General features: G+C 75.0%; 50 protein-coding genes and 1 riboswitch (1 of these 51 cut by a window edge). Of the genes, 15 read left to right on the top strand and 35 right to left on the bottom strand.

What is annotated here, in order from left to right:
• From iolD to ACFVNO_RS19595, 5 genes are all read right to left on the bottom strand, one after another.
• On the bottom strand, positions 1–430 hold the 5' end (the start) of the coding sequence (gene iolD / locus ACFVNO_RS19615; protein ID WP_355259221.1) for a 3D-(3,5/4)-trihydroxycyclohexane-1,2-dione acylhydrolase (decyclizing). It extends 1,454 nt beyond the left edge of the window; only the first 430 of its 1,884 coding nucleotides appear in the window; it begins with the start codon at positions 428–430; its stop codon lies off the left edge, out of view.
• Positions 427–1,326, bottom strand: coding sequence for a 5-deoxy-glucuronate isomerase (gene iolB, locus ACFVNO_RS19610; protein ID WP_355259218.1), 900 nt, complete (start codon positions 1,324–1,326; stop codon positions 427–429). Before iolB ends, iolD begins: the two co-directional genes overlap by 4 nt.
• Positions 1,323–2,198: an aldolase gene (locus ACFVNO_RS19605; protein ID WP_220561652.1), complete on the bottom strand. Its 876-nt coding sequence runs from the start codon at positions 2,196–2,198 to the stop codon at positions 1,323–1,325. The genes iolB and ACFVNO_RS19605 overlap by 4 nt, the downstream gene beginning before the upstream one ends.
• A complete protein-coding gene (gene iolC / locus ACFVNO_RS19600; protein WP_355259588.1) occupies positions 2,195–3,160 on the bottom strand; it encodes a 5-dehydro-2-deoxygluconokinase in 966 nt (321 codons plus the stop codon). Before iolC ends, ACFVNO_RS19605 begins: the two co-directional genes overlap by 4 nt.
• Positions 3,161–3,269: 109 nt before the next feature.
• The gene (locus ACFVNO_RS19595) at positions 3,270–4,274 is read right to left on the bottom strand and encodes a Gfo/Idh/MocA family oxidoreductase (protein ID WP_355259212.1); all 1,005 of its coding nucleotides are present in this window, start codon (positions 4,272–4,274) and stop codon (positions 3,270–3,272) included.
• A 139-nt stretch (positions 4,275–4,413) separates the two neighbouring features.
• On the opposite strand from ACFVNO_RS19595, the gene ACFVNO_RS19590 reads away from it, so the two are divergent.
• Positions 4,414–5,154: a GntR family transcriptional regulator gene (locus ACFVNO_RS19590; RefSeq protein WP_378894387.1), complete on the top strand. Its 741-nt coding sequence runs from the start codon at positions 4,414–4,416 to the stop codon at positions 5,152–5,154.
• Positions 5,155–5,184: 30 nt separating this feature from the next.
• On the opposite strand, the gene ACFVNO_RS19585 is transcribed toward ACFVNO_RS19590, so the two are convergent.
• Positions 5,185–6,123 (bottom strand): alpha/beta hydrolase, encoded by a 939-nt coding sequence (locus tag ACFVNO_RS19585; protein ID WP_378894384.1) that lies wholly within the window; start codon positions 6,121–6,123, stop codon positions 5,185–5,187.
• Between the two features lie 178 nt (positions 6,124–6,301).
• Between ACFVNO_RS19585 and ACFVNO_RS19580 the strand changes: the two genes are divergently transcribed.
• Positions 6,302–7,225, top strand: a complete 924-nt coding sequence (locus ACFVNO_RS19580) for an aminoglycoside phosphotransferase family protein (protein ID WP_355259203.1) — start codon at positions 6,302–6,304, stop codon at positions 7,223–7,225.
• Between the two features lie 19 nt (positions 7,226–7,244).
• Here ACFVNO_RS19580 and ACFVNO_RS19575 read toward each other — a convergent pair whose 3' ends face one another.
• Entirely contained in the window at positions 7,245–8,591 is a 1,347-nt protein-coding gene (locus ACFVNO_RS19575; protein WP_378894380.1) for a CoA transferase, read from the bottom strand.
• A gap of 119 nt (positions 8,592–8,710) precedes the next feature.
• Positions 8,711–8,782, top strand: a riboswitch (Fluoride riboswitch).
• A 39-nt stretch (positions 8,783–8,821) separates the two neighbouring features.
• On the opposite strand from ACFVNO_RS19575, the gene ACFVNO_RS19570 reads away from it, so the two are divergent.
• The 3 genes from ACFVNO_RS19570 (at position 8,822) to ACFVNO_RS19560 (ending at position 9,995) form a co-directional block, all read left to right on the top strand.
• Positions 8,822–9,289: a fluoride efflux transporter FluC gene (locus ACFVNO_RS19570; protein ID WP_378894377.1), complete on the top strand. Its 468-nt coding sequence runs from the start codon at positions 8,822–8,824 to the stop codon at positions 9,287–9,289.
• On the top strand, positions 9,289–9,663 hold the full coding sequence (locus ACFVNO_RS19565) for a fluoride efflux transporter FluC (protein ID WP_378894374.1): 375 nt from the start codon (positions 9,289–9,291) through the stop codon (positions 9,661–9,663). The genes ACFVNO_RS19570 and ACFVNO_RS19565 overlap by 1 nt, the downstream gene beginning before the upstream one ends.
• Positions 9,664–9,740: 77 nt before the next feature.
• Complete coding sequence (locus ACFVNO_RS19560; protein ID WP_220561661.1) at positions 9,741–9,995, top strand: glutaredoxin domain-containing protein; 255 nt, start codon at positions 9,741–9,743, stop codon at positions 9,993–9,995.
• 50 nt (positions 9,996–10,045) lie between these two features.
• Here ACFVNO_RS19560 and ACFVNO_RS19555 read toward each other — a convergent pair whose 3' ends face one another.
• Together ACFVNO_RS19555 and ACFVNO_RS19550 are read right to left on the bottom strand one after the other, a co-directional pair.
• Positions 10,046–11,269, bottom strand: coding sequence for an aminotransferase class I/II-fold pyridoxal phosphate-dependent enzyme (locus tag ACFVNO_RS19555; RefSeq protein ID WP_355259191.1), 1,224 nt, complete (start codon positions 11,267–11,269; stop codon positions 10,046–10,048).
• 168 nt (positions 11,270–11,437) lie between these two features.
• A complete protein-coding gene (locus ACFVNO_RS19550) occupies positions 11,438–12,046 on the bottom strand; it encodes a TetR/AcrR family transcriptional regulator (RefSeq protein ID WP_378894370.1) in 609 nt (202 codons plus the stop codon).
• A 111-nt stretch (positions 12,047–12,157) separates the two neighbouring features.
• On the opposite strand from ACFVNO_RS19550, the gene ACFVNO_RS19545 reads away from it, so the two are divergent.
• Together ACFVNO_RS19545 and ACFVNO_RS19540 are read left to right on the top strand one after the other, a co-directional pair.
• Complete coding sequence (locus tag ACFVNO_RS19545; protein ID WP_378894367.1) at positions 12,158–13,639, top strand: MFS transporter; 1,482 nt, start codon at positions 12,158–12,160, stop codon at positions 13,637–13,639.
• Positions 13,640–14,286: 647 nt separating this feature from the next.
• Positions 14,287–15,144: a hypothetical protein gene (locus ACFVNO_RS19540; RefSeq protein ID WP_355259182.1), complete on the top strand. Its 858-nt coding sequence runs from the start codon at positions 14,287–14,289 to the stop codon at positions 15,142–15,144.
• A 26-nt stretch (positions 15,145–15,170) separates the two neighbouring features.
• Here the strand turns inward: ACFVNO_RS19540 and ACFVNO_RS19535 are convergent, their stop codons facing one another.
• The 4 genes from ACFVNO_RS19535 to ACFVNO_RS19520 form a co-directional block, all read right to left on the bottom strand.
• Entirely contained in the window at positions 15,171–17,885 is a 2,715-nt protein-coding gene (locus tag ACFVNO_RS19535) for a CHAT domain-containing protein (RefSeq protein ID WP_378894364.1), read from the bottom strand.
• 31 nt (positions 17,886–17,916) lie between these two features.
• Complete coding sequence (locus tag ACFVNO_RS19530; protein WP_355259176.1) at positions 17,917–18,177, bottom strand: hypothetical protein; 261 nt, start codon at positions 18,175–18,177, stop codon at positions 17,917–17,919.
• A gap of 682 nt (positions 18,178–18,859) precedes the next feature.
• A complete protein-coding gene (locus ACFVNO_RS19525; RefSeq protein ID WP_355259173.1) occupies positions 18,860–19,567 on the bottom strand; it encodes a DnaJ domain-containing protein in 708 nt (235 codons plus the stop codon).
• A 64-nt stretch (positions 19,568–19,631) separates the two neighbouring features.
• The gene (locus tag ACFVNO_RS19520; protein WP_355259170.1) at positions 19,632–20,444 is read right to left on the bottom strand and encodes a hypothetical protein; all 813 of its coding nucleotides are present in this window, start codon (positions 20,442–20,444) and stop codon (positions 19,632–19,634) included.
• A gap of 405 nt (positions 20,445–20,849) precedes the next feature.
• On the opposite strand from ACFVNO_RS19520, the gene ACFVNO_RS19515 reads away from it, so the two are divergent.
• Complete coding sequence (locus ACFVNO_RS19515; RefSeq protein WP_378894359.1) at positions 20,850–23,198, top strand: ATP-binding protein; 2,349 nt, start codon at positions 20,850–20,852, stop codon at positions 23,196–23,198.
• Positions 23,199–23,217: 19 nt separating this feature from the next.
• Here the strand turns inward: ACFVNO_RS19515 and ACFVNO_RS19510 are convergent, their stop codons facing one another.
• The 3 genes from ACFVNO_RS19510 to ACFVNO_RS19500 all read right to left on the bottom strand — a co-directional run bounded on the left by ACFVNO_RS19510 (position 23,218) and on the right by ACFVNO_RS19500 (position 26,837).
• On the bottom strand, positions 23,218–25,344 hold the full coding sequence (locus tag ACFVNO_RS19510) for a cation-translocating P-type ATPase (protein WP_355259164.1): 2,127 nt from the start codon (positions 25,342–25,344) through the stop codon (positions 23,218–23,220).
• Between the two features lie 3 nt (positions 25,345–25,347).
• On the bottom strand, positions 25,348–25,719 hold the full coding sequence (locus ACFVNO_RS19505; protein ID WP_355259161.1) for a metalloregulator ArsR/SmtB family transcription factor: 372 nt from the start codon (positions 25,717–25,719) through the stop codon (positions 25,348–25,350).
• Between the two features lie 95 nt (positions 25,720–25,814).
• The gene (locus ACFVNO_RS19500; protein ID WP_355259158.1) at positions 25,815–26,837 is read right to left on the bottom strand and encodes a zinc-dependent alcohol dehydrogenase family protein; all 1,023 of its coding nucleotides are present in this window, start codon (positions 26,835–26,837) and stop codon (positions 25,815–25,817) included.
• Between ACFVNO_RS19500 and ACFVNO_RS19495 the strand changes: the two genes are divergently transcribed.
• A complete protein-coding gene (locus ACFVNO_RS19495; protein WP_378894354.1) occupies positions 26,728–27,447 on the top strand; it encodes a hypothetical protein in 720 nt (239 codons plus the stop codon). The two genes, ACFVNO_RS19500 and ACFVNO_RS19495, sit on opposite strands and share 110 nt — an antisense overlap.
• Here ACFVNO_RS19495 and ACFVNO_RS19490 read toward each other — a convergent pair whose 3' ends face one another.
• The 3 genes from ACFVNO_RS19490 to ACFVNO_RS19480 all read right to left on the bottom strand — a co-directional run bounded on the left by ACFVNO_RS19490 (position 27,448) and on the right by ACFVNO_RS19480 (position 30,495).
• Positions 27,448–27,711: a hypothetical protein gene (locus ACFVNO_RS19490; protein WP_378894351.1), complete on the bottom strand. Its 264-nt coding sequence runs from the start codon at positions 27,709–27,711 to the stop codon at positions 27,448–27,450.
• Entirely contained in the window at positions 27,708–29,054 is a 1,347-nt protein-coding gene (locus tag ACFVNO_RS19485) for a TRAP transporter large permease subunit (protein ID WP_355259149.1), read from the bottom strand. The genes ACFVNO_RS19490 and ACFVNO_RS19485 overlap by 4 nt, the downstream gene beginning before the upstream one ends.
• Positions 29,055–29,142: 88 nt before the next feature.
• Complete coding sequence (locus tag ACFVNO_RS19480) at positions 29,143–30,495, bottom strand: NAD(P)-binding domain-containing protein (protein WP_355259146.1); 1,353 nt, start codon at positions 30,493–30,495, stop codon at positions 29,143–29,145.
• Positions 30,496–30,710: 215 nt separating this feature from the next.
• Here ACFVNO_RS19480 and ACFVNO_RS19475 point away from each other — a divergent pair, with 215 nt between their 5' ends.
• From ACFVNO_RS19475 to pcaB, 4 genes are all read left to right on the top strand, one after another.
• Positions 30,711–31,469, top strand: a complete 759-nt coding sequence (locus tag ACFVNO_RS19475) for an IclR family transcriptional regulator (RefSeq protein WP_378894346.1) — start codon at positions 30,711–30,713, stop codon at positions 31,467–31,469.
• 154 nt (positions 31,470–31,623) lie between these two features.
• The gene (locus ACFVNO_RS19470) at positions 31,624–32,070 is read left to right on the top strand and encodes a carboxymuconolactone decarboxylase family protein (protein ID WP_378894343.1); all 447 of its coding nucleotides are present in this window, start codon (positions 31,624–31,626) and stop codon (positions 32,068–32,070) included.
• A 14-nt stretch (positions 32,071–32,084) separates the two neighbouring features.
• Complete coding sequence (locus tag ACFVNO_RS19465; protein WP_378894340.1) at positions 32,085–33,896, top strand: FAD/NAD(P)-binding protein; 1,812 nt, start codon at positions 32,085–32,087, stop codon at positions 33,894–33,896.
• Entirely contained in the window at positions 33,893–35,290 is a 1,398-nt protein-coding gene (pcaB, locus tag ACFVNO_RS19460; RefSeq protein WP_378894337.1) for a 3-carboxy-cis,cis-muconate cycloisomerase, read from the top strand. Before ACFVNO_RS19465 ends, pcaB begins: the two co-directional genes overlap by 4 nt.
• On the opposite strand, the gene ACFVNO_RS19455 is transcribed toward pcaB, so the two are convergent.
• The 16 genes from ACFVNO_RS19455 to ACFVNO_RS19380 all read right to left on the bottom strand — a co-directional run bounded on the left by ACFVNO_RS19455 (position 35,260) and on the right by ACFVNO_RS19380 (position 52,535).
• On the bottom strand, positions 35,260–36,060 hold the full coding sequence (locus ACFVNO_RS19455) for a methyltransferase domain-containing protein (RefSeq protein ID WP_355259137.1): 801 nt from the start codon (positions 36,058–36,060) through the stop codon (positions 35,260–35,262). The two genes, pcaB and ACFVNO_RS19455, sit on opposite strands and share 31 nt — an antisense overlap.
• Positions 36,057–37,646 (bottom strand): class I adenylate-forming enzyme family protein, encoded by a 1,590-nt coding sequence (locus ACFVNO_RS19450; RefSeq protein WP_378894334.1) that lies wholly within the window; start codon positions 37,644–37,646, stop codon positions 36,057–36,059. The genes ACFVNO_RS19455 and ACFVNO_RS19450 overlap by 4 nt, the downstream gene beginning before the upstream one ends.
• Positions 37,643–39,256, bottom strand: a complete 1,614-nt coding sequence (locus tag ACFVNO_RS19445) for a CoA transferase (RefSeq protein ID WP_378894331.1) — start codon at positions 39,254–39,256, stop codon at positions 37,643–37,645. The genes ACFVNO_RS19450 and ACFVNO_RS19445 overlap by 4 nt, the downstream gene beginning before the upstream one ends.
• On the bottom strand, positions 39,256–40,872 hold the full coding sequence (locus ACFVNO_RS19440) for a class I adenylate-forming enzyme family protein (protein WP_378894328.1): 1,617 nt from the start codon (positions 40,870–40,872) through the stop codon (positions 39,256–39,258). The genes ACFVNO_RS19445 and ACFVNO_RS19440 overlap by 1 nt, the downstream gene beginning before the upstream one ends.
• Entirely contained in the window at positions 40,869–42,212 is a 1,344-nt protein-coding gene (locus ACFVNO_RS19435; RefSeq protein ID WP_378894325.1) for a protoporphyrinogen/coproporphyrinogen oxidase, read from the bottom strand. Before ACFVNO_RS19435 ends, ACFVNO_RS19440 begins: the two co-directional genes overlap by 4 nt.
• Positions 42,209–43,192 (bottom strand): UbiA family prenyltransferase, encoded by a 984-nt coding sequence (locus ACFVNO_RS19430; protein ID WP_220561684.1) that lies wholly within the window; start codon positions 43,190–43,192, stop codon positions 42,209–42,211. Before ACFVNO_RS19430 ends, ACFVNO_RS19435 begins: the two co-directional genes overlap by 4 nt.
• Positions 43,189–44,337, bottom strand: coding sequence for a DegT/DnrJ/EryC1/StrS aminotransferase family protein (locus ACFVNO_RS19425; protein WP_220561685.1), 1,149 nt, complete (start codon positions 44,335–44,337; stop codon positions 43,189–43,191). The genes ACFVNO_RS19430 and ACFVNO_RS19425 overlap by 4 nt, the downstream gene beginning before the upstream one ends.
• Entirely contained in the window at positions 44,334–45,539 is a 1,206-nt protein-coding gene (locus ACFVNO_RS19420) for a DegT/DnrJ/EryC1/StrS family aminotransferase (protein ID WP_378894321.1), read from the bottom strand. The genes ACFVNO_RS19425 and ACFVNO_RS19420 overlap by 4 nt, the downstream gene beginning before the upstream one ends.
• Before the next feature lie 85 nt (positions 45,540–45,624).
• A complete protein-coding gene (locus ACFVNO_RS19415; RefSeq protein ID WP_220561687.1) occupies positions 45,625–46,155 on the bottom strand; it encodes an EF-hand domain-containing protein in 531 nt (176 codons plus the stop codon).
• A 156-nt stretch (positions 46,156–46,311) separates the two neighbouring features.
• A complete protein-coding gene (locus ACFVNO_RS19410) occupies positions 46,312–46,782 on the bottom strand; it encodes a DUF6917 domain-containing protein (RefSeq protein ID WP_220561688.1) in 471 nt (156 codons plus the stop codon).
• Entirely contained in the window at positions 46,779–47,699 is a 921-nt protein-coding gene (locus ACFVNO_RS19405; protein WP_220561689.1) for a Gfo/Idh/MocA family protein, read from the bottom strand. Before ACFVNO_RS19405 ends, ACFVNO_RS19410 begins: the two co-directional genes overlap by 4 nt.
• Complete coding sequence (locus tag ACFVNO_RS19400) at positions 47,696–48,835, bottom strand: Ldh family oxidoreductase (protein ID WP_220561690.1); 1,140 nt, start codon at positions 48,833–48,835, stop codon at positions 47,696–47,698. Before ACFVNO_RS19400 ends, ACFVNO_RS19405 begins: the two co-directional genes overlap by 4 nt.
• The gene (locus ACFVNO_RS19395; protein ID WP_355259115.1) at positions 48,832–50,112 is read right to left on the bottom strand and encodes a M20/M25/M40 family metallo-hydrolase; all 1,281 of its coding nucleotides are present in this window, start codon (positions 50,110–50,112) and stop codon (positions 48,832–48,834) included. The genes ACFVNO_RS19400 and ACFVNO_RS19395 overlap by 4 nt, the downstream gene beginning before the upstream one ends.
• Positions 50,109–50,987 (bottom strand): sugar phosphate isomerase/epimerase family protein, encoded by an 879-nt coding sequence (locus ACFVNO_RS19390; protein ID WP_378894314.1) that lies wholly within the window; start codon positions 50,985–50,987, stop codon positions 50,109–50,111. The genes ACFVNO_RS19395 and ACFVNO_RS19390 overlap by 4 nt, the downstream gene beginning before the upstream one ends.
• A complete protein-coding gene (locus ACFVNO_RS19385) occupies positions 50,971–51,984 on the bottom strand; it encodes a Gfo/Idh/MocA family oxidoreductase (protein WP_378894311.1) in 1,014 nt (337 codons plus the stop codon). Before ACFVNO_RS19385 ends, ACFVNO_RS19390 begins: the two co-directional genes overlap by 17 nt.
• 242 nt (positions 51,985–52,226) lie before the next feature.
• Positions 52,227–52,535, bottom strand: a complete 309-nt coding sequence (locus tag ACFVNO_RS19380; protein WP_220561694.1) for a hypothetical protein — start codon at positions 52,533–52,535, stop codon at positions 52,227–52,229.
• 408 nt (positions 52,536–52,943) lie between these two features.
• Between ACFVNO_RS19380 and ACFVNO_RS19375 the strand changes: the two genes are divergently transcribed.
• Entirely contained in the window at positions 52,944–53,849 is a 906-nt protein-coding gene (locus ACFVNO_RS19375; protein ID WP_355259104.1) for a 2-dehydropantoate 2-reductase, read from the top strand.
• A 221-nt stretch (positions 53,850–54,070) separates the two neighbouring features.
• Positions 54,071–55,636: a DASS family sodium-coupled anion symporter gene (locus ACFVNO_RS19370; RefSeq protein WP_355259101.1), complete on the top strand. Its 1,566-nt coding sequence runs from the start codon at positions 54,071–54,073 to the stop codon at positions 55,634–55,636.
• The last annotated feature ends 96 nt before the right edge of the window (positions 55,637–55,732 follow it).

Raw genomic sequence — 55,732 nt, 5'->3', positions numbered from 1 at the left:
CCCCCGCCCGGGTGTCCTCCAGCTGCTGGAGCGCCGGATCCACCGCGCGGGTGGCGAACATGTCCGAGGGCAGCAGCAGGACCGGGAGCCGGTTGGTGGTGGCCAGGGCGGCCCCGGTGACCATGTTGGTGGAGCCGGGCCCGGTGGAGGCGGTGCAGGCGAAGGCCGACAGCCGGTCGCTCGCCTTGGCGTAAGCGGTGGCGGCGTGCACCATGGCCTGCTCGTTGCGGGCCGGGTGGTAGGGCAGGTCGGCCTCGCCGGTGACGGCGGCCTGGAGCAGGGCCTGGCCCAGCCCGGCGACGTTGCCGTGGCCGAAGACGCCCCACACCCCGGCGATGAGGCGGCGGCGCTCGCCGTCGCGTTCGGTGTACTGGGCGGCCAGGAACCGGACCAGTGCCTGGGCGGTGGTCAGGCGCACGGTGTCGCTCATCGGCCCTCCCCCGGCCCCTGGGCGGTGCACAGCGGCAGCCGCGGGTCCGTCGGCAGACCGGCCCAGGTGTCGCGGACCCAGCCGTGGGCGGGGTCGTCGGTGATGTGCCAGGCGCGCTCCTCGCCCGGCCCGGCCATGACGTTCAGGTAGTACAGGTCGTAGCCCGGGGCGGCCATGGAGGGCCCGTGCCAGCCGTGCGGGATGAGGACGACGTCCTCGGAGCGCACCTCGGCGAGCAGGTCGGCGGGCCGGTCGTGGTCGCCGTAGACCCGCTGGTAGCCCATGCCGGGGCCGCGGGGTCCGCGGGCGACCTCGAAGTAGTAGATCTCCTCCAGCTCGCACTCGGTGCCGGTGGCCTCGTCGTGCTTGTGCGGCGGGTAGGAGGACCAGTTGGCGGCCGGGGTGAGGACCTCGCAGCAGATGAGCCGGTCGGCCTCGAAGCTCTCGGGGGTGCACAGGTTGTTGACCTGGCGGGAGGCCTGCCCGGCGCCGCGCAGCTCGACCGGGACCTTCTCGGCGGGCCCGTAGCGGGCGGGCAGGCGCCGCTCGCAGCGGGCCGAGGGCAGGGCGAAGCGGCCGCCCCCGGCGGAGGCGACGGTCGCGTGGGCGTCCCGGGGCAGGTAGGCGAAGTCGCTGACCCGCGAGAACACGTCCCTGCGGCCGGTCAGCCCGAACACCTCCCCCTCGCCGGTGGTGACGGTGCAGCCGCCGTCCAGGGGCAGGACCAGGGTCTCGGCCCCGCCGGTGGCGATGCGCGCGCTCGCGCCCGGGGCCAGGTGCAGCACCCGCAGCCCGGAGTAGGTCCATCCGGCGGCCTCGGGGGTGACGACCGTGCGGAAGGGCGGCGCCGCGGTGCTGAGCGCCGGGAGGTGGTGGCGGTGTTCGGTGGATGTCACAGGAGCCCCACTGCGGTGTCGACTGCGGCCTCGACGTCGTCGTCGGCCGGGTACAGGAGTGAACGGCCCACCGTCAGTCCGATGACGGTGGGCAGGGTCAGGGCCTCGGCCCAGCGCTCGTAGGCGGCCTCGGGGTCGGCGGCGGCCTCGCCGCCCAGCAGGACCACGGGCAGGGTGCTGGCGGCGGCGACGCGCTCCATCCCGTCCACCACCGGCAGCTTGAGCCAGGTGCGGGCGGAGGAGTCGCCCAGCCCCGAGGCGATCGCGGCGGCGCGGGCCACCGCCTCGGTGGACAGGTCGTTGCGCAGCACGCCGCCGCTGCGCCGGGAGACGAAGGGTTCGACCATCGCCACCAGGCGGGCGGCGTTGAGCAGGCTCACCGCCCGGCCGCAGTGCTCCAGGACGGGCGCGGTGCGGCCGTCGGCGTAGTCCAGGCGCAGCAGCATCTTGCCGCCCTGGAGTCCGGCGCGGACCAGGCCGTCGGGGGTGTAGCCGGTGAAGCGGTCGTCGACCTCCCAGTCGGCCCCGGCCAGGCCGCCCCGGTTCATGGAGCCGAACACGGACTTGCCGTTCAGGGCGCCGAGCAGCAGCAGGTCCTCGACGAGGTCGGCGGTGGCCAGCACCCCGGTCACCCCGGGCCGGGCCAGTGCGGTGCACAGCCGGTCGAGCAGGTCGACGCGGTCGGCCATGGCGAGCGGGCGGCCCCCGGTGGCCAGGGCGCCGCGGGCCGGGTGGTCGGCGGCGATGATGAGGACCCGCCCGGTGGGCCCGACCGGGGAGGCGGGCCGGGCCCGGTCGGCGGCGGCCCGGGCGATGGCGTCGGGGCGGTGGACCCGGGTGGCGACCAGGTCGCGGTAGCGGTCGGCGATCACGGTGCCTCCCCCGCCGGTCCGCGGTCGGCGGGCGGGGGCTCCCGCCCGGGCTCCCCCAGCAGGCGGCGGACCTCGGCGGTGGTGGGCATGGCGTCGGCGCAGGACAGCCGGGAGGCGACGATGGCCCCGGCGGCGTTGGCGAACCGGGCGGTCTCGGCGACGCCCCAGCCGGCGAGCAGCCCGTGGCACAGGGCGCCGCCGAAGGCGTCCCCGGCGCCCAGGCCGTTGACCACCTCCACGGGGACCGGGGGTTCGCGGTGTACGGCCACGGCGGTCGCGACCAGGACCCCCTCGGGGCCCTGTTTGACCACGGCGGTCTCCAGGCCCAGGTCCAGGCCGCGCCGGGCCGCCTCGTCGGGGTCGCGGGTGCCCACGGCGACCTCCCACTCGTCGAGGTTGCCGCAGGCGGCGGTGACCAGGGGCAGGGCCCTGGCGGCCTGGGCACGGGCGTCCTCGCGGGAGTCCCAGAACATCGGCCGGTGGTCCAGGTCCAGGACGGTGTGGCCGCGGCGGCCGCGGACGCGCAGGGCCTCCAGGGTGGCGGTACGGGAGGGCTCCCGGCACAGGCCGGTGCCGGTGACCCAGAACAGGCCGGCCCCGGCGATGGCGGCTTCGTCCAGTTCGTCGGCGCCGATGAGCAGGTCGGGGGCGGGGTCGCGGCCGTAGAAGTACAGCGGGAAGTCGTCGGGCGGGAAGACCTCGCACAGGGTGACGGGGGTGGCGGTGCCCGGGACGGCGCGCACGTGCCGGTCGTCCACCCCGAACCCGGCCAGGGCCCGGCGCACGAACCGGCCCAGCGGGTCGTCGCCCACCCGGGTGAGGACGGCGGCCGAGCGGCCGTGCCGGGCGGCGGCCACGGCGACGTTGGTGGGGCTCCCTCCCAGGTACTTGCCGAAGGAGGTGACCTCGTCCAGGCCCACTCCGACCTGGTCGGGGTAGATGTCGACGCCGACCCGGCCCATGGTGAGGACCTCGGCGGGGGCGGACGGTCCGGCGGGGTAGGGCCCGGTCGCGGGTCCGTCGGGGGCGGTGGTCACGCGGTCTCCTCCCTCTCTGCTCGCCGGCGCCGGTTCAGGGCCGGACCTCGTCCACTCGGACCGGGCGGTGCTCGCGCCTGGACAGGTCGGCGGCGTCGGCGACGAGCACGGCCTCCAGCGCGTCGGCGACCGTGCACGGGCTGGGTGTTCCGTCGCGGACCATGGCGATGAACGCGGCGATCTCCGCCTCGTAGGCGGGGGTGAACCGGGACCAGAACTCCTCCCAGGGGTCGCCCGAGGGGAACGCGGTGCCGGGTTCGGCCGAGCGCAGGGGGACCCGGTCGTCGAGTCCGACGGCCAGGGTGGCGTGTGTTCCGGCCAGTTCCATGCGCACGTCGTACCCCGCGCCGTTGTACCTCGACCCCTGGAGGGTGGCCAGGGTTCCGTCGGACAGCCGCAGCACGGCGGCGGAGGTGTCGACGTCGCCGTGTTCGGCGAAGTAGTCGGCGCCCCGGCCGGCCCCGTAGGCGAAGACCTCCTCGACCTCCCGGCCGGTGACCCAGCGCAGGATGTCGAAGTCGTGGACGTGGCAGTCGCGGAACAGGCCCCCGGACCCGGCGACGTAGGCGGCGGGCGGCGGGGCCATGTCGCAGGTGGTGGCGTGGACCCGGTGCAGCTCGCCCAGCTCGCCGTCGCGCAGGGCCCTGTGGGCGCGCCGGTACCCGGCGTCGAAGCGGCGCATGAAACCGATGTGCACCCGGGCCCGGGCGCGTTCGACCTCGGTGAGCACGTGCACGGTCTCGGCGACGGTGGGGGCGACGGGCTTCTCGCAGAAGACGGGGATCCCGGCGGCGGCCCCGGCGAGGATGAGGCCGGGGTGGGCGCCGGTGGCGGCGGTGACCACGAGGGCGTCGACCGCGCCGGGGGCGAGGAGGTCCTCGACCCTCTCGGCGGCCCGGGCGCCGGTGCGCTCGGCGGCCGCGCGGGCGCGGGCGGGGTCGAGGTCGGCGACGAGCAGGTCGCCGACCTCGGGTCGGGCCGCCAGGGCGGCGGCGTGCGAGAGTCCGATGCGTCCGGTTCCGATGAGGCCAATGCGCATGGAGCGCCCTTTCGAGAACGGGGGGTGTGTGCGTCACGTCACACCGGCGCCCCCATCGTCACGCCGACCCTCCCCGGTGTCAAGACTTTGTCTAGACATATGGACATCATGATCTCCGGTCAATCTGTACACTGGCACCGTGACCCAGACGCCCCTGTCGATCCCGTTGGACCGCGCCAGCCCGATCCCCCTCTACTTCCAGGTGGCCCGGGAGATCGAGCGCCGCATCCTGGAGGGGGAGCTGGCGGCGGGCACCCGCCTGGAGAACGAGGTGGTGCTGGCCGACCGGCTCGGCCTGTCCCGGCCGACCCTGCGCCGCGCCATCGGGTACCTGGTCGACCGGGGCCTGCTGGTGCGCAGGCGCGGGGTGGGCACCCAGGTGGTGCGCCCCCGGGTGCGCCGCCCGGTGGAGCTGTCCAGCCTCTACGACGACCTCACCCGCGCCGGGGAGGAGCCGCGCACCGAGGTGCTGCGGCTGGCCGTGGAGGAGCCGCCCCCGGCCGTGGCGGCCGTCCTGGAACTGCCCGAGGGGGGCCGGGCGTACACGATCGAGCGGCTGCGCCGCATCGGCGACGGGCCGCTGGCGCTGATGCGCAACCACGTGCCCGCGGACCTGGTCCGCCTGGACGAGGACGCCCTGCGCGACCACGGGCTGTACCAGCTGCTGCGGGCGGCGGGGGTGCGGCTCAAGGTCGCCTCGCAGAGCATCGGCGCGCGCGGCGCCACCGCCGCCGAGGCGCGGGTGCTGGAGGAGCGGCGCGGGGCGCCGCTCCTCACCATGGACCGCACCGTCTACGACGACGTGGGCCGGGTGGTGGAGCACGGCTCCCACCTGTACCGGGCCTCGCGGTACTCCTTCGAGCTGACCCTCACCGGCTGACCGTCCGGCGCGCCGCGGCGGCGGGGGCCGTCAGGCGTCGGGGAAGAGCGCGGCGCGCAGGGCGTCGGTCTGCGCGCGGCGGAAGCCCCTGACCACCCCGGTGTCCGCGAAGGGGACCTCGAACCCGTGGAAGGCCCCGGGCACGATGCTCAGCGCGCACGGCACCCCGGCCTCCTCCAGGCGGCGTGCGTAGGCCACGTCCTCGTCGTGGAACAGGTCGTTGGTGCCCACCCCGATCCACGCCGGGGGCAGCCCCGACAGGTCCTCCCGGCGCGCGGGCGCGGCGTAGGGCGACACCCCGTCCGAGCCCGGCGGGCGGCCCAGCAGGGCGCTCCAGGCGTAGCGGTTGGCCGAGGGCGACCACAGGTACATGTTCGCCGTGTCGATATCGGTGCGCAGCGCCGTGCGGTCGTCGAGCATCGGGTACACGAGCAGCTGGAACACCGGCCGCGGCCCGCCCCGGTCGTGGCACAGCAGCGCCAGCGCGGCGGCCAGGCCGCCCCCGGCACTGGCCCCGCCGACGGCGATGCGCCCGGGGTCGATGCCCAGCTCACCGGCGGAGGCGGCCATCCACTCCAGCGCGGCGTGGACGTCCTCCAGGCCGGCCGGGGCCGGGTGGCGCGGCGCCAGGCGGTAGCGGACGGCGACCACGGTGATGCCCAGCTCGCGGGCGAACCCGACACTGCCCCTCTCGTCCTGCGCGGGATGGCCGATCAGGTGCCCGCCGCCGTGGACCCACAGCAGCGCGGGGGTGGTGGACGGGGCGGACCGGGGCCGGTAGACCCACACCTCGACCGGCGGCGCCCCGGCGGGGCCGGGCACCGTGCGGTGCCGCACGGTCATGTCCGCGGGCACTCGGCCGGGCCGCATCCGGGACGTGAACCAGCGCATGACCCCGCTGGTGCCCCTGGTGACCGGGGGCACGGGGAGGTAGCGGATACGGCGCAGCTCGGGGTGCAGCGGGGGCATGGACGACTCCTCGGTGTTCTATGGCGGTAAGTTATCCACCGCCTCCGACACCGCCGTCCCCCGACCCCCGGCAGGCCCTACAGTGTTGACCATGCGTTGACCCCGGCCCGGGCGCATCCGGGCACCGCCCCGCTCCTTCGCGACCCCTGGAACATCCACCGCGAAGGAGATCTCACCCGTGTCCTTTTCCCTGCACATCGACGTCCCCGAGGCGCTGGTCGCCTCGCACGGCTCCAGCCCGCGGGGCCGCGCCTGGCTCGCCGCGCTGCCCGCCCTGGTCCGCGACCTCGTGGACCGCTGGTCGCTGCGCCCCGACGGCCCCGTCCGCAACGGCATGGCGGGCCTGGTCCTGCCGGTGGTGCGCCCCGACGGCACGCCGGCCGTGCTCAAGGCCCAGCCCGTCACCGAGGAGAGCGCGGGCACGGCCCTGGGCCTGCGCACCTGGAACGGCGACGGCGCGGTCCGCCTGCTGGACCACGACCCGGCCACCGGCGGCCTGCTGCTGGAACGGCTGGACGCCGCCCGCCCGCTGTCGGCAGTGCCCGACGACACCGAGGCCCTGGGGATCCTCGCCGACCTGCTGGCCCGGCTGACCGCCGTGCCCGCCCCGGCGGGGCTGCGCACCCTCGCCGACGTGGCGTCCGCCATGGTGGCGCAGGCCCCCGGAGCCGTCCCGGAGCTGCGCCGCGAGGAGGACCGCGCCCTGGTGCGCGCCTGCGCCGCCGCGGTCGCCGAGCTCCTGGACTCCCCCGGCGACCGGCTGCTGCACTGGGACCTGCACTACGACAACGTGCTGGCCGCCGACCGCGAGCCGTGGCTGGCCATCGACCCCGAGCCCCTGGCCGGGGACCCCGGGTTCGACCTGCTCCCGGCCCTGACCAACCGGTGGGAGGAGGTCCGGGCCCGCGGCGACGTGCCGCGGGCGGTGCTGCGCCGGTTCGACCTGCTCACCGAGCGGCTGGGGCTGGACCGGTCGCGCGCCGCGGGATGGACGCTGGGGCGGGTGCTCCAGGACGCGCTGTGGCAGGTGGAGGACGGCGACGACCTCCTGGAACCGGAGGGGGCCGCCGTCGCCGGGGTCCTGCTGGAGCACCGGTACTGAGCCGTCGGCGCCGGAGCCGTCAGAGCCAGGCCGGGGCGTCCGAGCCCCACCGGGTGGGCGGGGTCGCCCAGTCGGTGGGCGCCCCGGCGTAGCCGATCGGCGGGCGGGCGTAGCGCAGCCCGCCGTACGGGGAGTCCGCGGTGGTCAGCCACCGTTCGGGGTCGTGGGCGCCCTCGGCCGCGGGCACGGGGTCGATACCGTGCAGCAGCAGCCCGGCGGTCCCGGCCAGGGACAGGCGCAGGTCGCGTCCGAGGCCGTCGGCGGCCCGGTCGGTGAGGGCGCGCAGGACGGCGGCGGCCAGCAGGTACCCGGTCCCGTGGTCCAGGGCCTGGGCGGGCAGCGCGCCGGGGGCGCCGTCCTCCCCGGCCTCCGCGGCGGCGATGCCGACCCCGGCCTGCACCAGGCTGTCGAACCCGCGGCGCCCGGAGCGGGGGCCGGACCAGCCCCAGGCGCACAGGGCCGCGGTGATCACCCCGGGGCGCCGCTCGGCCAGGTCCTCGGGCGACAGCCCGTACCGGTCCAGGACCCCGGGGCGGTAGCCGGTGACCACCACGTCCGCCGAGGCCAGCAGGCCCTCGAACACCTCCCGGTCCGCGGGCTCGGCCAGGTCCAGCAGGGTGGAGCGCTTGCCGGGCGCGGTGTCGATGTGGGTGTCGCGGTCCTCGGGCAGGCGGGGGGTGTCCACCCGCAGCACGTCGGCGCCGAGCAGGGCCAGGGTGCGGGTGGCGACCGGTCCGGCGATCACCCGGGTCAGGTCCAGCACCCGCACCCCGGCGGCCGGCAGGTCCGCGGGGCCCAGGGGGCGGTCGGCCGGGCCCCACATGGGGCGCTCCTCCACGACGGGAGGGCGGGTGGGGTCGGGGTGGTCGGCCACGGCCACCGCCAGTCCCCCGGCGGCGTACACCTCCTCCTGCACCTGCCGGGCCCGCCGCCCGGCCAGCACCCGGCCCAGGGCCTCGGCGTCGGTGTCCCCGGACAGCTCCAGGGCGGCCAGCAGCCGCTCGCGGTGGTGGGGGTAGTTGGCGTGGGTGCGCACCCAGCCGTCGGCGGTGCGCCAGAACCCGGACAGGGGCGCGAACGGCACCATCGGGCGCCCGTCCACCCGCAGGTGGCGCTCGCTGACGAAGGCGGTGGCCACCGAGCCCTCGTCCACCTCCACCGGCCGCACCGGGGCGCCGCCGCGGGCGGCCAGCAGCTCGGCGGCGGCCAGCGAGCACACCCCGACGGTGGCGCGGGCCAGCTCCCGCACCGGCAGCCGGGCGGGGAGCACCGCCCCGGCACCCCGGTAGGACACCCCCTCCGCCAGGCCGGGCGGGCCGCCCAGCGCGGACCAGAGCACGGACGTGGTGACGTCGGTTCCACCCATAGGGGCATTGTGCCCAACCCGGCGGCCCTCCCCCGCCCCGGGCCCCGCATGCCGGGTGTCCGCCCTCGGCCGCCCTCCGCACGGCCCGGCTCCGCCCCGGCCCCCACCGGCCGGGATAGACTCGCGGCGGCGATGGATCCCGCCGGGGCGCCCGCCCGAACCGCCGGTCGGCTGATGGTTCCTGCACCGTTTCCACGGGGCGGGTCCGGCCCGCCCGGAAGGGTTCGGCGATGACACGCACACCGGCGCGGCCCGCGGCCGCGGGGACCGCCCCCGGGCCCCGCACGCACATCCTCGGCACGGCACTGCTGGTCGCGGCCGGGTCCGCGGTCGGCACGCTCGCGCGCGCGGGCATCGGCGCGACCCTTCCCGCCGGGGCGGGCCAGTGGCCGTGGGCGACCTTCGGCGTCAACGTCCTGGGGAGCCTCCTGCTGGGCGCCCTCCTGGAGGCGCTCTCCCGCTCGGGCGGGGACACCGGGTGGCGCAGGCGGGTCCGCCTGGGCGCGGGCACCGGCGTGCTCGGGGGGTTCACCACCTACAGCACGTACGTGATCGAGGTCGGCCGGCTCGCCGGCTCCGGGCACCCGTCCGTCGCCGCGGCCTACGCGGTGGCGAGCGTCGCCGCCGGGGTCGCCGCGGCCGGGGTCGGCGTCGCGGGGGCGGCGGCGGTCGCGCGCCGCGCGGGGCGGGGGCGGTGATGGTCCTGCTGCTGATGACAGCGCTGGCCGGCGGGGCGGGGGGCGCCTGCCGGTTCCTGGTCGACACCGCGCTGACCCGGGGCGGCCGGACCCGGCTGCCGGTGGGCACGCTCACCGTGAACGTCTCCGCCTGCCTGCTGCTGGGCCTGCTCACCGGGTACGCCCTCGCCCACGGGCACGCCGGCGGCCTCCCCGAGGTCGCCGGGGTGGGGTTCCTGGGCGGCTACTCGACGTTCGGCACGGCCTCGGTGGAGGCGGTCCGGCTGCTGCGCGCGGGCTCCCGGGGCGTCGCGCTCGTGTACGCCTGGGGAATGCTCCTGCTCGGCCTGCTCGCCTCCGCGCTGGGGCTGCTCGTGGGCGGCCTCCTCCCCTGACCGGGCGGCACGTCCCGTTCGTGGCCGTGTGTCCGCATAGGGGACACTGGGGCGGTGACCACCCAGAGGGAGGACGGATGAACGAGGCGGCGATCCGCGTCTACGGGGCCGACTGGTGCCGGGACTGCCGGCGCACGAAGAAGCAGCTCACCGACCTGGCGGTGCCCTTCGAGTACATCGACGTCGAGCACGACCCGGCCGCGACCGAGCGGGCGCGGGAGATCTCGGGGAGGACGAACATCCCGGTGGTCGTCTACCCCGACGGGACCCACCACGTCGAACCGGACAACGCGCAGGTCGAGGCGAAGCTCCGCGAGCTGTCGGTGATCTGAGCCGGACGCGGCGCCGCACCCGCGCGGCGCCGCCCCGGCCCGGGGCCGTCTCAGCCGGCGGCCCGCACCGCCTCCCCCATGCGCCGCACCGCCTCCGTGAGGACCGCCCCGGACGTGGCGAAGTTCAGGCGTACCCGGCCCGCGCCGCCGGAGCCGAAGGTGTGGCCGGAGCTGAGCGCCACCCGCGCCCGGTCCAGGAAGACGCGCGCCGGGCCCGCCAGGTCGGTGACGACCCCGGGGCCGTCCGTGTCGCGGGGGTCGTCGAACCCCAGCCCCCGGCAGTCCAGCCAGGCCAGGTAGGTGCCCTCCGGTGGGGTGTACCCGACACCGGGCAGGTGCTCGGCGAGCAGCCTCCCCAGCAGTTCGCGGTTGGCGGCCAGGCCCGCCAGCAGGGCGTCGAGCCACGCGCCGCCCTCGTTCAGGGCGGCGGTGTGCGCCAGCGCGCCGAGGTGGCTGGGCCCGTGGCCGACCTCCTCGGGCATGCGGGCCAGGTCGTCCGCCGCACCGGGTCCGGCGAGCACGAGGCCCGCCTTGAGCCCGGCGAGGTTCCAGGCCTTGGAGGCCGAGGTGACGGCGAAGGCGTCCTCCGCGCCGTCGACGCTGAGGTAGGGGGTGAACCGCGCGCCGTCGAGCACCAGCGGGGCGTGGATCTCGTCGGCGACCACCCGGACGCCGTACTCCCGGGCGAGGGCGGCCACGGCCGCGAGCTCGTCGGGGGTGTGCACCGCGCCGGTCGGGTTGTGGGGGTTGCACAGCAGGTGGGCGGGGCGGCCGCCGCGGGCGCGGGCGGCGGCGTAGGCCTCCCCCAGCGCGTCGAGGTCGAGGCGGCCGTCCGCGCCGAGCGGCGCCGCGGCCACCCGCCGGTCGGCGTGGGTGACGAAGGCGTGGAACGGCGGGTACACGGGCGGGTTGACGACCACCGTGTCGCCCGGCCCGGTGACCAGGCGCAGGACCTCGACGATGCCGAGCATGACGTCGGGGACGAGGGCGGTGTGTTCCACCTCCGGGCCCTTCCAGCCCCAGCGGCGCTGCGCGAACCCCGCAAGCGCCTCGGCGTAGGCGCGTCCGCCGACGGGGTAGCCGGTGTCGCCGAGCTCCACCGCGCGGTGCAGCGCCCGGGCGACCGGCTCGGCCAGGGGCACGTCCATCTCGGCCACCCACAGGGGCAGCACGTCCTCCGGGTAGGTACGCCACTTCATGCTCGTGCGCCGGCGCAGGTCCTCCACGGTCGGCTGCTCCAAGGGGTTGGGCACGTCCGCGGCCGTGTGTTCCATGCTCGCTCCCCGGGGTCGGTTCGGCCGCCCGGCGCGGTGCGGCCCGCACCGGCGGCCCTCTCGGTCTCCCCTTCTATCCGTTCCCGGCGGGCTCGGGCAACCCCCGCCCCCCACCGTTCCCCCGCCGCGGCGGGGCGCCCGATGTACACGGCGCCCGGCCGGGGCGGGTCAGGTCGACGTGTAGAGGCCGGCGATCGCGGAGAGCACCCGGTCGCGGGCCGCGTCGGCGTCCTCGCGGCCGATGAGGACGTAGTAGGCCAGGCCCTCCGCGAGGGCGGCCAGGGCGACCGCCTCCCGGTCCGGCTCCACCGCGGCCGGGAGCGCGCCGGCCTCCCGGTCCCGGCGCAGCAGGTCGGCGAGCCGCCCGTGGAAGCGCTCGTACTCGCCGCGCATGCGGTCGGCGATGGACTCCTCCGACAGGGCCAGCGCGGTGAAGGACTGGCGGATGCGCATGTGGGTGCGCGTGGGCGCGTCGTAGGGGATCAGCTCGGTGAGGACCGCGGTCAGCGCCTCGCGGGGCGGGGAGTCCGCGCCGGCCCGGGCGGCGATGCGGGCGCTGCTCAGGGCGTTGGCCCGGTCGAAGGCGGCCTCGATCAGCTCGTGGCGGGCCGGGAAGTAGTGCTGGACCCGGCCGGGCGAGACCCCGGCGCGGGCGGCGACCGTGCTCTGCGACACCGCCGAGAGGCCCTCGGCGGCCACCACCTCCAGCACCGCGTCCGCGATCTCGTTCCGGCGCCGTTCGTACGCGGCCCCCCGGCCGCGGGCCCGTCGCTCCATCCCCGCCCCCCTTTTCCAATGTGGGCACATCGGTTTGACCGGGCCATCGTAGCCCGGCTACGGTCTCAGGCAAACCGATGTGGTCACATCGTTCTGATGGGGAGGGGCGTCATGGGAGAACGCGCGGCCGGCGCGGGGCCCGGCGCGGCGCACCGGGGCGTGCTCGCCCTGGTCTGCACGGCGCAGTTCATGGTGGTGCTCGACGTGTCGGTGGTCAACGTCGCGCTCCCGCCGATCCGGGAGGCGCTGGACTTCACACCCGGCGGGGTGCAGTGGGTGGCGGGGGCCTATGCGCTGGCCTTCGCCGGGTTCCTGCTCCCGGGCGGCCGCCTGGCCGACCTGTACGGGCGGTCGCAGGCGTTCACCGCCGGGCTCGCGCTGTTCACCGCGGCCAGCCTGGTCGGCGGGCTGGCCACCGCACCGTGGGTACTGGTCGCCGCCCGCGCCGCGCAGGGGCTGGGCGCCGCCGTGCTGGCCCCGGCCACGCTGACCGTGCTGACCTCCGCCTTCCCCGAGGGGCCCGCCCGGGTCCGGGCCCTGGCCGTCTGGACGGCGGTCGGCCTGGCCGGTGGGGCCTCGGGCAACCTCGTCGGCGGGCTGCTCACCGAGGCGCTGTCCTGGCGGGCCGTCCTGCTGGTCAACGTCCCCCTGGGGCTGCTCGCCGTGGGCACGGCCCTGCGCGTGCTGACCGGCGGGCACCGCCGCGCGGCGGTGCGCGGCGGCCTGGACGTGCCCGGCGCCCTGGCGGCCGCCGTCGGACTCACCGCGCTCACCTACGGCCTCACCCGCGCCGCCGACCACGGGCGGGTGGACCCGGGCGCGGTCGCCTGCCTGGCCGCAGGGGTCCTCGCGCTGGCCGTCCTGGCCGTGGTCGAGACCCGCACGGCGGCCGCCCCGCTGCTGCCGCCGCGGCTGCTGCGGGAACGCGCGACCGGCCTGGGCAACCTCCTGATGCTGCTGTCGGGGGCCTGTCTCCAGATCCCGATGTGGTACTTCCTCGCCTTCGCCATGCACGACGTCCTGGGGTTCGGGGCGCTGGCCACCGGACTGGGGTTCCTCCCCCACACCCTGGTCACCATGCTCGTCGGCTGGCGGGTGGCGCCCCGGCTCATGGAGCGCTTCCGGGCCCGCACCCTGGTGGCCGCCGGGGCCCTCACCGCCGCGGCGGGCTTCGCCTGGCAGGCGGCCGCCCTGTCCTCGGGCACCTACCTCACGGCGGTCGCGGGCCCGGCGGTGGCGATCGCGCTGGGCGCGGGGCTGTTCGCCACGCCGCTGACCGCCGTCGTCACCTCCGGGGCGCGCGCCGAGGACGCCGGGGCCGTGTCGGGGCTGATGAACACCGCCAAACAGGCCGGCGGCGCGGTGGGGCTCGCGCTCCTGGTCCCCCTGGCCTCCGCCGGGTCCGCCGGGGGCGGCCCGGCCGCCGGGTACTCCGCCGTCTTCTGGGCCCTCGCGGCGGTGCAGGCCGCGACCGCGCTCCTGGCCCTCCTCCTACCCGCGCGCCCCGGCCCCGGGCCGGCGGGCCCGGGGGCCGTCCGCGGCGGGGCGGCGCCCGGCGCGGACGCCGTTGGCGATGACCAGGACCTCGGCTAGCTCGTGGGTGAGGAGAGTACGACCATGTCCCATCTCCCCCACCACCGCATCCGACCTCCCTCTCGGCACCGGGCGCTCCCGGCCCCGTCCGGTGCCTGGATGCTCGTATGGGGCCGTTTCATACAGAACCCCTTACCCTGCGGGCTTCCACTCGGCAGAATCGGTGGCGTACACGGCGGAGCCGTTCCGCGACCGGCCGCACTCCCGGTCGCCGCCGGTCCTCCGACCAACACCGCAGGACGGCACCTTGGCCCTGATGCCTCCGCCGACTAGAACGGGAACGACGTGGCGGGTTCGGAACTCATCGCGTGGAGCTGCGAGAACCTGGAGGAACTACGGGAGGTGACCGGAGCCGAGCTGAGGCCGGACCTCGAGGCTTGTGTAGCGGCAGCGGTCCGCGGTGAGGATTGCTCCGACCTCCTGAACTCGGTACTGCGCGCCTTGGGGATCGAAACCCAGAAGTTCCGCGGTGGCCCCGACACGTCTCCCGGCGGCTACAGAAGGGCAGTGGGCGTGACCGGAGGCAAGGGCGCGGTTCTGCGGCCCGCCTGCCCGAACGGTGTGTGCTCACGCTCCCAGGATCCCGGCGCACCCCCGGAGGAGCGGTACTGTGCTCTTCAGGGGCGACCCTTCGTGGAACGGTGGCTGTGACCGGCTTCCTCGCCGGGCTGGGCGGTAAGCTCGCCGAACGGTGGCTCTCCCGGCTCACGCTCCCCGGCTGCCTGTTCCTCGCGGCGCTGTGCCTGGCCTTCGCTCTGGGGCAGGAGCACGCCGTGGACCGGCATCACCTGGTCGAGGCGGCCTCCGACTGGTATGAGAAAGCACAGGGCGCCCGCCCAGGTACACTCGCCGTGGCCGCTGTGGGCACGGCGCTGACGGCTACCCTGGCCGGACTGGGCTGCAGGGTAGTGGCCCATGGGATGGGATGGCTGTGGTTCGACGCCAGCGAGAATCCCCTGAACAAGCCGATACGGGATACCGAGGAACAGGTCGGCCTGTATTACCGGGTCGACCTGAAGCTGCTCTGGCCCCGGTTATGGCTCGTACTGTCCCCAACTGTACGCAATGAGCTCCGGGCCGCGATCACGGCGGTGGACACTGCGGTCGGGGTGGGCGCGTGGGGGGTCGTGTACCTCGTGTTGGGCCTGTGGTGGTGGCCCGCGGCGGTGGGCGGGGCCGCCATGCTGGCCGTCGGCCTGTTCATGGCACGTGAACGCGCCGCCGACCTGGCGGCGCTGATGGAGACCGCGGTTGACATCGGCCTGCGCCCGGTCGCACGTTCGCTGGGCGTCACACCCCCTCCGGCCTCGTCCCCAGCAGACCTGGGGCGCCTGGTCTCCCCGTTCCTGAACAAGAGAGCGGCGGTGGCCGCATCCGCGGGCGAGGGGTGGGTCGTCGTCTCCCAGGGGACGCCGAAGGAAATCCGGCGCCTTAAAGAACGACAGCGGAAGGATGCTGTACCGGAGACCTCCGCCTCACCCGCGGACGCGCAGTTCGAAGAGTGAGTCCTTGGACGCGCAACCGCCTCCGCTCAGCCCACGTGCACGAACGGCGCCCAGGCCATAGGGGACTCATATTCCTCCCGCACTCTCACAGCGGCATGGTGCACCGCAGCCGCGACCCGTTCAGGGTCCGGCCCGCCCGTGTCACCGTCCACGGGCGAGCCCAGGCGCTCGTAGAACACCTCGGTGAACCTGCGTGCGTGTTCGTCTCCCGTCTTCCACAGGGCCCCGACCGCGTTGCGCGCCCCCGCGGCACGGAAGGCGGAGGTGAGGTGCAGGATCTCGTCGGGCAGCCGTGCCCCCGCATGGGCGGTGTGACAGGCGGAGAGGAAGGCCAGTCCCAGACCGTCCAGGCGCTGTGCAATCAGGTCCGCCACGGTGAGGATCTCGTCGCGCAGCACCAGGTGGCTGCGCGACGGGTGGTGCGCGTCACTGATTCCGTGACCGGCGAAGTGCACACCCCGGGCCCCGCCGAGGCCGGCCTGTACCACCGGAGCCGATACCCCTTCCGGCTCCAACGAACGGGCCTGGGGCAGGACGGCCCCGAGGTGCGCGGCCTCCTCCCCGGCCTGCTCCAGCGGCTCCTCCGGCATGAGAGACGAGTGCGGGACCGGAACGACCAGGTACCCCTCCCGAGGCGGAGAGGGTGCGGCCTCGGCACGGGGATCGTCGAGCAAGCGCAGGGTCGGTATGTATGAGGAGACGACCCTGGCCATGACGGAGTCGCCGGGCGTCCCGGGCCGTTCGGCAGCGTGCAGCGGAAGCAGTGTCAACGGACCGGTCGGCGACCAGCGCAGGTGAGGAGGCAATGTCCCGGTGCCCGGTACCGAGGTGATCCCCAGTGCGGCAAGGACCGGTTCGGCTACCGTTTCCCAAAGCCAGGACAGGACCTCGACCAGTACAGCGCCGTGATGGAGCCGCTCCTTCAGGGTCGGCCCTCCCTGCTGCAGAGGCCGGGAGAGCACTGTGACCGCCGCGGTGAACTCCTCGGCCCGACGCGCCGCCTCCTCCTGGGTGAGGTCCGGCAGAGGCACGAGCTGGGTCCCCCCTCCCTCCCGCAGGATCAGTGCATCACAACGGAAACGGCTCACATTGACCGTGGCCACAGGGACGGCGCCCACCCTGCGGGCGAGTTCTCCCGGAGCGGGCGGCAACAGGTAACGGTCCAACCCCGGGAGGGACCGGATCTGCTCGGTGACCTCCCGAAGTTCCCCCACCAGGCGGTGCCGCCGGTCGGCGTTCGGGCCGTGGCCGGCATCCTGCACCCGGGCCAGCTCCGCGCGCAGTTCCTCCACTCGCGCCGCCAGGGGCGGGGACATTGCACGAACGGGGTCGAGATCGGCGTTGCGGTGGCGGGCCAGCGCCTGGCCGATGAGAAGGGTCCTCCCCGATTCCAGGATCTGGAGTGCTTCGCCCACGGGTCGGCCTGCTCGGAGGAAGACCGCACCGGCGTCGCGGGCGAGGTCCGTCGCGATCGTGGCGAGTCCTCTTTCCCGGTCCTCCAACGGGATCGCTTCGGAGATCGCGTGCGGAAGCCGCTCGACCACATGACGGAGCAGGTCGGCCGCACCCTGCCAATCCTCGGCCTCCGTCTCCAGATAGGCGCCCAACAGACCGCCCAGCACGGCGCTGTGAGGGTGGGCGTTCGACAACCCCTCGGCAAGAAGGTCCGGGAATTCCGGATCCCGAGGATCTCGTGCGATGCGCAACATCGCGGTGACCATGGCGAGAGAATCCCGCTCCCGAGCGGTGGGGCTCGCCTCACTGCTCGCTCGGCCTCTTTCCATGACGGTGATCGCCTCGTCCAAGAGGGACTGCTCCCCCGTCACTCTCCACAACCCCCGCAGGGCCGTGGCGAGGTTCTCTGCGAAGGTGGGGTAATCAGGGGCCGCGGGGTCGGCCATGTGTACCGATGTCCGCAGGAGGTGCACGGCAAGGGCCAGTTCACGCCTCTGGGAGTCTCCCGAGCCGGTCATCAAGGCCCGCCCGTGCAGGGCGGACGCGAACTGGTTGAGTGCACCGGGCCAGTAGGGATGGCCGGGCCGCAGTCGGGCGACGGACCGCAGGTGCAAAGCGATCCCCTGGTCGAACGATGCCGCATCACGGTTATGGGCGCCTTTGAACACATGGGCCTGCCCGGCACGCATGAGCCGCCACCAGTACTTGTCGTCGTCCGTGCGGGAGTCGAGTTCCAATGCCTGGTCGGCGAGGTCGACCGCCTCGTCCAGTGCGGTGGAGTCCTGAGTGGCGATGTAGCGCTGCTGCAACTCGTTGACGAGGTTGAGCATGACCCTGGCCCTGGTCCGCGAATCGATATCCGGGTCCTGCACTGTTGCCCGCAGTTCACCGATCACATCGGTGCCGGGCCGCAACACATGGATGATGGCTCGGTCTGCTCGGATCTGGCTGTACATGGAATGGTCGGGCCCGGCCGCTGCGAATGCACCGTCGATCGCCTCGATCGCCCGGCGCAGGTCGTGTTCCCGCCCGGCATGCAGGTACCGGACCCGCCAGGCGTTGGCCTCGACGTAGTACAGCGAAACGCGCCCCTCATCGTCCTCCGACAGCCGTTTCCTCCGAGCCGCCAGCAGTTCGGCCACTCGTTCGGCGACATCGAGCGGCGCCCCACCCTGTACCCCCGCGATGCAGTCCTGGGCGACCTGAACACAATCCAGTGGGGAGTGGTCCTCACCGCACAGCCTTTCCAGTTCTTCGAGTGGTGCTTCCACCGGGATTCGCGACACGACAACACCTCTCGTTCCGAGTGGATTCCGGTCAGCGGCCGCGCCGCTTGACCACCGTCCCGCGGTAGCACCGCAGGTCCCAGTGGGCGTCGGTCTCGGTGTGCCCGACCGGGATAGTGCGGCTCCCTTCGACCGCGGTGACGTCTTGGGGCCCGGCGAAGACCATGCAGAAGACGCTCAGGTCACCACCCGCCTCCCCGTAGTAGTGGTAGTCCTGGCGCAGAATCTCCTGTCCGGCCAGGAAAGGGGCTTGGAGGAGTTCCTGGGCGCGAGGTGGCAGATGGCCGAGCACCTCCTGAACACCGGTCCGGATCGCCAGGGCGCCTGGACGTGCGTCAGGCGGAGGCGTGGAAGCCCTCCTGGGTGGGCCTGACGTCCTTTGCCGCCCCTGCGGGCCAGGTCGGTGCACCACCTCGGCCCGGCGCAGTGATACGGGGTCCAGATGGTAGGCCGAGATCGCGTAGACCGGCTTGTGCCGGGTGTCCACCCGGGGGTCGGCGAAGCACAGGGCCCGGTCGCCGAACAGAACCGCTTCTGGGCGTCGACCGTCCGCAGCCGATGCCCACCAGAGCAGGGACTCCGACCCGGCGTACTCCCGCATCCTCCTCCGCACGGCCTCGGGGACCCGCAACCATAGGACGTCGCGCCCGGGCCCGGAAGTGAAACCCATCTCGCCGGCCGCGCACAGCTGCGGACCGATGCGTTGGACGGCTCGCTCCTGCGATCGGTGCGGGCGGATGACCTCGCGGCCGTGCGCACCGGTCGTCCTGTGTACGGGCAAGTGGTCCACTCACGCCTCCTGAAGGGAAGAACAGGGAAAACGGCGATCATCGCAGCCGGGTCGGCCCGAACCATCGCCTTGGGGAAATTCAGTGTCGAAACGAATATCCAGGAAATCGGATGAACCGTGAAATATCTTTTTTTCTCATTTTTTCGACCGGACGAACTTCCTGATCCACTCCACTGGCACGATGTCACCCCCCGAGCAGGCTCATGAGCCCCCCTAATAGCACGAACAGCACCAGGTTCACCCCGTTAGCGGTCCACGCATAGCGCTTGTACCTGGCGGCTTTCCCGTGGTCATCGTTCTCGCAGAGGGCCATGATCGCGAGGATGACGGCAGGAATCGCCAGAGCGTTACAGGCGAACAACAGGAGCCCCGCCGTCACCAAGGCCGCGACAGTGGAACCTCGCCCCGACGGCATCGCCCGACCTCCGGAGGCCGATGGGGGCGGATAGGGGTGGGTTCGGTACGCGGCCTGTGGATCCGGGGTCGGATACGGACGGGCGGCGTCCCAGGGCGAACGGGCTCCAGGAGGGGGCGCATGGTCCCACGGGTCCGATGGTGTCCGCGCTCCGGGAGGCGGTGCCGTATTCGTCGGGCCGGACCCAGGCTCCGATCCCCACGGATCGGCAGGATCAGGCCCGGGTTCCGAAGCCGACGGAGGAACAGGGTCGGCTTCGGGTCCCGGTGTGCGCAGTTCGGCCAGGAGGACCTCCCGGGCCAGAGCGACACGCTCGAACATCGTCCTCGCCTCCTGCGCCCCTGTTGTCGAATGCCGGTCGGGGTGCCACTGCGCGGCCTTGCGTCGGAAAGCCCTGCCCACCTCCTCCTCCCGGGCACCGGGACCGACCCCCAGCAGCCTCCGCGCTTCGTCCGGGTCGGGTTTCGATACGGCCATGCTCCAGGTGTCTCCTTTCCGTAGCTCCCGTATCAGTGGGTGACGGCGGCCCCGATCCGCGGGCTCACTCGAACCGGATGGCGTACAGGTCTGCGTGCGGGTGCTCTCCGACCGCTTCCAACCAGCGCCATCCGAGTTCGTTCTCTCCGAGTTCGACCGTGACCCGGCGTTCCCGGAAACCGTCCTCGCCAGTGATCCACTCCTCTCCCACCACTGTCATGGGCACATCGTCGAACGTGTCGGAGGACATCGCATCGCCGATCTCGATGAAGGTGTCCCCGCAAGTCGATCCGCCGTAATGCTCGGCCAACCCCTGCCACTCCTCTTCGGGCATGTGCCCGCAGGGGTTGGCCGAGCCCGACCCGATACCGGCGAGCTGCTCCCTCAGCTCACCGACCTCCCACGGGTCGGGGTCCCGTGCCTCCTCATGCAGCGCGAACCCCCATCTCGCGGCCACGCCCGCCACCAGACAGGCGGCGACCCCCGCGAGGAGCACCCGGGAGCGCCGCAGCTCCGTCTTCCGAAGAAAAGCGACCGCTACCGCCACAGCCAGTACCGCGCACAGCACCAACAGCGGCCACCGGAGGGCCACCACGGCTTCGCGGAGCACCACCACCGTGACGACGAACAGGATGACGACTGCAAAGCACCCTCCCCCAGCCGCGTTCGTATCGGAATCCCACCGGGTGTGGATCGTGGGCGCGGGTTTGACTCCATCGCGTTCGAAGGCCGACCGTGGCGGGCCCGACGGTTTGTGCACCGTTTCGTCCCGCCAGCGGAACCCCTGTCCCGTGGAGACCTCGCTGCGCCACTGTTCGCCGTCCCAGAAGCGCTTGTATCCGTTCCCGTCGGGATACCAGCCAGGGGGATATGACATCGCACTCCTTCTTCGCTTCTCGGGGGCGCAGGAGGCCGATGTCGGTCACCCCGGTCCTCGGTCGAAATTCCGCACAGTGATGCTACGCCTCGTCCGTTTCCCAGGAAGGAATTCATCACCCTCGCCTCCCGGCGGGGCTGCGGGGGTGATCAATTCATCGATGCGCATTGACACGGAAATCCGGTCCCGGCCCTCTGGGGTGGGGGTCACCGGAGGAAGAACCGGGGATAATCAAGGTCCTGTCCCCGTCACACCCCAGGACGCCGTGGATGATGAACGATGATCAATGACCTCCGCCCGGGGCGTCCCCCCAACCCGGTACCGGCCCCGGACAGCCCTCTGGGGGCCTTCGCCCTCGGGCTGCGGGAGCTGCGAACGGCAGTGGGCTCGCCCAGTTTCCAGCGCATGGCCGAACAGGCCGGCGCACTGGGCCTGCGCGTATCGGCCACTTCCCTGCGCAACGCCGCCGCGGGCGAGAAGCCGCCCACCCTGGCCACCGTCACCTCCTTCGTCCGGGTGTGCCTGTCACTCGCAGCGGCCTCCGAGGCGGAACCGGAGGACGAGGAGGCCGTCCTCGACCGGTGGCGGCTGCGCTGGAGGCGCCTGGTCGAGGCGGACGGCGACACCGCGGGGGGACGCGACCGCGGGGCGGAGGAGCCCCGGCCCCCGCGGCGGGCGAAGGGGAACCTGCCCGCGGAGTCGGACAGCTTCGTCGGGCGCGACGACGAGATCGGAGCGCTCACCGAGGTGCTGAAGGACGCTCGGCTGGTGACGTTGACCGGCATCGGCGGTGTGGGCAAGTCCCGGCTGGCCCGCCACACGGCCGTGCGGCTGGCCGGCGCCCACCGGGACGGCGCCTGGCTGGTGGAACTCGCCCCCGTGACCGACCCCGAGGCGGTGGCCTGGACCGTCGCCACCACGCTCGGCATCCAGGAGGACGACACCTCCGACGCCGTCGCGCAACTGGCGCACCAGCTGCGCGACCGCCGTCTTCTGCTGGTCCTGGACAACTGCGAGCACGTCCTGGACGCCTGCACACGCCTGGTCGACGTACTGCTGGGCACCGTTCCCGGCCTGAGGGTGCTGGCCACCAGCCGACGTTCCCTCGGCGCCACCGGCGAACACGTGCGGCCCCTGGCTCCGCTGGCCGTACCCGGGGAGGACGACGGGAACCGGGTCGCCGACAACCCTGCGGTCCGGCTCTTCACCGACCGGGCCGCCGCGGCCTGGCCCGGCTTCTCCCCGCCCCGGGGGGACCTCCACGACATCGCGGCGCTGTGCCGCCACCTGGAGGGGCTCCCCCTGTCCATCGAGCTGGCCGCCCGCTGGACGCGCACCCTCTCCCCCCGCCAGATCCGCGAACACTTCCTCGACCGGCACAGCCTGCGCGTCACCGGTCCGGCCCGGCCCCGCCACCAGAGCCTGCACGCCGTGCTGGAGCGCAGCCACAACCTGTGCTCTCCCGCGCAGAGGACTCTGTGGGCGCGCATGTCGGTGTTCACCGGGCCCGCCACGACCGAGGACGTGTGCTCCGTCGCCGGATTCGATCCGCTGGACTCCGACTCGGCCCTGAGCGCCCTGGACTCCCTCGTCGACCAGTCCATCGTCGTCCCCGTGGACACCCCCGCCGGGCGCGCGTACACCCTCTTGGAGACCGTGCGCGGCTACGGACACGGCAGGCTGGCCGACCTGGGCGAGGAGGCGCGGCTGCGCGCCCGGCACCGGGAATGGTTCATGGCGCTGGCCCACCGGGCCCACGCGCACGGGTACGGGTCCGACCAGGCCTACTGGCTGGCGAGGCTGCGCACCTGCACCAACGACATGCGGCTGGCGCTGGAGCACGCCTACGACGACGGGACGGACCCCGGACACATCCAGGTCACCGAGGCCGACCTGTGGCTGTACTGGATGGTCACCGGGCGCCTGTCCGAGGGGCGCGGCCGGTTGGAGCGCGCGCTGTCGTTGTCGGCCGAGCCCACCTACGCGCGGGCCCGGGCACTGTGGGCCTACGGCTACCTGGCCTTCGTCCATGGTGACCACCGCGCGACCGGAGAGAGCGCCGCGCTGGCCCTGGAGATCGCCTCGCGCCTGGACAACGCCGAGGCGGAGTACGGGGCCCGCGTTCTCCTGTCCCTGGTCGCCCTCGGCCAGGGGGGCCTGTCGCGTTCGCTGGAGCTGGCCGGCGACTTCTGGCGGATGCCCGACCGGCCGGGGTTCATGAACCAGCTCTGCGCGTCCGTCACCGGGCTGGCCTATACGCTCCAGGGCCGGCTGGACGAGGGGGCGGCCTGGCTGGCGCGGTCGGGCGAGATGGCCGCGGAGCGGGAGGAGACCTGGCACTACTCGTACAACCTGTGGGTGGTCGGCCTGAACCTGCTGTTGCGAGGCGACCCGGCGGCCGAGGGGCACCTGCGGCGGGCCCTCGTCATCAAGGCATCGCTCGGCGACCGCCTCGGGCTGCCGGCGGTGGTGGAGTCGCTGGCCTGGCACGCCCAAGAGCAGGGTGATGACGAACACGCCGCGCTGCTGCTGGGCGGGGCCGAGGCGCTGTGGGGGACCACCGCCCCGCGGCTGTTCAGGTTCGACGGCCTGGTGACCCTGCACCGGGGGACCCGCGAACGCATCGTGCGGGCCCTGGGGCGGGAGCGGGCGGAGGAACTGATGGACCGGGGCCGCGGTCTGGGCTTCGAGGACCTGGTGCGCCTTGCCGTGGGCGGTGTCGAACAGAACCGGGACGGGGAGCACACCCCCTGAGAAACCGGGGCAGCGGGGATCAGCGCGGATCGGGGCGGTGCCCGGCGCGGACGCCGTTGGCGATGACCAGGACCTCGGCTAGCTCGTGGGTGAGGATGACGGCCGCCAGCCCCAGGACGCCGAACGCCGACAGCGGGACGAGGGCGAGCAGGATCCCGCCCGACAGCACCAGGCTCTGGAGCATGATGCGCCGGGAGCGGCGGGCGTGGGCCAGGGCCCGGGGCAGGGCGCGCAGGTCCTCGCCCATGAGCGCCACGTCGGCGGTCTCGATCGCGACGTCGGTGCCCATGGCGCCCATGGCCACCCCGGTGTCGGCGGTGGCCAGGGCGGGGGCGTCGTTGACACCGTCGCCGACCATCGCCACCGGCCCGTGGCGGCGCAGGCCGGCGACCAGGGCCGCCTTGTCCTCGGGGCGCAGGTCGGCGTGGACCTCGGTGACGCCGACCTGTGCGGCCAGGGCGCGGGCGGTGCGCTCGTTGTCTCCGGTGAGCATGACGGTGCGCACGCCCATGCGGTGCAGGGCGGCCACCGCCTCGACCGCCTCGGGGCGCGGCTCGTCGCGGATCGCGACCGCCCCGACCACCGAGCCGGCCGCCTCGACCAGGACGGTGGTGGCGCCCTGCTCCTGGAGGCGGACCACGGCCGGGGCCAGGGGGCCGGGGTCGATGTAGCCGGGGCGGCCCAGCCGCAGGGGCGTGCCGTCGGCGGAGGTTCCGGCCAGGCCGCTGCCGGGCACCGCCGCCACGTCCCGGGCCGGCTCCGGGTCGGGGCGGGCGGCCAGGATCGCGGCGGCCAGGGGGTGCTCGCTGCGCGCCTCCAGGGCGGCGGCCGCGGCGAGGACCTCCTCGCGGGTGTGCCCGGGGGCGGGCTCGACGGCCACCACGGCGGGCCGGTTGCGGGTGAGGGTCCCGGTCTTGTCCAGGGCGACGACCCGCACGGTCCCGAACGCCTCCAGGGCGGCCCCGCCCTTGACCAGCACGCCCGACCGGCTCGCCGCGCCGACGGCGGCGACCACGGTGACGGGGACGGAGATGGCGAACGCGCACGGGGAGGCGGCCACGAGCACCACCAGGGCGCGCTCGATCCAGACCCCCGGGTCGCCGAACACCGAGCCGGCGACGGCGATCAGGGCCGCGGCGATGAGGACGCCGGGGACCAGGGGCCGGGCGATCCCGGCGGCCAGGCGCTGGGCGGCGCCCTTGCGGGCCTGCTCGCGCTCGACGATGTGCACGATCCGGGACAGGGAGTTGTCGGCCACCCGGGCGGTGACCTCGACCTCCAGGGCGCCGCCGCCGTTGACGGTGCCCGCGAACACCCCGGTGCCCTCGACCGCCTCCACCGGCACGGACTCGCCGGTGACGGTCGAGGTGTCCACGGTGGAGCGGCCCGAGCGGACCACGCCGTCGGTGGCGACGCGCTCGCCGGGGCGGACCAGCAGCAGGTCGCCCTCCCGTAGTTCGCCGGGGGCGACGGTGGCCTCGCGGCCGCCGCGCAGCACGGTCGCCTTCGCCGGGACCAGGTCGAGCAGGGCGCGCAGGCCGCGGCGGGTGTGCGCCACGGCGTGGTCCTCCAGCGCTTCGGCCAGGGAGAACAGGAAGGCGAGCATGGCGGCCTCGCCCACCTCGCCGAGCAGGACGGCGCCAGCCATGGCCACCGTCATCAGCGTGCCCACGCCGAGCCTTCCCCGGGCCAGCGCCCGCAGGGTGCCGGGCACGAACGTCCGCCCGCCCGCCGCGATCGCGGCGGCGAACAGCGCGGTCGCGACCGCGGGAAGGCCGACCAGCCACTCGGTGAGCAGCCCGGACAGCCAGAACACCCCGGCGGCCGCGGCCCAGCGCACGGCGGCCGAGTGCCACCACGCCCCCGGTGCCCGCTCCGGATCCGGGATAGGTGAGCCGCAGGTCGGGTCGCCGCACCCGTCGCCGTCGGCGGCCGCCTCGGCGGAGGCACGGCCGTGGCCATCGTCCGCACGGCGGCCGTCGGCGGCGGTGCCCGGGAGGTCCCGGTCGCGGACGCCTCCGTCCGCGCAGCAGGGGCAGGCGACCTCGGCCGGCGCGCGGGACGCGGGGGCGGCGGTCGGGTTCGGCAGCGGGCGGACACGGGGCGGCTCGGGGGCGCCGTCGTCACCGCAGCACAGGTCGGACACGGCTCAGCCCTCTCCCGCCGCGGGCACGGGGGCGGCCTCGGGCAGCAGCAGGGACAGCAGGGCGTGTCCGGTGTCGGTGAGGCGGTACATGACGAGCTTGCCGTCGCGCCGGGAGGCCGCCAGCCCGGCGGCGCGCAGCCGGCGGACGTGGTGGGAGACGAGGTTCTGCGCGGCGGAGCAGACCCACGCCAGGTCGCACACGCACAGCTCCCCGCCGGCCGCCAGGGCGCGGGCGATGCGCAGCCGGGTGGGGTCGGCCAGGGCGTGCGCCCGTTCGGCGGCGGCCCGGACGTCCTCGTCGGCGGGGACGACGGCACGGACCGCCTCGGCCTGGGGCAGGTCGAGGCAGAGGAGGTCACAGGAGTCGGAAGACATACCAACAAACTAACACTCGTTGATATGTTGAGTCGACACCGTGCCGGGGCCGGCGGTCCGCCCCCGGCACGGCCCGGGGACGGACGGACCCCGGATCAGAGGGTGAGGAGCACCTTGGTGGCGCGGCGCTCGTCCATCGCCCGGTAGCCCTCGGCGGCCTCCTCGATGGGCAGGGTGAGGTCGAAGACCGCTCCCGGGTCGATCCGGTCGGTCATGATCAGGTCGATCAGCTCGGGCAGGAACCGGCGCACCGGCGCCGGCCCGCCCAGCAGGCTCACGGTGGAGAAGAACAGGTCCATGCCGTCCAGCTCGACCCCGTGGGCGACGCCCACGTACCCGACGTGCCCGCCCGGGCGCGTGGAGTGGATCGCCTGCATCATGGACTCCTGGGTGCCCACCGCCTCGATCGTGGAGTGGGCGCCGTAGCCGCCGGTCAGCTCCTTGACCCGGGCGACGCCCGCCTCGCCCCGCTCCCCGACGACGTCGGTCGCGCCGAACCGCCGGGCCAGCGCCTGCCGGTCCGCGTGGCGCGACATCGCGATGACCCGCTCGGCGCCCAGTCTCCTGGCCGCCAGGACCCCCAGCAGCCCCACCGCGCCGTCACCGACCACCGCGACGGTCTTCCCGGGACCGGCCTGGGCGGCGACGGCGGCGAACCAGCCGGTGCCGAGCACGTCGGAGGCGGCCAGCAGGCTGCGCGCCTGCGCCTCGGTGGGCTCCCCGGGGACCTTGACCAGGGTGCCGTCGGCGAGCGGGATGCGCGCGTACTCGGCCTGGGTGCCGATCGCGCCCATCATCACCTGGTGGACGCAGCGGGACTGGAACCCGGCCCGGCAGATCTCGCAGGTGTTGTCGGAGGCCACGAACGACCCCACGACGAAGTCGCCCACCGCGATCTCCTCCACCCGGGCGCCGACCTGCTCGACGACCCCGATGTACTCGTGGCCCATCCGTGCGGGCCCGTCCTGCTTCTCGACACCGCGGTAGGGCCACAGGTCCGAGCCGCAGATGCAGGCGGCGGTCACGCGGATGACCGCGTCGGTCGGCTCCACGATCACCGGCTTCTCGACGTCCTCGACCCGGACGTCGCCGGGTGCGTGCATGACGACAGCGCGCATGGTCTTCCCATCCTCGTTCTCTCGGCTACCCGTCCACGACACCGCGCCCGCCCATGGCACGGGAGTCACTCCCGGGGCCGCCCACAGCGGGGAGGACGCGGGCGCGGCGGTGTACCCCTCCAGGCCACCACGTCCGCGCCCCGGGAGGGAGCCCCTGTCGATGGGGGTACCGGCAGGGCCCCCATCGACTCGACCTGGACGCCCGCCAGGGCCTGGTGGCCGCCGACCGGCTGGGCCGCGCCCCGCACTCCCCGCACTTCGACACGGACCGGCGGCCGCCCGACATGGTGGGGTTCGTCTTTTCGGCCCCCGCACCCGGGACTGCTGCGTCGACCGGCCCCTGGCCCGGCGCACCACCGCCGCGATGCTGCGCCTGGAGGCCGAACGCGATCCCATGGACGGGGAGCTCACCGCGCCGGCCGGGGAGCTGTCGGCGCGCAGCGCCGCCTTCGCCCGGGACCGGGCCGACCACGACGTCCACCGCCACCGCACCGGCGGGAAGTCGTTCCGCCGCACGACGGGCGGGCCGGAGCGCGGCGGCGGTTCGGAGCGGCACGGCCGCGGCGGGGCGGGGGCCGCAGCGCCCCCGCCCCGCCGTCGCCGGTCCTGATCAGTCCTCCTCGGCCTCCGCCTCCCCCGCGGGCCGGAGGTAGTTGCCGATGAAGCCCAGGACACCGAAGGCGGCCGCCGCCCCGACGGTCGGCACGAACAGCAGCTCGGACGTGCCGGTCACCCACTCGGGGCGCTGCGCGAGGACCCCGGCCGCCTGGCCCAGGACCAGGAGCGTGCCCAGCGCGAAGCAGCACAGGAGCCCGACCTTGAACAGCACGCGGACCACGGTGTAGGCGCGGGACTTGAGATCGGTCACGGTCATCCCCCCAGGACCGGAAGGACGCCCCAACCGATCAGACAGCCGATCAGGAAGATCGGGATCATGTAGTAGACGATGAGCGGCAGGAAGGTGCTCTCCGGCCGCGCCCCGGTCAGCCCCGCGGCCACGAAGATCGACCCCGAGGCGGGCGGGGAGGCCCCCTCGGTGGAGGCGAAGACCAGGATGGCGATGATCGCGAGCAGCGGGTCGACGCCCACCCCGACCAGGGCCAGGAAGGAGATCTGGCCGACGGCGGTCAGGGTGGCGGTGGAGGAGAGCGGGCCGGCCACCAGCGCGATCACCAGCCCGACCACGATCACCATCAGGGTGGAGCCGACCGGCAGGGACTCCAGCATGGTGTTGACGTCCTCGGCCAGGCCGAGCCGCCCGAGGATCTCGCTCGCGGCGATCGCGAAGAACAGCAGCGCGCCGATGGTCGCGAACTTGGGCAGGGCCCCGTCGAGCAGGCGGGACCAGCCGCCCACCGTCCGCGGGAGGCGGTCCCGTCCGGCGAGGAGCGAGAAGCCGATGATGAGGATGGGGATCCAGGTCAGCAGGGAGATCTCGCCCATCGCGTCGCCCAGCGGGGTCGACTCGGTGAGGTACTCGCCCAGCGGGCCCACGGTGACGCCGATGGGGATCAGCGCGCCCAGGAAGATCGAGAGCGCCCCGGCCCCCTGCCGCAGCGAGGTGCGCAGCGGGACCAGGTCGTGCTCGTCGACCCGGGGGACGCCGTCGCGGCGCACGAAGTACGCCACCAGGCCGATGCGCAGCAGGATCTGGTAGAGCCCCGCCACGAGCAGGCCCAGGTACACCTGGCCGGTGGTGACCATGCCCCCGGCGAAGCCGATCATGATGACCATGGACGCGCTGGGCGGCAGGGCGGCGCCCATGCCGCCGTTCCCGGCCAGGACGGTCGCGGCCCGGGTGGGCGTCCACCCGGTGCGCACCATCCAGGGTCCGGTGAAGGAGCCGCTGGAGGCGGTGTTGGCAGAGTTGGACCCCGACAGGGACCCGAAGACGGCCGAGGCGACCGTGTCGATGTAGCCGGGGCCGCCGCGGATGCGGCCGAACACGGAGTTGAGGATGGCCAGGATCCTCTGGATCAGCCCCGTGGCGTCGATGAGGTAGGCCATGAACACGAAGGCCAGGGCCGCGTAGAGCACGTCGTGGGTGAGCGCGTCGGCCAGTCCGCCCAGGAGGTAGGCGGGGGCCTGCGCCCCGGCGAACAGGGAGGTGGCCACGAGTCCGAGCAGCATGGCCTCGCCCATGTTCCGCTTGAACACGACGTTCCACACGATGATCACGGCGATGAACGCCGCGAGGGCTAGCAGGGCGATGGGCATGGGGAGACCTTCGGTGCGGGGGTGTGCCGGTGCCCGCGGGCGGGCGGGGTGTCGCTCGGGCGGAGCGACCGCGGGGGCCGGGGCGCGCTCACGCGCGTTCCCGGCGGATGGTCCGCAGGCGCTCGGCCTCGTCCTCCAGGACGAGCCGGGCCGCTGCGAGGGTCTGCTCGGCCTCCAGGCGCGGGACGATGAACACGCCGTCGCCGTCGGCGACCACGATGTCCCCCGGGGCGCAGACCGCGCCCCCCACGGAGATGGTGCGGCCGATGTGGCCGGGCCCGTCCTTGTAGGGGCCCGCGGGGGAGACCGCGGCGGCCCAGACGGGGAATCCGAGCCCGCGCAGCTCGTCGACGTCGCGCACCGCGCCGTCGACCACCATGCCGCGCACCCCCCTGTTGACGGCGCGCTCGGCGATCAGCTCGCCCAGCAGCGCCCGGGAGTCGTCGCCCCCGCCGTCCACGACCAGCACGTCGCCGGGGCGCGCGACGGCCAGGGCGCGGTGCAGGGCCTTGTTGTCGCCGGGGCGCGTCTGGACGGTCAGCGCGCGGCCCGCCAGCCGTGCCCCGGCCCAGACCGGCCTGATCCGGGAGGAGAGGAACCCGAGGCGGTCGCGGGCGTCCCCGATGGCGGCGGTGGGGATCTCCGCGAAGGCGTCGATCAGCTCCCGGGCGCCGTCGCCGGCCGAGCGCGCCAGGTACCGGTGGCGGTCGGCCGCGCCCCGGCTCACCGGTGTCTCGACCGAGAGGCCGGCCAGCAGCTCGATGCTCGCGTCCAGCTCGCGGGACCGCCGCACGGCGTGCAGGCGGGTGCCGCGGTCCAGGCGGTCGAGCGTTTCGGAGCCCCCGGCGAGCACGTCGGCGATCTGCTTGCGCATCCACTCCTCTTCACCCGCCGCGGTCCCCGCGTCGACGGACTCGGTGATCAGTGCGCCGAGGCCCTTCATGAACACGCTGCGCAGCAGTTTGCGTCCGGACGCCGCTCCGACGGTGTCCCCGATCGGCTCGGCGGCGGAGCCCACGGCCTTCAGGGCCTCTGCGGCCGCATCCGCCGCCGGGCCGGCGAGGAGGACCTCGACCGCCGCCCCGAACTTGACGACGGAACCGATGACGGCCCCGTCCACGACGCGGGCCGCGTCACCGATGGTACGGGCCACCTCGGCCTTGACCTGCGGCGAGGCCGCGTTCAGGTCGATGTAGAGGGCGTCCTCGCGCAGGGCGGGCGCGGCGTCGCGGGCGGCGGAGACCGCGTGGGCGGCCGTGGTCAGGCTCAGGACGAGGTCGGCGTCCGCGACCGCCTCGGCCGTCGACGGGGCCCGTGTGACGCCCGCGGGCGTCGGGATCGCGGGCGCGGGGTCGAAGCCGACCGTCCGCCGGCCGGCGGACGCGAAGGCCTCCGCGTAGATCGCGCCGGCTTCGCCGAGCCCCAGGACAGCTACCTTCATTACTCCACCATCTATCATTGGGTGATAGTTTCTCTTGCTGGTTGATAGGGAGTGTGACCTGTGGCTCTTCCGGCTGTCAACCCGCCGGAAACATCTCCGCTACCTTGGGGAGGGCCATACCGGGCGGGAACGCCGTCCCCGGCGGGCTTCGCGGGCCCCGCCCGGGACGCGGAGGACCCCCGAGGACACACGAGCGAAGGAGCGGCGAGGCGAGCATGGGCGCCACAGCCGGAGGCGGGAACCAGGGGCGCACGCTCGACCGTGCGCTGGACGTCCTCGAATGCCTGGAACGCGCGCGCGGCCCGCTGCGGCTGAGCGACATCGCGCGGGAGGCCGACCTGCACCTGGCCACCACCCAGCGGACGGTCAACCAGCTCGTGCGGCGCGGCTACGTCCAGCAGGGCCGCCTGGGCTACTCGCTCGGCCCGGTCGTGCTGTCACTGGCCCACGGCTTCGTGGTCAACGACCGGCTGAGCACGGTCGCCACACCGGTGCTCACCGAGCTGTCCGCGACCACGCGGCTGACCTCGTCGGTGTTCGTCCGGTCGGGGGACGAGCGCATCCTGGTCGCCCGCGTCAGCGGCGCCGACCCCCTGCGCTACCAGTTCCCGATCGGGCGCCGCGTGCCCCTGAACATCGGCGGCGGGAAGGTGCTGCTCGCCGCCCTGCCGGACGAGGAGTTCGAGGAGTACCTCCACCGCTTCCCGGAGGCCGCGCTGGCGTCGGGCGGGACCCAGGGGGCGCGGGAGCTGAAGGAGGAGGTCGAGCGCGTGCGGGAGAACGGCTACCACCTCGCCGAGTCCGAGCGCGAACTGGGCGCGCTGAGCCTCAGCCTGCCGGTGCGCGACGCCGACAAGGAGGTCGTCGGGGCGATCAACCTGGTGACGACGACCGACGTCACCAGCGCCGAGGAGCTGCTCGCCTGGCTGCCGGAGCTGTCGCGGGGGGCCGGCGCCATCGGGGCCCGCATCTGACCGGACCCCCGGGGCGCGGGGGGCGTACGGGGACCGATCCCCACCGAAGCGACCATTCGGAAACCCCGCGTGCCGCCACCCTCACCCTTGGTAGTTTCCCTGTGTCCGGCGGTCCCCTCCGCCCGCGGCCACCGAGAGGAACACGAGGAATCCCATGGGCAGCCCCCGCGCGCAGATGGCGCACCACCTCCCCGAGGCGTACACGGAACTGGCCCGCCTGAGCGCGGTCCTGGACGGTGTCCTCGACGACGGGCTGCACACGCTCGTCAAGCTCCGCGCCTCCGTCCTCAACGGCTGCGCCTTCTGCGTCGACATGCACACCCGGCAGGCCCTGGAGGCGGGGACGTCCCCGCAGCGGGTCGCGCTGGTGGCGGCCTGGCGCGAGGCCGGCGCCCACTTCACCGAGGTCGAGCGCGCCGTGCTGGCGGTCGTGGACGCCCTCACCCGCCTGGACGGCGACGGCCTGCCGGACGAGGTCCACGACGCGGCCGCCGCGCACCTGTCGGAACGGGAGATGGTCGCGCTCGTCACCGCCGTCGGCCTGGTCAACCTCTACAACCGCCTCGGGATCGGCACCGGCATGACCCCGCCGGTGCGCTGACCGCGGGGAGCACCGTGACCGACGACCGGACCTCCCTCGCGATCGTGGGGCTGGGTCCGCGCGGGCTGGCGGTCCTGGAGCGCCTGCTCGCCAACGCCCGCCGCCTGCCCGGGTCCCGCACCGTGACCGTGCACGCCGTCGACCCGTTCCCGCCCGGAGCGGGCCGGGTCTGGCGCACCGACCAGTCACCGCACCTGCTGATGAACACCGTGTCCGCGCAGGTCACCGCCTACACCGACGACGCCGTCACCATGGCCGGGCCGGTGGAGCCCGGCCCCTCCCTGTACGACTGGGCCCGCGGCCGGGGGGACGCCCCGGCGGCCGACGCCTATCCGACGCGGGCCCTGTACGGGCGCTACCTCGCCGACGTCTTCGCCCGGGTGGTCGCCCGCGCCCCCGGCCACGTGCGCGTACGCGTCCACCGGGCCCGCGCGGTCGCCCTGGACGGGGACACCGGACCACAGGCCCTGACGTTCGCCGACGGCCACAGGCTCACCGGACTGGACGCGGTCGTGCTGTGCCAGGGGCACGTGGACACGGCGCCCGCGGCGGAGGAGGAGGCCCCGGGACTGCTGCGCATCCCGCCCGCCAACCCCGCCGACGCGGACCTGTCGGGCATCGCCCCCGGTGAGACCGTCCTGCTGCGCGGTCTGGGGCTGGCCTTCTTCGACTACATGTCCCTGCTCACCGAGGGCCGCGGAGGGGTCTACGAGCGCAGCGGGGGGCGCCTGGTCTACCGCCCCTCCGGCACCGAGCCCCGCCTGGTCGCCGGTTCGCGCCGCGGTGTCCCCCACCGGGCCCGGGGACGCGACCAGAAGGGCCCCTCCGGCCGCCACCTCCCCCGGGTGCTGACCGCCGAACGCCTGCGGGGCCTGCGCGAGAACGCCCGGGGTCCGCTGCACCTGCGCACCGACCTGTGGCCGCTCATCACCCGGGAGGTCGAGGCCGTCCACTACGGCGCGCTGCTCACGCGCCGCGGCCGGGACGGCGCGTCCTTCGCCGACGCCTACGCGGCCGCGTCCTCCCGCCGCCGGCGGGAGGACCTGTTGACCGGGGCGGGGATCACCGGCCGCTGGAGCTGGGCGGGCCCGTCCCTTCCGGCCCGGACCGGCCGGACCGACCACCGCGCCCGGCTGCTGGAGCACCTGCGCCGGGACGTGCGCACCGCGCGCGGCGGCAACGTCGAGGACCCCGTCAAGGCCGCCCTGGACGTGCTGCGCGACCTGCGCAACGAGATCCGCTCCGCCGTCGAGCACCGTGGGCTGACCGGCGGATCGCACCGGGACGACCTCTACGGGTGGTTCACACCTTTGAACGCCCACCTGTCGATCGGCCCGCCGCTCTCCCGGGTGGAGGAGATGACCGCCCTCATCGAGGCCGGTGTCCTCGACGTCCTGGGCCCGGGGATGCGCGTGGCCGTGGACGGCGGGGTGTTCGCCGCCGGTTCCGCGCTCGGGGAGCGCGTCACCGCCCGGGTCCTCATCGAGGCGCGGCTGCCCGAGCCCGACCTGCGCCGCACCGCCGACCCCCTGCTGCGCCACCTGCTGGCGACCGGCGCCTGCGCGCCCCACCGGGTCCCGGACCCGGCGGGGCCCGCGCACGTGACCGGCGGGCTGGACGTCACCGCACGTCCGCAGCGCCTGGTCGACGCCAGGGGAAGGGCCCACCCGCGCCGGTTCGCCTTCGGCGTCCCCACCGAGGGCGTGCACTGGGCGACGGCGGTCGGGGTGAGGCCGGGCGCGGACTCGGTGACCCTGGCCGACGCGGACGCGATCGCCCGCGCGGCCCTGGACCTCGTACCCGGAACCCGGAAGGCGGCACCATGAGCCCCGACAGCGGCCTGCTCTCCCCCGTGTACGCGGGCACCCCCGTCGAGGCGGCGGTGGACGACCCGGCGTGGCTGCGCGCATTGCTGGAGGCCGAGGCCGCCCTGGCCCGCGCCCAGGCCCGCCTGGGCACGGTGCCCGCGGAGGCGGCGCGGGTCATCACCGACACGGCCCGCTCCGCCGCCTTCGACGTCCGGAGGATCGCGCTGGCCTCCCGGGAGAGCGCCAACCCGGTGATCGCCGTGGTGGGCGCGCTCACCGCGGAGGTGGGGGCCCGCGACTCCACGGCGGCCGAGTACGTGCACCGGGGCTCGACCAGCCAGGACGTCTTCGACACCGCGGCGATGCTGGTCTGCTCCCGGGCCTCGGCACTGATCCTGGCCGACCTGGAGCGCACCGCGGACTCCCTGGCCCGCCTGGCCCGCGAACACCGGGACACCCCGATGGCGGGCCGCACGCTGGCCCTGCACGCGGTCCCCACCACGTTCGGGCTCAAGGCGGCCGGATGGCGGCTGCTGGCCATGGACGCCGCCGAACGGCTGCGGTCGGTACGCACCCCGGTCTCGCTGGGCGGCGCGGCCGGGACCCTGGCGGGGTACCTGGAGTACGCTCCCGGTCAGGACCCGGGCGGGTACGCCGACCGGCTCACGGCCGAGTACGCCCGGGAGACCGGCCTGGACGTGCCGGTGCTGCCCTGGCACGCGCTGCGCACCCCCGTCGCCGACCTGGCGTCGGCGCTGTCGTTCGCCTGCGCCGCGCTGGGCAAGATCGCGGCGGACGTGCAGGTCCTGGTCAGGACGGAGATCGGCGAGGTCGGCGAGCCGGCGGTGGCCGGGCGGGGCGCCTCCTCGGCGATGCCGCACAAGCGCAACCCCGTGCTGGCCACCCTGATCCGTTCCGCGGCCCTGCGGGTCCCGGCGCTGGCGTCGGTCCTGCACCTGTGCGTGTCGGCGGAGGACGAGCGCTCGGCGGGCGCCTGGCACGCCGAGTGGGGACCCCTGCGCGACTGCCTTCGGCTCACCGGCGGGGCCGCCCACACCGCCGCCGAGCTCACCGCGGGACTGGTGGTGCACGCCGACCGGATGCGGGCCAACCTGGACATGACCGGCGGCGCGGTGGTGACCGAGCGCGTCGCCGCGGCCCTGGCCCCCGGGCTCGGGAAGGCGGCCGCCAAGGAGCTCCTGGGCGGGCTGGCGGCGCGGGCCGCCGCCGAGGGCACGCCCCTGGCCGGCCTGCTCGCCCGGGAGGTCTCCGGGTCCCTGGACCCGGAACGGGTCGCCGGCCTGCTCGACCCGGCCGCCTACACCGGGGCGGCCGGGCACCTCGTCGACCGGGCACTGGGCGCCCCGCCCCGGGCGGCGGGTCAGAGCGGTTTGCGGCCCTGCACGGAGTAGACCGCGCAGGAGCAGGCCCGGAACGACGGATCGGCCAGCAGGTCCCGCACCCGGGCCAGCTCCCCGTCGGTCATCCCCTCCCGCACGAACGCGTCCCGCAGGTGGCGGGTGTGGTGGGAGATGAGGTGCACGCCGGGGGACTCGGCGGTCCACAGCTCCAGGTGCGGCTGCGGGTCCACCTCCACCAGTCCGGCACGGCGCATCGCCACCGCGGCGTTGCGGCCCCAGGCGGGGTCGGCGCCGGCCCGGGCCATCAGCCGGATCTTCGCGTCCAGGAACCGCTCGTACAGGTCCCGGGCGCCCTCGTCGGGCATGAGCAGGGACGGGCCGTAGGTGATGTCGAACTCGTCCAGCTGGAGCACGCCGCCGGGCTTGAGGGCGCGCACCAGCCTGTCCAGGACCTTGACGCGTTCGGGCAGGTGGAGCAGGACCAGGCGGGAGTGGACGAGGTCGAAGGCCCCCTCGGGCAGCGGGTCCCGGACGACGTCGTGCCGCAGCACCTCCAGCCCCTCGGCGGGGGCGATGTGCTCGGGCTTGACGTCGGTGGCGGTGACCGAGCCGCCCGGGGCGACCCGGTCGGCCAGCCAGTGGGCGACGCTGCCGCCGCCGGCGCCCACCTCCAGGCAGCGCCAGCCGGGGCCGACGCCGGTCTGCGCCAGTCTGCGGGTGGTCAGCGGGTCGTAGGCGGCGGCCAGGAAGCGGTGCTGGTCGGGCGCGTTCTCGTTGTGGTTGTCGAAGACGTAGCCGGGCGCCGTGGCGGTGCCGTTCATCGGGGGCCTCCAGAGAGTACGGTCGGTCGGTCGCGGACCGCCTCGGCGGCCATCCGGGTCAGGGTGGCGGTGCACACCTTGCCGGTGGGGCCGAGCGGTAGCGCGGGCAGGAAGACCACGTGCTCGGGCAGGGCGCGCACGTCCACGCCGTGCCCTTCGCGCAGGTGGGAGAGCAGTTCGCGGGGGGTGGGCGGGTCCACCCCGGGCAGCGGGCAGACACAGGCGCACACGCGCTCGCCCAGGTCGGGGTCGGGCACGGGCACGCACTGGGCCTCGGCCAGGGCGGGGTGGGCGGCCAGGGCGCGCTCCACCTCGGCGGGGTGGAGGGTCACGCCGCCCCGGATGACGGTGCGGCGCAGCCGGTCCACCACCCGCAGGGTCCCGTCGGCGTCGATCCGCCCCAGGTCCCCGGTGCGCACCCACCCGCCCGGGGCGCGCCGGCGGGCGTCGAGGTCGGGTGCGGCCACGTGGCACAGGGGCGTCATCGGCCCGCGGGCGAGGATCTCCCCCGTCCCGCCGGCGGGCAGCGGCCCGCCCCGGGGGTCGCACACCCGGATCTCGCAGACGGCGGGGTCGGGGCGCCCGGCCACCCCCGGCTCCCACGCGGCGGGGTCGTGCGCGGTGTGGCAGTTGACCCCGTCGGTGGACCCGTACACGTTGACCACGGGCCGGCCGAAGCGCCGCACGCACAGGTCGCGGACCTCGCGGTGCAGGGGCGCGCCGCTGGCCACGAGCGCGCGCAGCGAGGAGGTGTCGGCGTCCTGTTCGGCCAGGGCGGTGCGCCGCAGCATGGTGGGGACGCCGACCAGGTGGGTGGGGCGGTGGCGCTCGATCGCGCGCAGCACCCGCACCGGGTCGAACGGGCCGGGCAGGACCAGCGTCGCGCCGAGCGCGACCAGGGAGACCAGGCCCAGCGACCCGAAGGAGGAGGCCAGCGGGACCGCGATCAGCGGGCGGACGGGGCCCCCGCCCAGGACCGCCCGGGCGTAGGCGCCCCGGCCCCCGGCCATCGCGTTGTGGCTGTAGGCGACCATGCTCGGCTCGCCCTCCGAGCCCGAGGAGACGAGGATGCGGGCGGGCGACTCCGGGTCGGGGACGGCCGCGGCGGGCGGCGGGCCGCCGCCGTCCAGGGCCCCGGGGTCCGGGCGCAGGACGGGCGCGTCCCCGGTGTCGTCCCGGTCGGTCACCACGAGGGCGGCCCGGGAGCGGGCCAGCAGGCAGGCCACGTCGGCGGCGGAGCGGCCGTGCGGGACCGGCAGGGAGACGGCGCCCAGCGCGGCGGCGGCGAGCTCGACGGCGAGCGCGTCCCGGCCGTCGGGGAGTAGGACGCCGATGACGTCGCGTTCACCGCAGCCGCGGGCGCGCAGCAGCGCGGCGGCCCGGCCGACCCGCGCCGCCAGCCCGGCCCGGTCCAGGGTGCCGTGCCCGTCCACCACCGCCTCGCGGGCCGGGTCCTCCCGGACCCGGTCCAGGAACAGGGAGTAGAGGTCCCGCCCCGGGCAGAGCCCCTCCCGCACCCAGCGTTCCCGCAGCTGCGCCGGAACGAGGTCGGTGAGCACCAGGCCCGCCGCGGACGTCCAGGTCATCGGTGGTCCTCCGCTTCGGTGAAGGTCCACGGGGCCCGGGGCAGGGCGGTTCCGTGGACGCGGGTGAACGCCTCGGGGAAGGCCTCGGCCGCGGCGGCCGGGTCGGCGGCCGCCGGCGTGCCGGGGCGGGGGCGGTGGGCTGCGCCCCGCCCGGCGGTGCACAGCAACCGGGCGGCGTCGGCCAGGGCGGTGCGGGCGGTGGCACCGGTGCCCGCGCGGGCGCGCAGCAGCAGCCCGGCCAGGGCGGCCTCGGCGGCGAGCAGCCCGCCGAGCACGTCGGTGAGCGTGACCAGGGACGGCGCGGGTTCGCCGCCGTCGGCCAGCAGGTGGGCGATCCCGCCGTGGGCCTGGACCAGGAAGTCCGTGGCCGGGGTGTCCGGCGCGGGGTCCCGGCCGGCCCACCCGTCGGCGTGGACGTGCACCAGGCCGGGGGCGCGGGCGGCCAGGTCGTCGGCGGCCAGGCCGAACCGCTCGGCCCGGCCCGGCGGCCAGTTGTAGAGGAACACGTCCCCGGCGGCCGCCAGGTCCGCGGCGGCACGGCGCCCCTGCCCGGTCTTGAGGTCGCACTCGACGGCGCCCTTGCCCCGGTTGAACGCGGCGAAGCGGGCCGAGAGCCCGCCGGCCAGCGGCGGGACTCCGCGCATGGGGTCCCCGCCGGGCGGTTCGACGCGCACGGTGTCGGCGCCCAGCAGGGTGAGCAGCAGTCCGGCCAGCGGGCCCTGGACGCGGTTGGTGGCCTCCACCACCCGCAGCCCGGACAGGGTTCCCGGTTCGGTGAACGGCGGCAGCGCCCCGGCCGGGCCGGTGCCGCGCAGCCGCCAGGGCGAGGGCGGCTCCTCCTCCGCCGCCTCCTCGGGCGTCCGCAGGGGCACCGCGCCCACCCCGCACGCCCGGGCCGCCTCGGCGGCCGCGGCGAACGGCAGCGCCTCCAGGACGGCGGACAGGACGGCGGGCAGCGGGCACACGGCGGTGGCGAAGCGGCGCTGGAACGGCGCCCACCCGGCGGCGATCGCCTCCCGGGGCGCGCCCAGCAGCTCCCAGAACCGCAGCCAGGCCTCCGGGTCGAGGGTCTCGATCTCGAAGCGGACCCCGTCGGCGGAGCGGAACGGCGGCGGCTCCCCCGGCACGGGGACGGGCGCGCCGTCCGGGTCCGCGGTGGCCTCGGCGGCGTAGGGGGCGACCGCGAGCAGGGCCGCCCCGGACACCGAAACCGAGGCCCGCAGGGCGGGGCCGCCCCTCTCCCGGGCCAGGAGCACCGCCGCGACCGCCTGGGCGGCCAGCACCCCGGCGCACACCGACGCGTAGTCCACCGGCAGGAAGCGCGGCCCGCCCCGGGCCAGCCCGTGCAGGTGGGCCAGGCCGCAGGCGGCCTGCACGTCGCGCTCGTCGGCCGGGTCCGCGCCGCCGGCCGACCAGCCGATGTCGCATCCGGCGCCGCCGGTGCCCGGCAGGTCGATCCGCCCGGCGCCCTCCCACGCCCCGCCCGTGTCGACGGCGCACCCCAGCGCCCGCAGGCGGGCCGCCGCGATCCGCACCGGCAGGGTGTCGCCCGCCGCCCGTACCGCGGTCCCCGCAAGGGGCGCGGCGGCGGCGACCGTCGCGGCGGTCATCACGTCCACTTCCCCGTGCCCGCGGCGGTGCGGGGCAGGCCCAGGCGCTCGCGCAGCGTCCCGCGCCGGACCTTGCCGGTGCCGGTGCGGGGCAGGTCCTCCCAGTCCACGACCACCGGCTCGGCCATCTCCGGCAGGTCCGCCACGGCCTCCTTCCAGGCCCCGACGTCCAGGGCGCCGTCCCGCACGGCCACGACCGGGACGGGCGGCCCGTCGGGCACCCCCAGGACGACGCACTCCAGCACCTGGGGCAGCCGCTCGTCGACGACGTCCTCGATCTCCAGGCAGCCGCCCTCGGTGAGGGAGTCGACCTCCCGGTCCACCAGCCGGACCGCTCCGGTGCGGTCGATGGAGCCGATGTCCCCGGTGTTCCACCACTGGCCGATGAGCTTGCTGCGCCAGCGCCCCTCCTCGCCGACGTAGCCCGTGCACAGGGCGTCGGTGCGGCAGTAGATCAGGCCGGTCTCCCCCGTCGGCAGGGGGCGGAGGGTCTTCTGGTCCACGACTCGGAGCCGGGTCCGGCCCGGGATGGGGCGCCCCAGGTCGCGGGTGGTGGGGTCGGCCCCCTGGCGCTCCGCCAGGGACCGCCGGGTGAAGAACCGGAAGGTCAGCGGACCGGTCTCGCTCTGCCCCCAGCCCTGCATCCACACCGGGGCCCGGCGTTCGCTGGCGCCGAGGAACGCCCGGACGGTGGAGGGGTGGACGGCGTCGAAGGTGCTGACGAACAGCCGCACCCGTGCGAACAGGTCCCCCTCCCGGCCCAGGTGCCGCTGCCAGCGCGCCAGGGTGGCGGGCTGGACCTCCAGGGTGGTGGGGCGGTGCCGGCGCAGCGCGGGAGCGGCCTGCTCCCAGTCGGGGTCGGCGATCACCGAGAGCGCCTCGGGGAACAGCCACAGCACGCCCGCCGTCCAGGCCAGCGCCCGGCCGTGGGCGTAGGAGTAGGAGGAGGTGACGGTGTCGTCGCGGCGGCTGCCCAGGACCGGCCACCGGTGCGACTCGAACCCGGCCAGCCTGCGCATGATGGTGCGGGTGGTGTGCACGACCAGTTTGGGGGTGCCGGTGGTCCCGGAGGTGTGCATGATCGCCAGCGGCGCGTCCAGGTGCGGGCGGCGCGGCGGCGGGGCGGCGGCGCCGTGCAGGTCGGCCGGGGACAGCTCCCCCTGCCGCGCCCCGTCCACGACCAGGGTGCGGGTGGCGCGGCCGCTGATGTCGCGGCCCGCGGAGCGGGCGGTGTGGAGCAGGTCGGCATCGGTGACCAGCAGGGCCGGCCCCAGCCTCCGCAGCAGGGTGTCGAGGGTCTCCGGCGCCAGGTGGGCCGACAGCGACGCCGGGACGGCGCCCAGGCGCGCGGCGGCGCACGACAGCAGCACGTAGTCCCAGTGGTTGCGCTTGGCGATGGCCACCCGGTCTCCGGGGCGCACCCCGGCCTCGGCGAACCAGCCGGCGAACCGCCGGACCAGGGCGGCGGCGCTGGGGACGTCGAGTTCCACGCCCGCCTCGGGGGCGGTGTCCAGGGGCCTGCTCAGCCGGATCGCGGTGGTGGAGCCGCGCCGGGCCAGGTCGTCGAAGAGGGTGCCCAGGTGGATGGGTTTGCTCGTGAGCATCATGCCTCTCATGCCTCGATCGGGGTCGGTTCGCGGGTCTGGGCGAGGTAGGCCGCCGCGCGTTCGGCGGCCGTGAACGCGGAGGCCACCGCGCCCTCGCTGCACGGGCGCAGCGAGGTCCAGTCCCCGGCGTAGTCGACGGCGGACAGGGGCCGCGCCGTGAACGCGGGGCGCGCGGCCAGCGCCGCGGGGCGCGGCAGCGGGAGCCCGTGCGGGAACCGGTGCACGACCGTGCCCCGCACGTGCGCGTCCACCCCGGGGAGGATGTGCTCGGCCCGGGCCAGCAGTGCGCGGTCCACGTCCTCGTCGGGGGCGTCCATCAGCGCGCCGGTCGCCTCGGGGCGGGTGACCAGGGAGATCAGGCCGCGGCCGCGGGGCACCCGGCCGGGGTGCTTGGCGTGGTCCATGGTGACCACCCCCAGCAGGGGGTCGTCGGGCACCAGCAGCGCGAAGCCCCGGCGCGCCCCGCGCGGGGCCAGCGGCGCGTCCAGCAGCGCGGTCATCCGCAGCATCGGCGCGTACTCGCAGGCCCGCAGGTAGTCGCGCTCGGCCGGGGGCGCGGCCGGGTGCAGGCGGGCCGCCTCGGGCGCGGGCACCGCCAGGACGGCGGCCCGGGCCGTGAACGCGCCCGCGGGCGAGTCCACGAGCACGCCGCCCGGCCCGGGGACCACCCCGGTGACGGGGTGGTCGGTGCGTACGTCGAGTCCGGCGGCCAGGGCGCGGGCCAGGGTGTCCATCCCGTCGCGGTAGGTGCGCCAGGTCGCGGTGCTGCCGGAGGCGGCGAGGTGGGCGGCGAAGGGACCGGCGGCGGCCGCCTCCGGAGGCCAGCCGAAGAACCCGGCGGCCAGCGGGCCCAGCAGGCGCTCGCCCAGCTGCGGGTGGCGGTGGCGGAGCAGGTCGGCGACGGTCGCCTCGTCCAGGCCGCCCCGTTCGGGGTGCTCCGGGTCCAGTCCCGCCCGGCCCAGGCGCAGTTGCAGCCGCACCAGGTCCAGGCGGGCCCGCGGGGACAGCCCCATGCCGGTGAGCAGCCCCAGGGGGCGTCCGGCATGGCGGCGGGCCCGGCCCTTCCACCACACCGACAGGGCGTCGCGGACCAGGGGTACCGCCTCGGGGTCGGCGTCCAGGCCGGTGGCCCGGATGAGCCGCCAGGTCGCCGGGTAGGCGTCGGCCGACGGGATCATCTCCGCGCCGGTGTCGATGAGGTGGCCGTCGGTGCGCAGGGTGCGCATCCGCCCGCCCACGGCGTGGACGGACTCCAGCACCCGCACGGTGTGCCCGGCGGCGGCCAGCAGGTGGGCGGTGGCCAGCCCGGCGGGTCCGGCGCCCACGACGGCCACGTCGACGGCGGTCACCACGGCGCGCCCGGCAGCAGGGCCGCGGCCAGGTTGGCGGCGAGCAGGAGCACGACCGTGGCCCGGTGGGTGTGGATGGCCATGCGCCGGGCGCGCAGGATGTCCCCGGTGACGAACCCGGTGTAGAGCTGGGCGACCCGCAGCGCGATGACCGGCAGCAGCACGGTGGGGAACCACCAGGGCGCGATGCCGAGCAGGTGCGATCCGGTGACCAGCAGCGTCTCCAGCGCGGTGACCGCGATGATGAACACCGCGTTGGTGCGCGGGGTGACCCTGGCGGCGACGGTGATGCGCCCGGCCGCCCGGTCGCCGTCGGCGTCGTTGGTGTTGGAGTACAGGCCGAAGATCATCGGGCCGCCGCCGAAGACCAGCGCCTGCACGATGACGAACCCGTCGACGTGGCCGACGAGCAGGCCGTAGGGGACCAGGATCCAGCCCACGCCCAGGCCGGCCAGGAAGAGCTCCTGGAAGCCCCGGTAGCTGAGCTTGAGGCCCCAGGAGTACTGGACCGACGCGACCAGGCACAGCGCGGCGCCGATCACGGCCCACAGCGGCCGGTGCGGGGCCAGCGCCACCACCGCCGTCCACAGGACGACGCTCACGACGGTCGCGATCCGTCCGAAGCGCAGCGCCTGCGCCTCGGTGAGGGTCCCGGCGACCAGGGGTTTGCGGGCCAGGCGGCGGCGGGCGGCGTCCGAGCCGTAGTTGGCGGCGTCGGAGCCGTCCCGGTAGCCGGTGACGTCGTCGAAGGCGACCATGGCGGCCACCACGGCCACCTCGGCGAGCAGCACCAGCAGCAGGAACCCGAGGGTGTCGGCGCGCGGGCCCAGCAGCGGCAGGGTCATCGCGAACACCAGCGGCAGGCCGATGTAGTAGTCGACGATGTCGAGCTTGGCCAGCCGGGCGTAGGTGCCCAGGGCGGGCCGGGGGGCCGGCGCCGCGGGCACCGGTGCGGGCGGCGCGGTCAGGTGGTCGGTCATGCTTTCCTCCCGAGGGCGAACGCGCGGACCGCGGAGACCACGTGCTCGACGGCCGCGTCGGCCAGGTGCGGGTACAGGGGCAGGGAGATGTTGCGGCGCGCCGCCTCCCGGGCGCGGGGCCAGTCCCCGCCGGGCCGGGCGTGGGGGGCGAAGGCGGGCTGCTCGGGCAGGGTCCGCGGGTAGTAGACGTGGGCGTCCACCCCGGCCGCGGCCAGGTGGTCGCGCAGCCCGTCCCGGTCCTCGCACAGCAGCGTGTAGACGTAGGGGAAGCGGCCGTCCCCGCCCACCGGGGGCGCGACCACCCCGGCCTCGGCGAGGTCGGCGAAGGCCGCCGAGTAGTGGTCGCAGATGGCGGTGCGGCGGGCGACGCGCTCCTCCAGCCCCGCCAGGCGGTGCAGCTGGAAGGCCGCCATGACCTCGTCGAAGCGGCTGTTGTGGCCGACGTGGTGGTGCAGGAAGCGGTTGCGGCCGTCCTGGCCGTGGTTGCGCAGCATCCGCACCCGTCCGGCCAGGGCCGCGTCGTCGGTGAGGACCACTCCGCCCTCGCCGGGCATCCCGAAGACCTTGACCTGGACGAAGGAGTACACGCCGGCGTCGCCCCACCGTCCGGCGGGCCTGCCGCGGAGCACGCCGCCCTGGGCGAGCGCGGAGTCCTCCACGAGCCGCAGCCCGGTCCGGGCCGCCAGGTCGCGCAGGCGCGGCATGTCGGCCATGACGGAGAACATGTGCGCGGGCATCAGGGCGCGGGTCCGTCCGGTGACCAGCTCCTCGGCGCGTTCGGGGTCCATGGTCAGGGTGGCCGGGTCGATGTCGGCGAAGACGGGGACCGCGCCGACCGCCAGGACGGTGCTCGCCAGGGGGGCGCAGCCGAAGGCGGGGACGATCACCTCGTCGCCCGGGCCGACGCCCATGGCGGCCAGGACCAGGGTGAGCGCGGAGGTGCCGCTGGAGCAGGCCACCGCGTCGGCGGAGCCCAGGCGGGCGCGCAGCGCGTCCTCGAAGCGGGCGGTGCGCCGGCCCAGGATGAACTTCTGCTCCGGGTCGGTGCCGACCTCGTACAGCGCCTCCAGCAGCACCTCGCGGTCGGCCTCGAACAGGTCGGGGGCGAAGAACGGCACGGCGGTCCGTTCGGCGGCCACGGTCATCGGGACCTCCCGGAGTAGTGGCGTTCGATCTCGTCGCAGACCCGGTCGACGGCCTCCTCGGCCAGGTCGGGGTAGAGCGGGAGGGCCAGGGCCGTGCGGCAGAGCTCCTCGGCCCGGGGCAGATCGCCGGGCCGGTACCCCAGGTGCGCGAAGCAGGGCTGCAGGTGCAAGGGGCGCGGGTAGTAGACCTCGGTGCCGATCCCGGCCGCGGCCAGGCGGGCGGCGAGGCCGTCGCGGTCGTCGACCTGGACGAGGTGGACGTAGACCACCCGGTTCTCGCCGGGCCGGACGGGGAGGTCGCCGGGGACGGCGCGCACGCCGGGCAGGCCGCGCAGCCGGTCGTCGTAGCGGCGCGACAGCACGGCGCGGCGTTCGATGTCGGCGTCCAGGTGGGCGAGCTTGGCCAGCAGGACGGCGGCCTGGAGGTCGTCCATCTTGCTGTTGCCGCCGGTGACGACGGTCGGGTTGGAGATGCCGGGGAACGCGGCCAGGGTGCGCCCGGACCGGCCGTGGTGGCGCAGCATCCGCGCGGTCTCGGCGACGGCGTCGTCGTCGGTGAGCAGCGCTCCGGCGTCACCGACCGCGCCCAGGGTCTTGGCGGGGAAGAAGGAGAGCACTCCCCCGGTGCCGAGCAGTCCGGCGTGCGTCCCGCCGGAGCGCATGCCGATGGCCTCGGCGCTGTCCTCCACCACGGTGAGGCCGTGGGCGTCGGCGACGCGGCGCACGCCCGCCATGTCGGCGAGGCGGTCGAAGAGGTGGACGGGCATGACCATGCGGGTGCGGTCGGTGACGGCGGCCGCCACGGCGTCGGGGTCGATGCCGTACCCGTGCTCCTCGATGTCGGCGAAGACGGGGACGCCGCCGGCGTGCACGACGGCGGTGGCCGTGGCGACGAAGGTGTGGGCCGGGACGATCACCTCGTCGCCCGGGCGCAGTCCGGCGGCGCGCAGCAGCAGGACGAGCGCGTCGGTGCCGGAGTTGACGCCGACGGCGTGCCGGGCACCGGTGTACCGCTCCAGGGCGCGCTCGAACTCGGCGACCATGGAGCCGTGCGAGAATTTCCCGTCGTCCAGGACGCGGGAGCAGTGGCCCCGGATCTCGGGCCATATTCTTCGGAACGCCTCCGACTGGTCGAAGAAGGGTACGCCGGAATTCTCCCCGCTCCTTTCCGTGGAGGCCGGGGAGGCGAGTGTCGACTTCATGTGCTCCGTTCCAGGGGGACGCGGAGGCCCGGCCGCACCCGTGTGCGGCCGGGCCGGGAAAAGGGGTTCGGTTCCCGAAGGCGGGTCAGACGCCCAGGAGCGGGATGTCGTTCTTGCCGAGGTGGTAGTCGCGCACGGCGGCGACCAGCTCGCCGACGCTGAGGGTGCCGTCGCCGTCGGTGTCGATCTGCTGGAACGCCTCCCGGGCCTGGTCGGCGGACAGGCCGATGGCCTCGAACCACCGCTCCAGCTCCACCGGGCTGATCTCGCCGTCGCCGTCGGTGTCGGCGATGCCCATGATGGCCTGGATGGTGGGCTGGAGGACCTCGGCGAAGCCGGCGTTGCCGCGGCTGACGATCTCGCTCTGGGCGGCCTGGAGGAAGGCCTCCTTGTCGAGCTGCTCGGTGCCGGCGGACCGCGCCAGCCGGTCGAACAGGCCGAGGTAGGCGGCCCGCAGGCCGGCCGCGCCCGGACCCGAGGCGTCGGCGCCGAAGCGGTCGAGGATGTTCTGGATCTCCTGCTCGAAGTCCGAGCGCTCGATCACGCCGTTGCCGTTGTGGTCCCAGAGGTTGAAGCGCTCTTCGAGGCGGCTGCTGGCCTTGACGGCGACGCTCATGAATTCTCCTTGAGAAAAGAAAATGAAAAGGAAAGGGTATTTCCGAAGGGGGAATACCGCGGGCTTTCCACCAGGGGCCCGATCCCTTTTACATATTACCCCGACCCGACCCCCGGAAAAACCCTCGGGCAAGAGATCGTCAAAACTGCGGAAACTTTATATCGGACATTCTTCGGTATTTTCTGCAAATGATCCCGGGAAGAGGTCGGCCACCGCCTCCGCGCTCCCCTGCCGGAAGACCACGCGCTCCTCCGGGAGCAGCTCCAGGTCCCGGCCGGTGGGCACCGGGTCGGCGTGGATCAGCACGTTGTAGTGGTTGGGCGTGTGGCAGGCGTCGAAGCCCAGGACCACGCCCACCCGGCGCGGGCCGATCCACACCTCGTCGCCCCGGTCCACGACGCCGGCCGCGGTGATCTCGGCGAAGCCGAGGAAGCCCACGCGGTCGATCCGCGTCCCCTCGGCGGTCCCGGTGTGGTCGGTGGCGACCAGCTCGTGGACCTCGCCCGCGCGCACACAGCGGCTCGCGAACGGCTCCAGCCGCATGCCCCGGTCGGTCCTGCGGTGCACCAGCACCTTGACCAGGGCCGCGGCCACCTCCCGTTTGGCCCCGTCCTCGTGCGGGTTCACCGGACCACCCCCTCTTCCCGGGCCGCCGCGCGGTAGGCCTCGGCGACCAGGCGCAGCGCGGACACCCCGGCCCCGTCGCCGGCCCGTCCGGCGCGGATCCGGGCGGCGAAGTCGGCCGCGACGCCCTCGTACTCGTGCCACAGCGACTCCTTGAAGGCGGGGCGCCCGGCCAGCAGGTCGGCCGTCAGCACCCGCCCGTCCGCGGTGCGCACCTCCACGTCCTTGCGCTCCCCCGGATGGGACCAGTCCAGCAGCACCCGGGCCCGCGCGGCCCCGGCCGCCAGGGCGATGTCCGCCCGGCGGTCCACGCCCGCCCCGTCGTGCTCCACCCGGGCCGCGGTCACCTCGGCCCGGCCCAGCAGGGTCTCCACCAGGTCGAAGGCGTTGGGCCCGTTGTCGGCCACGCATCCGCCGCCGCACCGGGCCGGGTCCAGGTACCAGGTGTCGTCCCCCGCGTGCTCCTCGATCCGCTCTAGGTAGCGCACGGTCACCTCCTCCACGGCGTGCCCGGCGATCCGCTCCCGCAGCGCCGCGAACTCGGAGTTGTACCGGCGGTGGAAGGCCGTGAACAGCACCGTCCCGCGCTCCCGGGCCAGGGCTGCCAGCATCTCCCCCTCAGCCACGTCCAGTGCCAGGGGCTTCTCCGCGCACACCGCCGCTCCGGCGGCGATCGCGTCCGCGCAGATCCGCGCGTGCGCGTCGTTGGGCGCGGTGACCACGACCGCGTCGGGCCGTTCGCGCTCCAGCATCCGGACGTGGTCGGTGTACCCGGCCGCTCCGGGCGGCGGGGCCGCGATCCGGGCCGGGGCCAGGTCGCAGACCGCGACCAGGTCCCAGTCCGGGGAGTCCGCCAGTGCCTTCAGGTGGAACCGGGAGATCACCCCCAGGCCCACCACCGCCACGCGCAGCGCCCTCATCGCCCCTCCTCCAGGATCGCGGGGGCGGCCAGGCCGGTCCGCTCCGCCACGTCGGCCAGTTCGCGGTACAGCCCGGCGGCCAGCGGCACACCGTGCTCCCTGCACCGCCGGGCCCGGTGGTACTCGTGCCAGCCGGGGTAGCGCACCGGGTCCGCGGGATCGACGGGCGGGCAGCCCAGCACCGTCCCGAACAACTCCTCGGCGTCCTCGCGCACGCCCCCGCGCAGCGCGTCGGGGGCCACGGCCAGCATCAGGTACCCGATGTCGTCGTCGCGCCCGGCGGGGCTCCCGTCGCCGGCCAGGGCCTGCGGGGCGGGGCCGCGCCCGGAGCCGGAGACCAGGGCGGACAGCACCTCGACCAGCAGCCCCAGGCCGAAGCCCTTGTACCGGCCCGGCTCTCCGCCGAGCCACATCAGGTGCGCGCGCCCCGCGTCGAACTCGGCCGGGTCGGTGACCGGGCCGCCGCGGTCGTCGCACAGCAGCCCCTCGGGCACCGGCCGCCCCTCCCGGGCGGCCTGGCGGATGCGCCCGGTGGGCGCGGCGGTGGTGCTCATGTCCAGCAGGAAGGGCGGGTGGTCGCCGGCGGGGGCGGCGGCGCTGAGCGGGTTGGTGCCCAGCAGGGCCGCGGCGCCGCCCGGCGGCCGGGCGATGCGCTGTCCGCCGCAGTTGCTGGCGACCAGGCCGACCATGCCGCGTTCGGCCGCGCGCAGCGCGTGGTACCCGGCGCAGCCCAGGTGGGTGGCGCCGCGGACGGCCACCATCCCGATCCCGCCGGCCTCCGCGCGGTCCGCGGCCAGGTCCATGGCCTCGGTGGCGGCCCACAGCCCGAGGGCGCGGCGGGCGTCGACCAGCACGGCGGCCCCCAGGTCGGTGACGATCCGGGGTTCGGCGCGGGGGTCGGCCCGACCCTCGTCGAGCAGGGGCAGGTAGAGGCGGGTGAGGTTGGCGGTGCCGTGGGAGTCCATCCCGGTCAGGTCGCCGTGGCACAGGGCGCGCGCCGAGGCGGCCGCCCGGTGCGGGGGCAGCCCCCGGTGGGCGAAGACCCCGGTGAGGAAGGCCAGCAGTGAGTCGTGGTCGGTCAGGACCGCGGTCCGCTCCGGGGCGGACCCCGGCGGTTCGGGGGAAAGGGTGGTCACTGGTCTCCGTCCGTTGCGTCGGTGAAGGCGGTCAGCAGGCGGGCCACCGTGTCGGCGAACCCGTCGAGGTCGGACAGGCGCACGCGCTCGTCGTCGCCGTGCGCCCCGTCGGCGGCCAGGTCGCCCGGGCCCAGCACGACCGTGCAGGCGTCGGGGACCCCGGCCATCCAGATGGCGTCGCAGGTGAAGGCCGGCTCGTCCGCCGGCCACCGCGGGACCCCGGCCCGGAGCAGCAGGTCGTGGCCCCAGGCGTCGCGGTCGTCCAGGACGGGCAGGCCCCGTTTGGGCCAGTCCAGGCGGGTGAGGCCGCGGGCGTCGGCGGCGGTGCGGGCGAACAGGGCGGTGTCGGCGAAGGAGGCGGTGAACTCCTCCAGCGCGGTGTCGAACGCGCCGGCCACCTCCCGCTCCAGGGTCCGGCCCGCCCCGGCGTCGGCGTAGGAGAGGTTGAACAGCAGGTCGCCGCTGCCGTACACCCGGTTGTGCAGGGTGCCGGTGTGCAGGCCCGCCACGCACACGGCCCCGGTGCGGGCGTGCCCGTCCAGGGACCGGCCCATCCGGTGGGCGAGGAACCCCAGCAGGACCGAGGCGTTGTGCCCGGTGTGGGGGCGGTCGTCGATCGCGTCCTCGCCGCGCACCGACACCCGGGCGGTCATGGACGCGGTGGAGCGGGTGAGGAACCGGCCGGAGGTGGGCTCGCAGAACACGTTGAGGCGGCCGGTGTGGCCGCGGTCGACCAGCGGCCGGGTGCCCAGCACCCCCATGGCGCCGCCCTCCTCGCCCGCGACGGCCTGGATCAGCACGGCCGTGTCGCGGCCCAGCCGGGGCGAGCGCTCGCGGGCGGCGCGCACCCCGGCCAGCAGCGCCACCGCCGGGCCCTTGGCGTCGACGGCGCCCCGGCCCCGGACGAGGCCGCCGTCGCGGGAGGCCGGCGGCCCGCCCGCGACGGTGTCCAGGTGCACGTTGAACATGACGGTGCGCTCGCGGGGCACGGTGTCGGGTCCCAGGCGCAGCACCAGGCTGGGCTGGCACCGGAGGAACCCGGGGTCGGCGGCGGCCTCGCGCACCGCGGCGGGCACCCCGGGCCGGTCCAGGTCCGCGGGGTCGGCCGGGGCGTGGTGCACGGTGCGGAAGCCCGTGGGCGCGGCGGCCCGGGCGTAGTCACGCTGGGCCTGGTGCAGCCGGGGGCGCGGGCCGTCGCGGCCGACCTCCAGAGGCCCGGCGGTGGGCGTCTCCAGCAGCCGCAGCAGCAGGGCGATGTCGTCCTCGGTGAGGGTCACCGGGCTCCCTCCGTGTTCCAGGACCGGCGCACGAGGTCCTCCAGCCGCCGCCCGTACTCCACGAACGCGGCCGGGTCGCCCCGGCCGGGGTCGGCGCCGTCGGCGAGCAGGTGGGGGCGCAGGTGCAGGTGGGGCTCGATGGACAGGGCGCCGCGGTACCCGTGGTCGGCCAGGATCCCCAGGCACTCCCGCACCCCGGCCTCGCCCTCGCCGGGCGGGACGTAGGCGGTGTCGCCGCCGGGGGTGCGGACCGCGTCCTTGATGTGGACGTGGGCCACGTGGGGGGCCAGTGCGCACAGCATGGCGGGGGCGTCGTAGCCGTGGGCGACCCCGTTGCCGGTGTCGAACAGCAGGCGCAGCGCGGGGCTGTCGGCGTGGGCGAGCAGGTCCAGGGCGCGTTCGGCGTCCTCGCCCGCCCAACCCGCGCAGTTCTCGTGGACCAGCAGCAGGCCGGCGTCCCGGGCCCGCGACGCGAGTTCGCGCACGCGGGCGCGGGCGACCCGGCCCCACTCGGATTCGGTCAGCCCGCCGGAGGGATAGGACATGATCCGCACGGTGCGTGTGCCCAGGAGGGCGCAGCGGCGGGCCAGCGCGTCGAGTTCGGCCAGGTCGAGGGCGAAGTCGCCGGTGGCGGGGCGGGACCAGTCGCCGATCTTGGCGGCGACGGCGACCACCCCGGCCCCGGCGCCGCGGATCCGCTCGGCGGCCCGTGCCACGTCCCGTTCGGGCACGGCGGCGATCGGGACCCCGTCCAGGGTGCGCACCTCCAGCAGGTCCCAGCCGAGCGCGTCCAGGGCGGCCAGCTGGCCGTCCAGGCCGGGTGCGGCCTCGTCGCCCAGGCCCGCGAGGCGGGGGGTCTCAGGCTCCGACGGCACTCTCCACCTCCTGTTCGGCGGCGCGGGCCGAGCACAGGTCCTTGGCCTCGGCGAGCAGCCGGACGGCCTCAACGTGCACGGGCAGGTCGCCCAGGTCGCGGGCGGGCTGCGCGAAGCGGGCGTAGCAGCGGTGCCAGAAGGCGGTCAGGGCGTCGTCGGTGAACACCGACCGGGTGGGCCCGCGGCCGTGGGCCGCCACGGTGAGCTGCGCGGTGTGGTCGGCGTCGCTGCAGGGGTAGTGGCCGGTGAGGACGGCCTCGTCGAACTCCAGCACGATCCGGCGCTCCCGCAGCGGCGAGGTCAGGTCCGACTCGATCCGGGTGAGCACCCCGGTGTGGTGCACCAGGTCCATCCGGGCGGCCCCCAGGCCGGGCAGGCGGATCCCGTCGAAGGCCATGTCGTCGAGTTCCGCCGCGGCCACCTCGGCGTCGCCGGCGAGCGCGACCGCGACGGCGAGGGCGTGCGGGACCTCGACGTCGAAGGCGGTGGGGTGCCCGGAGGACTCCAGGGTCCGGGTGAAGCGGGGCTTGTGCTGGAGCACCGTGAGGGTCCGCAGCCGCCCGAACACCCCGGAGCGGTGGACCGCGAGCAGGCGGGCGCTCAGCGCGCTGGCCGTCCACGGGGTGGCGACGGTGAGGCGCAGGCCCCAGCGGCGGCGCAGCCGGGCGATCGCGGCCAGTTCCGCCAGGTCCAGGGCCAGCGGCTTCTCGACGACGACCATGCGGTATCCCAGGCGGGCGAGCCGTTCCAGCGGTTCGGCCCGCAGGTGCGGCGGGGTGCAGAGGTGGACCACGGTGCTCCGGGGCGGCAGGCGGCGCGCGGCCTCCTCCAGGGAGGGCACCGCCGTCACCCCCTCGGCCCCCGGCTGGAGGGGGTCGTGGCCCATCACCGGTCCCGGGGCGAAGAGGCCGCGCGCCGCCGCCCGCGCTTTGGCGAGCGACGGCGCGTGCAGCCCCCGTCCCGATCTCCCCAGGCCGACGATGAGGGTGTGCAGCATGAAGGGAGGACACCTTTCCGTTCGCGGTCCCCGTCGTTCCGCGGCCCCCGAGGGTGCGCGGAACCGATCGAACGGAAGCACAGACTGGACCGATTCCAGGAAAAGCGTCAAGGAATGGAACGGGTTCTCAGGCCCCAAACCCCGGGGAACGGGGTTCCACAACCTGAGAGGATGTTCTGATAAAGGGCATCATGACACGGCGAGAGAAATCGGAGAGGAAATGCCCGTTTTCTCCGGGGAAATCAGGCGACCGAGAAACTGAACAGCCCGCTGGGCGGGGCGTGCCAGCCGCGGTTCGGGGCCACCGGCACCCCGGGGCCGAAGCAGCCGCGCCCGGCGTGCATGCTCACCTCCGCGTCGGTGAGGTTGACCAGCACGTGGGCGGTCGGCGGGAGTACGGTGCAGCTCCCGGACGCGGGGTCCGGGTAGCGCACGAGGTCCTCGAACTCGGTCGTGAAGACGACGACCTCGCCGGTGGCCGCGTGGGCGGGGACCGCCCCCACCAGCGCGCTCGTCAGGGCAAGGGCGAGCGCGGTGGACAGAACCCTCATTCCACCATCCTTTCTCGTTTCATACGCGATTCACGGAAAAGATCACCTCGCGCACCAATGACACGGAGGATCACCGCGCCAATAATCTCCGAACCCGGTGGTGCCCGCAACAGAAAAGGCGAAGAACGCGGTTTCGGTCCGCCCGGGACACCCGAATAAGCCTCGCCGGACGGAATTCGAACAAAAAGCGGACGCCGGCGCGCGCGGCGGGCGCGCCGGTACCGCCGCCCGTCCGCACCCCGTCGCCCGGCGCCCTGACAGGGCCGGGTGGGCGAGTGTTTGCCCCCTCCATGCCCGCCCCTGGCACGCGGAGCGGCCCCGCGCGGACACGCCCGGTTAGGGTGCCCGCACGGGGCCGAAAAGGGGACGCCCCCCGCGGGGCGGCCCCGCGCCGTCAGGGGGGTGGGGATGGCCGCGCGCGGGCAGGGGCGACCGGTCGCCGTCATCGGCGCCGGCGCGATCGGGACGTCGGTGGCGTCGGCGCTGGCGCGGGCGGGCCGCCCGGTGACGGTGTGCGGCGCGAGCCGCCGGTTCGGGCGGATCGAGGTGACCGAGGACGGGTCCACCGAGTCCTGGCCGGTGGCGCAGGCGGACTCCCCCGGCGACATCGCCGGGTACGACACCGCGGTCCTGGCGGTCAAGGCGCACCAGACCGAGGCGGCCGCCGCGTGGCTCAGGGCCGTCTCCGCCCCCGGGACGACGGTGCTGGTGGCCCAGAACGGGGTGGAACAGCGCGAACGCGTCGCCCCCCACACCGGCGGCGCGTACGTGGTGCCCGCCGTGGTCTACCTGAACGTGGAGCGCACGGGGCCGGGCCGGGCGACCCTGCGCCGCGTCGGCCGCCGGGACCTGGTGCTGCCCGACGAGGCCCCGGCCCGGGCGCTGGCGGCGGAGCTGACGGCGGGACGCATGCGCGTCGGCCTGGAGGCGGACTTCGTGACGGCGGCCTGGGCCAAGCTGCTGGCCAACATCACCGCCAACCCGCTCACCGCCCTGACCGGCCGCCGGGCGGACGTGCTCCGGGACCCGGGGGTCGGCGCCGTCGCCCGCCGCATCATGGACGAGGCCCTCCGGGTCGCCCGCGCCGAGGGCGCCGCGCTGTCCGCCGCGCACGCCCGGGAGGTCCTGGCCTGGCTGGAGAACGCGCCGGAGGGTGCCACCACGTCGATGCTCCAGGACCGGATCGCCGGGCGGCCTCTGGAGTACGACGCCCTGACGGGGGCGGTGGTGCGCGCCGCCGAGCGCCACGGCATCGACGTGCCGGTGAACCGGCTGATCCTGGCGCTGACCGCGGCGACCTGTTCCGGTCCGTGACCCACGTCACCCTGGGTCCGGGGCTCCGGGCGGAACGTCACCTAATGTCAGGAGAACCTCAATTCTTCGGCGAGAAGTGGACACATCGTCCCGAACGTGCTCACCCTCCTTCGGAAAGGGCGGGAAATCCGCCGGTGACCTGCCGGTAACGAACGGACGCCGCCGGTCCTGCCCCGACCCGCACCCGCACACTCCGCACACCCCGCACAGCGAAGGAACACATGACCTCCCCCAACGAGCAGAAACCGGACGACCGCACCGCGTCGCCCCCGGAGGAGTCCGCCGAGGGCCGCTTCACCCGCTCCCGCGTCATCGGTCTCATCGCGGGCCCCCTCGTCGGCCTGATCGTCTACCTGCTCATGCCGGACATGCCGCTGCCGCTCGCCGAGGGCGAGGACGAGGCCGTCATCTCGGCCAACGGCCGCACCGTCGCCGCGATCACCGCGTTCATCGCCATCTGGTGGGCGACCGAGGCCATCCCGATCCCGGTCACCTCGCTGCTGCCGCTGGTGCTGTTCCCCGTGATGCTGGACGGCACGCCCATCGCGAGCGTGTCCTCCTCCTACGGCTCCGACACCATCTTCCTGTTCATGGGCGGCTTCATGCTGGCCCTGGCCATGCAGAAGTGGAACCTGCACAAGCGGATCGCGCTGACCATCGTCTCCAAGGTGGGCTCCAACAGCGCGGGGCTGATCGGCGGCTTCATGATCGCCACCGGGTTCATCACCATGTGGGTGAGCAACACCGCCACCGCCGTGATGATGCTGCCCGTGGGCCTGTCCGTCGTCACCGTCCTCACCCAGTTCCGCAACGGGCGCACCGACGCCAACTTCGCGACCGCCCTCATGCTCGGCATCGCCTACGCGTCGTCCATCGGCTCGGTGGCCACCATCATCGGCACCCCGCCCAACGTGCTCATGGTCGGCTACCTCTCCGACACCCACGACATCACCATCGGCTTCGGCCAGTGGATGCTCGCCGGGGTGCCGCTGGCCGCGGTCTTCCTCCTGATCTCCTGGTTCGTGCTGATCAAGGTGTTCCCGCCCCAGGCCAAGAGGGTCGAGGGCGCCCAGGAGCTGATCGGCTCCGAGCTCGCCGCGATGGGGCCCATGTCCCGCGGCGAGAAGGGCGTCTCCCTGGTGTTCGCGCTGGCCGCCCTGTCCTGGATCTTCATCCCGATCCTGGCCCGCAGCGAGAGCGTCGGCGGCGCCCTACCGTGGCTGGCCGGCATCTCCGACGCCGGGATCGCGATGACGGTCGCCGTCGTCCTCTTCCTGGTCCCGATCGACCGGCAGGGCACCCGCCTGCTCGACTGGGCGACCGCGGTGCAGCTCCCCTGGGGCGTGCTGCTGCTGTTCGGCGGCGGCCTGGCCATCTCCGCGCAGTTCACCGCCAGCGGCCTGAGCGCCTGGATCGGAAGCCAGGTCTCGGTCCTGGCCGGGATCCCCCTGTGGGTGCTGATCCTGGTGGTGACCGCTCTGGTGCTGTTCCTGACCGAGCTCACCAGCAACACCGCGACCGCCGCGACGTTCCTGCCGATCCTGGGGGGCGTGGCGATGGGCATGGACATGGACGTCCTCACCCTCGTGGTCCCCGTGGCCCTGGCCGCCACCATGGCGTTCATGCTCCCGGTGGCCACCCCGCCCAACGCGATCGTGTTCGGCACGGGGCACGTCCGCATCGGCCAGATGATCAAGGGCGGCCTGTGGCTGAACCTCATCGCCCTGGTCGTCATCCTGGGCTCGATGTACGCCCTGTTCTCCTGGGCCATCGGCATCACCATGTAGTCCCTACGCGGTCGGCGGCCCGGGGCGGACGGATGCCCCCCCCGCCCCCCCCCCCGCGGGGGGCGCCCCCCCAAGGGCGCGCGTACCGCCGCCCGG

This window comes from Nocardiopsis sp. NPDC057823 (assembly GCF_042797335.1).
GTDB classification, from domain to species: Bacteria; Actinomycetota; Actinomycetes; order Streptosporangiales; family Streptosporangiaceae; genus Nocardiopsis; species Nocardiopsis changdeensis.
Note: the sequence above shows the minus strand (reverse complement) of the source record. Positions and strands in the feature narration are given on the sequence as shown.

Coding starts and splice junctions, on each gene's coding strand:
- ACFVNO_RS19575 (WP_378894380.1), bottom strand. CDS start 8,591: ATGGGTGGAACCGACGTCACCACGTCCGTGCTCTGGTCCGCGCTGGGC.
- ACFVNO_RS19375 (WP_355259104.1), top strand. CDS start 52,944: ATGGCCGCGCGCGGGCAGGGGCGACCGGTCGCCGTCATCGGCGCCGGC.
- ACFVNO_RS19480 (WP_355259146.1), bottom strand. CDS start 30,495: ATGAAGGTAGCTGTCCTGGGGCTCGGCGAAGCCGGCGCGATCTACGCG.
- ACFVNO_RS19555 (WP_355259191.1), bottom strand. CDS start 11,269: ATGGAACACACGGCCGCGGACGTGCCCAACCCCTTGGAGCAGCCGACC.
- ACFVNO_RS19585 (WP_378894384.1), bottom strand. CDS start 6,123: ATGCCCCCGCTGCACCCCGAGCTGCGCCGTATCCGCTACCTCCCCGTG.
- ACFVNO_RS19565 (WP_378894374.1), top strand. CDS start 9,289: ATGGTCCTGCTGCTGATGACAGCGCTGGCCGGCGGGGCGGGGGGCGCC.
- ACFVNO_RS19450 (WP_378894334.1), bottom strand. CDS start 37,646: ATGACCTGGACGTCCGCGGCGGGCCTGGTGCTCACCGACCTCGTTCCG.
- ACFVNO_RS19470 (WP_378894343.1), top strand. CDS start 31,624: ATGGGCAGCCCCCGCGCGCAGATGGCGCACCACCTCCCCGAGGCGTAC.
- ACFVNO_RS19495 (WP_378894354.1), top strand. CDS start 26,728: ATGCAGGCGGCGGTCACGCGGATGACCGCGTCGGTCGGCTCCACGATC.
- ACFVNO_RS19370 (WP_355259101.1), top strand. CDS start 54,071: ATGACCTCCCCCAACGAGCAGAAACCGGACGACCGCACCGCGTCGCCC.
- ACFVNO_RS19380 (WP_220561694.1), bottom strand. CDS start 52,535: ATGAGGGTTCTGTCCACCGCGCTCGCCCTTGCCCTGACGAGCGCGCTG.
- ACFVNO_RS19415 (WP_220561687.1), bottom strand. CDS start 46,155: ATGAGCGTCGCCGTCAAGGCCAGCAGCCGCCTCGAAGAGCGCTTCAAC.
- ACFVNO_RS19525 (WP_355259173.1), bottom strand. CDS start 19,567: ATGGCCGTATCGAAACCCGACCCGGACGAAGCGCGGAGGCTGCTGGGG.
- ACFVNO_RS19420 (WP_378894321.1), bottom strand. CDS start 45,539: ATGAAGTCGACACTCGCCTCCCCGGCCTCCACGGAAAGGAGCGGGGAG.
- ACFVNO_RS19545 (WP_378894367.1), top strand. CDS start 12,158: ATGGGAGAACGCGCGGCCGGCGCGGGGCCCGGCGCGGCGCACCGGGGC.
- iolC (WP_355259588.1), bottom strand. CDS start 3,160: ATGGGCCGGGTCGGCGTCGACATCTACCCCGACCAGGTCGGAGTGGGC.
- ACFVNO_RS19475 (WP_378894346.1), top strand. CDS start 30,711: ATGGGCGCCACAGCCGGAGGCGGGAACCAGGGGCGCACGCTCGACCGT.
- pcaB (WP_378894337.1), top strand. CDS start 33,893: ATGAGCCCCGACAGCGGCCTGCTCTCCCCCGTGTACGCGGGCACCCCC.
- ACFVNO_RS19425 (WP_220561685.1), bottom strand. CDS start 44,337: ATGACCGTGGCCGCCGAACGGACCGCCGTGCCGTTCTTCGCCCCCGAC.
- ACFVNO_RS19515 (WP_378894359.1), top strand. CDS start 20,850: ATGGCCGAACAGGCCGGCGCACTGGGCCTGCGCGTATCGGCCACTTCC.
- ACFVNO_RS19560 (WP_220561661.1), top strand. CDS start 9,741: ATGAACGAGGCGGCGATCCGCGTCTACGGGGCCGACTGGTGCCGGGAC.
- ACFVNO_RS19440 (WP_378894328.1), bottom strand. CDS start 40,872: ATGAGAGGCATGATGCTCACGAGCAAACCCATCCACCTGGGCACCCTC.
- ACFVNO_RS19595 (WP_355259212.1), bottom strand. CDS start 4,274: ATGCGCATTGGCCTCATCGGAACCGGACGCATCGGACTCTCGCACGCC.
- ACFVNO_RS19550 (WP_378894370.1), bottom strand. CDS start 12,046: ATGGAGCGACGGGCCCGCGGCCGGGGGGCCGCGTACGAACGGCGCCGG.
- ACFVNO_RS19490 (WP_378894351.1), bottom strand. CDS start 27,711: ATGACCGTGACCGATCTCAAGTCCCGCGCCTACACCGTGGTCCGCGTG.
- ACFVNO_RS19520 (WP_355259170.1), bottom strand. CDS start 20,444: ATGTCATATCCCCCTGGCTGGTATCCCGACGGGAACGGATACAAGCGC.
- ACFVNO_RS19505 (WP_355259161.1), bottom strand. CDS start 25,719: ATGTCTTCCGACTCCTGTGACCTCCTCTGCCTCGACCTGCCCCAGGCC.
- ACFVNO_RS19405 (WP_220561689.1), bottom strand. CDS start 47,699: ATGAGGGCGCTGCGCGTGGCGGTGGTGGGCCTGGGGGTGATCTCCCGG.
- ACFVNO_RS19570 (WP_378894377.1), top strand. CDS start 8,822: ATGACACGCACACCGGCGCGGCCCGCGGCCGCGGGGACCGCCCCCGGG.
- ACFVNO_RS19500 (WP_355259158.1), bottom strand. CDS start 26,837: ATGCGCGCTGTCGTCATGCACGCACCCGGCGACGTCCGGGTCGAGGAC.
- ACFVNO_RS19445 (WP_378894331.1), bottom strand. CDS start 39,256: ATGACCGCCGCGACGGTCGCCGCCGCCGCGCCCCTTGCGGGGACCGCG.
- ACFVNO_RS19430 (WP_220561684.1), bottom strand. CDS start 43,192: ATGACCGACCACCTGACCGCGCCGCCCGCACCGGTGCCCGCGGCGCCG.
- ACFVNO_RS19385 (WP_378894311.1), bottom strand. CDS start 51,984: ATGCTGCACACCCTCATCGTCGGCCTGGGGAGATCGGGACGGGGGCTG.
- ACFVNO_RS19485 (WP_355259149.1), bottom strand. CDS start 29,054: ATGCCCATCGCCCTGCTAGCCCTCGCGGCGTTCATCGCCGTGATCATC.
- ACFVNO_RS19455 (WP_355259137.1), bottom strand. CDS start 36,060: ATGAACGGCACCGCCACGGCGCCCGGCTACGTCTTCGACAACCACAAC.